Source organism: Pallidibacillus thermolactis (assembly GCF_025660415.1).
Taxonomy (GTDB): domain Bacteria; phylum Bacillota; class Bacilli; order Bacillales; family Caldibacillaceae; genus Pallidibacillus; species Pallidibacillus thermolactis.
Genome location: NZ_JAOUSE010000001.1, coordinates 115,343 through 173,013 on the forward strand (window position 1 = coordinate 115,343; position 57,671 = coordinate 173,013).

A 57,671-nucleotide genomic window follows, 5' to 3' on the forward strand; every position below is an offset into this window, starting at 1 on the left:
ATTTTTTCGATTAACAGGTCTTGAAGGGGAATATAAAAAATTTTATATTCAAAAAGGTATGTTAAAAGAAGGGATTTATAACCTACTTCAAGCAGGCGTTACCGGTTTTAATATAACGATTCCACACAAGACGGATATTATTCCACTATTAGATAAGATTGACGAAACCGCACAAAAGATCGGGGCAGTTAATACCGTTAAAGTGGAAAATGGAAAACTAATAGGATACAACACTGATGCAGAAGGTTATATTCTTTCCTTACAGAAAGTAGATCCAGATTTTACAAAAAAAAGTTTTGTTTTAATTGGGGCAGGCGGTGCAGCAAAAGCGATTTATTATGCGTTAATAAAAAATGGTGTAAAAAAACTAGATATTTGTAATCGAACATTGAAAAAAGCAGAAGATATAATTAAAGAAGCCAATCAATCTGTAACAACAAGTAAACCATTGTCCTTTACGGAGTTAGAAGAAAATATTAATGCGTATGATGTATTTATACAAACTACATCCGTTGGTATGAAACCAAACATTGATGATACACCCCTATACTTAAAGCATTTCAATGGAGATGGAAAGATCGTTTCTGATATTATCTATACACCGTCTGAAACAAAATTTCTTCATCTTGCGAAGGAAAAAGGTGCAACAACCTTTAATGGGCTTGACATGTTATTATATCAAGCGGCATTAGCTTTCCGAATTTGGACAGGTGAAATGCCAACCATCGATACGGCAAAGGAATTAGTAATGAAACAATTAGAAGGAGACAGATAATATGTTAACAGGTAAACAAAAAAGATATTTACGTTCACTTGCACATCACTTGAACCCGATCTTTCAAGTAGGAAAAGGTGGCGTAAATGATAATATGATAAAACAAATTGCAGATGCATTGGAAGCACGAGAGTTACTTAAAGTGAGTGTCTTGCAAAACTGTGAGTTCGATAAGGAAACGGTCGCTGAAAATCTTGTGAAAGGAACAAAGGCTGAACTTGTTCAAATTATCGGCAATACTATCGTTTTATATAAAGAATCAAAAGAAAACAAAAAAATCGAGTTGCCTTGATTAGGATGATGAACATGAAGAAAATCGGGATTTTAGGTGGAACTTTTGATCCCCCACATATTGGTCATTTAATCATAGCAGATCAAATTCTACACAAATGTGGTTTAGATGAAATTCGTTTTATGCCAAATTACATCCCGCCACATAAAGAAAAACAAACAAATACGACCGTTAAAGACCGTTTACATATGTTGGAATTAGCAATTGAGGGTCATGATCGGTTTAAAATCGAAACAATTGAATTAGAACGGAAGGAAAAGTCATATACATATGATACGATGGTAATCTTGAAAGAAAAGGAACCTGATCATCAATTCTTTTTTTTAATTGGTGGAGATATGGTCGATTATTTACCAAAATGGCATAGGATCGATGAATTAATGGAAATCGTTCAATTTATTGCTGTCCACCGCCCAACCTATGAGGGAAAAACAGAATATCCTGTAAAATTTGTTGATATACCAGAAATTCATTTATCTTCTTCTGTCATCCGACAAAAAATTGGAAACGGGGAATCAGTGAAGTACTTATTGAAAGATAGTATAATTCAATATATTGAGGAGAATGGTTTGTATGGAAAGAGATAAAGCTTTGTCCATTGTGAAGCCACATTTGACAGAAAAGCGATATATACATACGATCGGTGTAATGGAGACAGCGGTTGATTTAGCCAAAAAATACGGTTATGATGAAAAAAAAGCAGAATTGGCTGCAATTTTTCATGATTATGCCAAATACCGTCCCGAAAATGAGATGAAAAGCATAATAATAGAACAAAAGATGCCAAAGGAATTATTGGATTTTCATCCTGAATTATGGCATGCCCCCGTTGGCTCCTATCTAGTCAAAACTGAAGTGGGGATTGAAGATGTAGATATTTTAAATGCAATAACCTATCATACAACAGGACGTCCAAATATGACATTGTTAGAAAAAATTATTTTTATCGCTGACTATATTGAACCAAATCGCAATTTCCCTGGAGTAGAACAAGTACGAGATCTCGTTAAAACAAATTTAGATGGAGCGATTTTACAATCTTTGAAAAATACCATCATATATTTAACAAAGAAAAATGCTACAATTTATCCAGATACACTTTATACATATAATTATTTTATTAAAATGAAGGAGGAATAAAACAGTATATGACCAATCGCAAACTGTTATTAACAGCTGTAAAAGCAGCGGATGACAAAAAGGCAGAGGACATCATTACACTTAATATGAGAGGAATTTCGTTAATCGCTGATTATTTTGTCATTTGTCATGGTAATTCAGATAAACAAGTACAAGCAATAGCTAGAGAAATTAAAGATCAAGCTGTCAAAAATGGGTATGAAATAAAACGGTTGGAAGGATTTGATGAGGCGCGCTGGGTTTTAGTAGATTTAGGGGATGTTGTCGTCCATGTATTTCATCGAGAAGAACGAAATTATTATAATTTAGAACGGTTATGGGGAGATGCTCCAACCGAAGATGTATTGAGTGAAATAGCAAATGAGTTATGAGTATTTTTCTTACCTTTATGATGAATTGATGGATGAAGCCCCTTACGACCAGTGGCTGGAATTTTTTGAAAAACAAAAATGTAAGTACCTTCCAAATGCAAAAAGAATAATGGACTTGGCCTGTGGAACTGGTGAAGTCACCTTAAGACTTCATGAAAGAGGTTATCATGTAGTAGGGGTAGACCTTTCGGAAGAAATGTTATCCGTTGCTCAAAACAAAGCGTTCCAAAAAGGCTTTCATATTCCATTTTATCATCAGGATATGGCACAATTGGAAGGATTGGAAGGCTTTGATGCGGTTGTCATATTTTGTGATTCGCTAAATTATTTAATGAGCGAAAAACAAGTGCGTAGTACTTTTCATCGTGTTTATAACGCTTTACGAGATGAAGGGTTGTTTATTTTCGATGTTCATTCCCCCCATAAAATCACAAATGGATTTATGAATCGCACTTTTGCTTTTAATGGTGATAAAATTTCATATATATGGAATTCTTTTCCTTTTGAACATCCGTTATCCGTTGAACATGAATTAACATTCTTTGTTTATGATGAGGAAACAGATCAATATGAACGTTTTGATGAATTACATAAGCAAAGAACCTTTGAAATGTGGCAATATAAAAAATGGGTAGAAGAAGCCGGGTTTAAAATTCATTCCATTACGGGCGATTTTACGGACTTGCCTGCAAATGAAAATCATGATCGTATCTTTTTTACTTTACAAAAATAAAGAGGAGCCAACTACATACGCTTTAAAAGCAAAATGTAGATCGGCCCCTCTTCTTTTGTTAAAAAATTTAATACAGTAGAAGGATTTTTTTTAATTATGTCGAATAATGATTATCATAAAAGTTGAATTGTTTCATGATATGGTCTCTGTCTTCGTTATATTTTTTTTGTGTTGCCTTGTAAACCCTTCGAAACATTTCTTCAATTTGATAGTTTTCAAGTATTTCAATGCCTTTTCCTGTTACTCCACCTTTTACACTTACCTTTTCCTGTAAAGTAGGTAACGTATAATATCCTTTCTCTATTAATGTCCCCATCCCGACTAACATTTCTTGAGCTAATGTTGTAGCAAGATTTTCGCTAATTTGTGTTTCTTTTACAGCAGCATGTATAAATTTTTGAATAATGAAACTAAAAAAGGCTGGTCCGCAGCTAACAATATCGGATGCCACCCTCGTATATTGTTGGCCAATTTCGACTGGTTTACCTATGTGTGAAATGAAATGTTTCATCGTCTCTTTCCATTTATCCGAACAGTGAGAACCATAAGTTATTAAACAACCCCCTGCTAAAGATCGATTCGTAATGCTTGGAATTACACGTATACAAGAACATTGAACATAACGTTCTAATTGTTCGACATCAACTGGACTTGTAATGGATATTAAGCATTTTTCTTTTGTTAATAAATGGTTTATTTTTTCGAGAAGGGGAAATGTGTCCAAAGGTTTTACACATAAGAAAATAACATCACTATTGGATACGACTTCTTCATTTGTTTCTTCAACGTGTATGTCAGGATATTTTTCTTTTAACTGAAGTGCTTTTTCGATCGTACGATTCGTGATGTGTACATGATTTTGAGGGGTAGCCTGACTGTCAATGAAAGCTTCTGTTAAAATCGTGCCCATATTTCCTGTTCCAATGATTCCGATTCGCATTTTCTCCCTCCTTTTCAAGAGCATTTCATAAAACATTATGAAAGGAATGACAAATTTATGACAAAGGGAAGTAAGTTATTCCAATGGATTCAGGAGAAAAAGCAATATCTGTTAATCGGAGCAGTGATATTAGGAATCATTCTTTATCATTTACTGTCGAACGGAAAGTCAGATGATACGTTACATGATTTGATGAAGGAGGAAGTGATGTTAAGCAATGTACAAGAGGAAGATTCTACTGCTAAAAAAAGGGAAGCATCTTTAGAGCAGTCAACGATGATAAAAGTAGATGTGAAAGGAGCGGTTTCAAAACCTGGTGTATATACGGCCCAATTAGGAGAACGGGTGATCGATTTAGTTGAACGAGCGGGTGGATTTTTAGATGATGCGGATCAGACAAAAATCAATTTATCACAAAAAGTATCCGATGAAATGGTGATTTATGTTCCAATTGTTGGGGAAGATGTGGAGATAGTCGAACAAATGGCAAATTTTAGTCAACCAACAGAAAAGGCATCGAATTCAGATGGGAAGGTAAATATAAATCATGCAGATTCTGCCATGTTACAAACGTTACCAGGAATCGGAGCAGGTAAAGCAGAAGCTATAATTGAATATCGTGAAACGAATGGACCGTTTCAAACCGTAGAAGATCTAATGAATGTGTCAGGTATCGGTGAAAAAACCTTTGAAAAATTAAAGGATTCCATTACTGTAGAATGAATCAAAAAATGTTATTGACGGAAAATCATAGATTTGCCTACACTATATATAGATCGAATATTCATAAGTTTACTGACAAGAAAAGAGGGACAAGTAGTGAAACGAATTGAATGGGATCAATATTTTATGGCTCAAAGTTTTTTGTTATCATCAAGAAGTACATGTACAAGATTATCGGTCGGTGCGACAATTGTACGTGATAAACGAATTATTGCAGGTGGGTACAATGGCTCCATTGCAGGTGGTGATCATTGTATAGATAAAGGATGTTACGTAGTTGATAACCATTGTGTTCGAACAATTCATGCAGAAATGAATGCACTTTTGCAATGTGCTAAATTCGGAGTGCCAACCGAGGGAGCAGAAATTTATGTGACGCATTTTCCGTGTTTACAATGTACAAAGTCAATCATACAAGCTGGAATTAACGTCATTTATTACGCGGAGGATTATAAAAATGATCCGTATGCTCTCGAATTACTCGAACAAGCCAATGTAAAGGTTGAAAAAGTACCTTTTGATAAAACCATATTTAATTTTGATGAAGCCACAAATAAATAAAAGAAAGGACGTGTAATGAAAATCTTTCCTGGTGTTTTTGTCTACATCAGTATTGTCACGATCCTATCTTTTTTAACATATCATTATTTTCAAGTCGGTATTTTTGCCACAGTGGTATTTTTTCATATTTTACATTACAAGTTGCATTTGAAATCTATTTATATTTTACTTGCAAGCTTTTTCCTTGCGTTATTCTACTTTCACATACAATTTGAAAAATCAATTGAAACGCCATCAGATCAAGAACAAGCGATGTTGATTTCATTTGCAGAGTATCCGAGTTTTGACGGCAATAAATTAAGTGGAACAGTAGTTGATCAACAAGGTAAAAAGCTTGCATTTTCCTTTTACGGCAATACAAAGAGGCAAATGGACAAGTTGAAGCAAATCCTTCAACCTGGTATAACCTGTCACGTAATCGGAAAGTTGGAATTGCCCCCAGAACCAAGAAATCCGAATGCTTTCAATTATCGACAATATTTACAAACCCAAAAGATCAATTATTTGTTTAAAGCGAAATCAATATCCGATTGTTCAGTTGGAGAAAAAACAGTGTATCATCATTTATTACATATTCGGAATACTGGTATTGATCGTATAAACGAACATTTTCCAGCGCATATAGCGCCGTTTATTAACGCTTTATTATTTGGTCATGATGAAAATATAGATCCATCCGTAGAAGAAGCCTATCAAACGTTAGGGCTATCCCATCTTTTAGCCATTTCTGGTTTACATGTTACCATTATTTCTACCTTTCTATATATGATTTTATTAAAAATTGGCGTTACAAAAGAGAAAGTGCGGCTCATTCTACTAATTTTTCTGCCGGTGTATTGTGTTTTAGGGGGTGCTGCTCCTTCCGTTATTCGATCTGTCTTTATGGCATGGCTAATATTATATTTATCCAAATGGCGTAAACTTTTAAGTTCAGTTGATGCTTTGTCCATATCTTTTATTATCTATGTATTGATAAACCCGTATATCATTTATCACGTTGGTTTTCAACTTTCTTATATTGTGACAGCTGGATTATTATTATCAAAATCGTTAATCCAACAAATCCAAGGGTTTTTTAAAAATGGATTAGCAGTCTCTATTATTTCTCAAGTTATATCATTACCTATTCTTTTAGCAAATTTTTATGAATTTTCTTTAATCAGTTTCCTTCTCAACATATTGTTTGTACCTCTTTACTCTATTTTTGTACTTCCATTAAGTTTTATCGCTTATTTTCTCATCCTATCCTTCCCAAGTTTAAGTGGACCATTTGTATCCCTTCTTACATTCTTAATTGAATATCCAAACAAATTCGCAGTCTGGATCAATGGATTTGATCATTTTTCCGTTGTATTAGGGAAACCTCCAACGATAATCGTTATTCTGTTCTTTATATGCATAATTCTTTGTTTTATTCTCTTCGAGCAATTTAGATTTAACAAAATAAAGCCAATCCTATTCATTTTTATTTGTCCATTCATTTTGCAAATATTATTTATGAAGTATTCACCAATAGGCGAGGTTACGTTTATTGATGTTGGACAAGGAGATTGTATATTTATACGCTTGCCTTTTAATCAAGGGAATTATTTAATTGATACCGGAGGGGTGCTTTCCTTTGCACAGGAAGAATGGAAGAAGCGTGAAAAACCTTTTGATCCGGGAGAGTCCATTGTAGTTCCCTTTTTAAAAAGTAAAGGAATAACGAAACTAGACAAACTCATTTTAACTCACGGGGATATTGATCATGTTGGTTCAAGCGGTGTTATTTTTGAACATATGCAAATAGATGAATTGATTGTAGGACAGACACAGGAAAAGTCAAACGCTGAACAGGAGATCATTAAACTAGCCAGAGCTAACCAAACAAAGGTTACATATGCTTTTAATGGATTATATTGGTCACAAGGAAAAAATCAATTTTTTATCCTTGCACCAGAAAAAAATGCAAAGGCAAGTAATGATGCTTCAATTGTAATTTACGCAAAATTAGGAATGAAAAGATGGTTGTTTACCGGGGATATTGAAAAAGACGGAGAAGAACAACTAATCCAAAAGTATCCAAATTTACAAGTCGATATTTTAAAAGTAGGTCATCATGGTTCCAATACATCGACAACAGATCGTTTTTTAAAAGTTGTTCAACCGAAAGTAGCTGTAATTTCTGTCGGGGAAAATAATCTTTATGGTCATCCTCATAAAGAAGTTATTGAACGTTTAGAAGATGATGATATCAAAACATATCGAACGGATGAGCACGGTGCTATCACATTTACGTATTTGTTTGATATTAAAAAAGCGAAGACAATGATCCAAGAATAAGATTGTCACAAAAACATAAGCCCCATCATATTATAAAGAAAAAGAACAGACTGCTTGACACAGTCTGTTTTTCCAATCAATATTACGATCCGATTGCCTTGATTACCGTGGCAATGATAAAAATAACTGCGAAAAAAACAAAAGATATCACAAATGCAACGCCAGAATCAAGAAAATCATTTCCTTTATATTGCACATCTTTTTCAAATTCGTTCATTTCCACCCCTCCTGATAATTTTAGTATAAACAAAATTTTTTAAAAAGTCTACATATTCAGTGAGGGTTAAATTGACAACTGTTGTCACAAATAAAGTGAACGATCATATGGAAAACTTATAATAACTCCGCTAGAGTAAGATTAAACTTATTCTAGCGTTCAATATAAACGGGGATAGCCTTTTCGGTTATCCCTTTAAAATTTTTTGAAAAGATTATTTATAATATTTGATTTTTTGACAGGTTCGAATTTTTCTCTTACGATAAAAGAAAAAGAATAGAACGGAGCGGAAAACTTGTGTTTTCAAAAGTATGGAAAGAACTGAAGCAAAAAAAATTTTCGCCGATTTATTTATTATATGGAAATGAGAATTTTTTAATAAATAAAACGAAAGATTTAATCATTCAAGAAGCAATACAAGAAGAGGAAGTAGAGTTTAATTTATCGATATACGATTTGGAAGATACACCTGTTGAAACGGTAATAGAAGACTGTGAAACCATTCCTTTTTTTGGTGAAAGAAAAATCGTGATCGCTCATCATCCGTTGTTTTTAACTTCCGAAAAAGGGAAAGATAAAGTAGAACACAACTTAAAGATTTTCGAACAATATATTGAAAATCCTGTACCAACGACAATTTTGGTATTGATCGCCCCTTATGAAAAGTTGGATGAGCGGAAGAAATTAACGAAGGCTTTAAAAAAGCATGCAAGAACATTACAGGCCACGGGATTATCTGAAAAAGAAATAAAACAATGGATTCGTGAACAAGTATCTGAGAATGGGAATGAAATGACAAACGATGGTGTAGAATTGCTCTATCAGTATGTCGGTCCAAATTTAACTTTGTTACATAATGAATTGGAAAAATTGTTCTTATATTGTGAACAACAGATCATTGATGATGAAGTTGTCCATCTATTAGTTGCAAAATCGTTGGAAGATAACATTTTTGCCTTGGTAGATCAAGTAATTAAAAGGAATTTAGATAAAGCATTAGAAATTTATTATGATTTATTAAAACAAAATGAAGAACCGATCAAAATTTTAGCTGTTATTGCCAGTCAGTTACGGTTTATTTATGAAGTAAAAACATTGCTTCATAAAGGTTATGGAGAAAAACAAATAGCCAGTATATTAAAAGTGCATCCATACCGAGTAAAGTTAACGATTCCTAAGGCGAAAAATTTCGAAGAAAAACGGATACTAGCTATGGTCAATTACTTAGCTGATTTAGATTATAAGTTAAAGTCGGGTTATGGAAATAAAGAGAAATTGATTGAATTATTCTTCTTTACATTTCTTACGAGAGATAACGAGGAAACTATACGATCATAAAAAGGACGAGTGGTTGACTCGTTCTTTTTTTATATAAAAAAAGAAAATTTGGTATAAAACCAAATTTTCTTCGCAAAACATATTAAGCATTTAAAGAATTAACTTTTTTAGCTAAACGAGATTTGTAACGAGCAGCCGAGTTTCTGTGTAAGAAACCTTTTGTTACTGCTTTATCTATTTTACGAATAGCCACAGTTAAAGCTTCTTTTGCTTCATCTACATTATTGTTAGCTACCGCTAATTCTACTTTTTTCATAGCCGTACGCATAGCAGATTTGTCAGATGCGTTACGTACACGATTTTGTTCATTTGTTTTAATACGTTTAATTGCGGATTTAATATTTGCCAATCTTTTCACCTCCTAGTGAAGCCAGACCAGACGGTTTTAGACTAAATTTCAACTTGAAGAACAAGTGATATTCTATCAAAAGTTGGAAAAGAATGCAATAGATCTCTAAAAAACAATCTCCGCATGAATACAATTGTTTCGGGAATAATAGATAAAAGTTTCCAATTCGTTATTGAATAAAGAAAGGAATGAAAGCGTTGGTTAAGGGAGAAGACTTAAAAAAATTTTCTGTTCGTACTGATTTAGCAGTTGAAGCAAAGGAAATGGTGGTAGAACAACAAGAGAAAGAACAACAAAGACCTTCTGAAATCCCAGGTGTGATCGTTAAGGAAAGAATGGAACAAGGAGTGAAAATCTCTGATGTAACAATTACGGAAGAAGGTTCTGAAACCGTTGGAAAAAAGCCTGGAAAATACTTAACGATTGAAACGCAAGGCATTCGCCAAGCAAATCGTGAACTTGAAGAACTAACTAAAACAATTTTTGTCCGTGAGTTTAAAAATTTTTTAAAAAGTCACAATATAAATGAGAGCTCCAAATGTCTTGTTGTTGGACTTGGAAACTGGAATGTTACACCTGATGCACTTGGTCCGATGGTATGTGAAAAACTAGTAATTACAAGACATTTGTTTGAATTAACGCCGGAGACGGTAGAGAAAGGTTATCGTCCAGTTAGTGCGATATCACCCGGCGTAATGGGACTTACCGGGATTGAAACGAGTGATATTATATTCGGAATTGTACAAAAGACGAAACCGGATTTTATTATTGTTATTGATGCATTGGCTTCACGTTCGATAGAAAGGGTAAATGCAACGATTCAAATATCCAATACAGGCATTCATCCCGGTTCTGGTGTAGGCAATAAACGAAAAGAGTTAAGTAAAGAAACTTTAGGAATTGATGTTTTTTCCATTGGTGTACCTACAGTGGTCGATGCTGTCTCTATCGTCAGTGATAGTATTGATTATATTTTAAAGCATTTTGGGCGTGAGCTTAAAGAAGGTGAACGTCCATCTCGTGCACTAGCTCCAGCAAATTTAACGTTTGGTGAGAAAAAAGTGTATAAAGAAGACGATCTACCTGGGGAGTCGGAACGTAAAACGTTTATGGGGATTGTTGGAACTCTTGAAGAAGAGGAAAAAAGGGCTTTGATTCGAGAAGTATTGACACCGACAGGTCATAATTTAATGGTCACACCTAAGGAAGTTGATGTATTTATTGAACGGATGGCAAATCTACTAGCAACTGGTTTGAATCAAACATTACATCTAGCGTTAGATGAAGATAGTGCAAATTACTCAACATTCTAATCTCCCTCTTTCATTTGTTCTTTTCTATTAAATACAACATATAGTATTAAAAAACGTTTAATTTTTGCCAATGATTGGGTGATGAATATGTTCCGTTTCTTTTTAAAAACATTTTTATTAATAAGTATATTATTTTTTGGGATCATTCTCGGCTTTTTAGAGGCGAATAACGGTCTGCATAAAATGAAAGGCTATGATGACGGGAGCTTCGAACGAGTGATCTCGATAGAGGAACACGAGGGTGCATATGAAACAAGCATCTTAGGCGAAAAAATATCCAGTCATAATTTAAATGAAAAGAAAAAAATTATAGAAGAGATTCATACGTATAACATCTTCTCTGATATTGCCCAAAAATTGGCTCATTTTTTTAATACGATATTTTCTTCTGTGTTTTTATAAGTAAGTGGAACTGTTTCAATGGTGTGATGCACCATTGGAACAGTTTTTTGCTTTTCTATTCGATAATCATGTTAAAATATATCTTGCAAAAAACAATTAGTAAATAGAAGATTATTATACCGTTATAGAGTTTTGATTGAATATAAAAAAATGTACTGTTATAATCAAAATTAGCGATTTTGCAAGGACTTAGGAGTGAACGGAAACGATGAAAAATGAAGAAAAATTTTTACGACAAGAAAAAATCCGTAACTTTTCGATTATTGCTCATATCGACCACGGGAAGTCGACATTGGCGGATCGAATTTTAGAAAAAACAAATGCATTATCTAGTAGAGAAATGAAAGATCAATTGCTAGATTCAATGGATTTAGAAAGAGAACGTGGAATTACAATTAAATTGAACGCGGTACAATTAAAATATAAAGCAAAAGATGGAGAAGAATATATTTTTCATTTGATTGATACTCCCGGGCATGTTGACTTTACATACGAAGTATCAAGAAGTTTAGCAGCTTGTGAAGGGGCCATACTTGTTGTTGATGCCGCTCAAGGAATCGAAGCCCAGACCCTTGCGAATGTATATCTAGCCCTTGATAATGATTTAGAAATCTTACCTGTTATTAATAAAATTGATTTACCGAGTGCAGAGCCGGATCGAGTTCGTCAAGAAATTGAAGATGTCATTGGTTTAGATGCAAGTGAAGCTGTCCTTGCATCAGCGAAAGCCGGGATCGGTATTGAAGAAATTTTAGAACAAATTGTTGAAAAAGTTCCACCACCAATGGGGGATCCAGCTGCCCCATTAAAAGCATTAATTTTTGATTCTGTTTATGATCCATATCGTGGTGTTGTTGCGATGATTCGGATTGTAGAAGGTTCAGTAAAAGTTGGTGATAAAATTCGTATGATGGCCACAGGTAAAGAGTTTGAAGTGACTGAACTGGGTGTACAAACTCCGAAAATGACTCCACGAGAGGAATTAACCGTTGGAGACGTTGGTTATTTAACAGCTTCGATTAAAGATGTCGGAGACACGCGTGTAGGTGATACCATCACATTAGCAGATAATCCTGCAGATGAACCATTACCTGGTTATCGAAAATTGAATCCGATGGTATTTTGTGGGTTGTATCCAATCGATACGTCGAAATACAATGATTTACGTGAAGCCTTGGAAAAGTTGCAATTAAATGATGCTTCATTACAATTTGAACCGGAAACATCACAAGCATTAGGCTTTGGTTTCCGTTGTGGATTTTTAGGACTTTTACATATGGATGTTATTCAAGAGCGGATCGAAAGAGAATTTAAGATAGACTTAATTACAACCGCGCCAAGTGTTATTTATCATGTTTACACAACTGATGGGACTAAAGTTGAAGTTGATAACCCTGCCAATATGCCTGAACCTCAAAAGATTGATCGCATTGAAGAACCTTTTGTTAAAGCGACGATTATGGCGCCAAAGGAATATGTAGGTCCGGTTATGGAACTTTGTCAAAATAAGCGGGGAATTTTTATTGATATGCAATATTTAGATGAATCTCGTGTTTCGATCATTTATGAAATACCATTGGCAGAAATTGTCTATGATTTCTTTGATCAACTAAAATCCCATACAAAAGGTTATGCATCCTTTGACTATGAACTTATTGGATATAAACAGTCAAAACTCGTGAAAATGGATATCTTGTTAAATGGTGAGAAAGTTGATGCTTTAAGTTTTATTGTTCATCGTGATGCAGCTTACAATCGTGGGAAAGTAATTGTTGAAAAATTAAAAGATTTAATACCACGTCAACAATTTGAAGTTCCTGTTCAAGCTGCAATTGGAACAAAAATTGTTGCACGTTCTACCATTAAAGCGATGAGAAAGAATGTCCTCGCGAAATGTTATGGTGGAGATATTTCACGTAAACGTAAATTGTTGGAAAAACAAAAAGAAGGGAAAAAACGGATGAAGCAGGTCGGTTCCGTTGAAATCCCACAAGAAGCCTTTATGGCGGTATTAAAACTAGATGAAGAATAGGTCTTTTTTGAGGGGAGTCCTTTGTATGATTGGACATCCCCTCTATATTTCATGGAAAATTGAAGTAGAAATAGTAAAAAATTATAAGTTTTTCTTAAATAATATATTTTAAGGGGTCCGATATCCCCTTTATTTTTGAAGGTTGTGATTGTTATGCCAGAATCAGTTTATATTCATATACCATTTTGTACACATATTTGTTATTATTGCGATTTTAATAAAGTCTTTTTAAAGGGACAGCCTGTTGATGATTATTTACAGGCGATGCGTCTTGAAATGGAACATACATTTCAACAATTTCCACCAAAGCAGATTAAAACGATTTTTATTGGTGGTGGCACACCGACAGCGTTGAACGAAAATCAACTGACCTATTTAATGAAATCGATTCATGCTTTTGTTCAGTTTGATTCGAATATAGAATTTTCAATTGAAGCCAACCCGGGTGATTTGACCGTTGAAAAACTGAAAATCTTAAAACATTATGGTGTCAACCGGTTAAGTTTAGGTGTTCAATCTTTTAATGATGAACTGCTTCAGGCAATCGGTCGTAGTCATCAAGCAAAGGATGTTTATGTAACAATCGATGAAGCAAGAAGGCTTGGATTTAACAATATTAGCATTGACTTGATGTATGGACTGCCAAATCAAACGATTCAAGATGTTAGACACTCCTTGGATGAATTTTTCCAATTAAACCTTGAACACTGTTCTGCTTATTCTTTAATAGTTGAGCCGAAAACCATTTTTTATAATTTAATGAGAAAAGGAAATTTACCATTACCTTCTGAAGATATAGAGGCAACAATGTACGAATTAATGATGGATGAGATGGAAGGTCACGGTTATAAACAATATGAAGTAAGTAATTATGCGAAAAAAGGCTTTGAGAGTAAGCATAATCTTGTATATTGGAATAATGATCATTATTACGGAATCGGTGCTGGGGCTCATAGTTATATAAATGCAGTAAGAAGATCGAATATCGGTCCAGTTAATAAATATATTCAAGCTGTTAAAGAAAATGGGCATGCCATTCGAGAAGAAGTAACATTATCGAAAAAAGAACAAATTGAAGAAGAAATGTTTCTTGGTTTGAGGAAAACAGAGGGCGTATCGATAAAAAAATTTCAGGAAAAATTTTCGATTCATCCCCTCGAATATTATAGAGAAGAGATTGAAAAATTAACAAACAAACAATTAATCGAAGTAAATCATAGATTTATTCGGTTGTCAAAGCAGGGTAGAATGCTCGGAAATCTTGTTTTTCAAGAGTTTATTAAATAATCTTTGATTGCATAATAGAAATAAAATTAACAATAAGGCAATTAGCATATTCGCTGGTTGCCTTTTATTTTCATTCGTCTATCGCTTTTAAATTTCTCACAATTATTGACATGTGAAAACGAATTTGTTAATTTATAAGTATTAGCACTCCGGTTTAATGAGTGCTAAAAGGAGTGATGGTAATGTTAACAGAGCGCCAATTGTTAATATTGCAGATCATTATTGATGATTTTATTCGCTCTGCTCATCCAGTCGGTTCGCGTACATTGGCAAAAAAGAAAGGTATAAATTTTAGTTCAGCTACGATCCGAAATGACATGGCCGATTTAGAAGAACTCGGCTTAATTGAAAAAACACATACTTCTTCGGGAAGAGTACCATCGGAAAAAGGGTATCGTTTTTATGTTGATCATTTATTATCTCCAGAAAAACTTGAACAACATGAATTGAAGATGATTGATGAATTATTCGAAGAAAGTATTTTTGAACTTGAAAAAATCGTTCAAAATTCCGCGAAAGTATTATCTGAATTAACAAAGTATACTGCAATTGTATTAGGACCGACTGTCGAAGATCATAAGTTGAGTAAATTTCAAATCATCCCATTAAATGATGATTCAGCAGTGGCAATTATTGTTACCAATACAGGTCATATCGAGCATAAATTGTTCACGATACCATCATCGATTCATCCTACCGATATAGAAAAAACAGTGAATATTTTAAACGAAAGGTTAAGAGGTGTACCTCTAAGTGAGTTAAACTCCAAATTAATGGGAGAAATCATTCAGTTATTCAAAGAGCATCTCCATAGTTATGAAGCGATGTTTCAATCCTTATTTACTGTATTAAACATTTCTTCAAATGATAAGCTATATTATGGCGGAAAAATAAATATTTTAAAACAACCTGAGTTTCAAGATATAGAAAAAATTAAGGATATTATAAAGTTGATGGAAGAAGAGGACAATTTTTATCATTTGCTACGAACAACACCGTTTGGTACACATGTGAAAATTGGAACTGAAATTAAAGTTCCTGAAATGGAAGATTTAAGTTTAATTACGGCAACTTATAATATTGGTGAAGAACAATTTGGGAAAATTGCAATATTAGGTCCGAAACGAATGAATTACGGAAAAGTAATATCTTTACTGAATTTACTAAGTAAAAATTTGACATTTACACTATCTAATTTATACGATGAATAGTGACTAGAAATTTACTTTTTTAGTTAAAGGAACTATTCCGCACGTGGTTGAACAATCTCGTGCGGATAAATGTGTTTACATACATACGTCTATCTTTCACTCTGTACACAGGGGGTGACATCATGTTAGAAGAAAAAGAAGAAATCAAAATGGAGGATAAAGAATTGGAAAAAGAATCACAAATTACCAATGAAGCACAAGAAGAGCCAATCTTGGATCAACATGAGCAATCTTCAGCTAAAGAAGATGAAGAACTAAACAACCAAGAAGAAACAAACGTAGAAAATGATGAAATAAAATCTTTACAAGAAAGAATCGAACAATTAGAAAAAGAATTAGAGGAAAAAGAAGATCGACTTTTACGAATTCAAGCAGAATACGATAATTATCGTAAAAGAACGCGAAATGAAATGGTTGCTTTGAAAGAATATGGTTCTCAAGATCTTGCAACAGAATTGTTGCCTGCCCTTGATAATTTTGAACGGGCACTTCAATCAAACGTCACTAGTGAGGATGGAAAATCGCTGTTACAAGGCGTTGAAATGGTATATAAAAGCATTTTAGAGACTTTTAAAAATGCAGGTATTGAACAGATAGAAACTGTTGGAAAAGAGTTTAATCCACATGAACACCATGCTGTTATGCAAGGTAATGATGATCAATATGATTCAAATATCGTAATAGAGGAGTTGCAAAAGGGCTATAAATTAAAGGATAGAGTTATTCGCCCTGCAATGGTGAAAGTAAATCAATAGCAACAGAATTTAGACTTGAATTTGGGAGGTTTAACAATGAGTAAAATTATTGGTATCGATTTAGGAACAACAAACTCATGTGTAGCGGTATTAGAAGGTGGAGAACCAGTCGTCATTCCAACTCCAGAAGGTGCAAGAACAACTCCATCTGTAGTGGCTTTTAAAGACGGTGAACGCCAAGTAGGGGAAATTGCAAAACGTCAAGCTATTACGAATCCGAACACAATTATCTCCATTAAACGCCATATGGGTACAGATTACAAAGTAAATATTGAAGGTAAAGACTACACTCCACAAGAAATTTCTGCGATTATTTTACAACACTTAAAATCTTATGCTGAAAGTTATTTAGGTGAGAAAGTAACAAAAGCTGTTATTACAGTTCCAGCATATTTTAATGACTCACAACGTCAAGCTACTAAAGATGCTGGAAAAATTGCTGGTTTAGAAGTAGAACGAATTATTAACGAACCTACAGCAGCTGCCTTAGCATACGGATTAGACAAAATCGAAGATGAAGAAAAGATCCTAGTGTTTGACTTAGGTGGCGGTACATTTGACGTTTCCATTATGGAACTTGGAGATGGAGTATTTGAAGTAATTTCCACATCGGGAGATAACAACCTTGGTGGAGATGATTTTGACCAAGCGATCATCGATTATCTGGTTGAAGAGTTCAAAAAAGAACACAACATTGACCTATCACAAGATAAAATGGCATTACAACGGTTAAAAGATGCAGCTGAAAAAGCGAAAAAAGACTTATCAGGTGTAACAAGTGCACAAATTTCTTTACCATTCATTACTGCTGGTCCAAGTGGTCCACTTCATTTGGATATGACTTTGACCCGAGCAAAATTTGATGAATTAACATCACATCTTGTAGAAAAAACAATGGGACCTGTTCGTCAAGCTTTAAGTGATGCAGGTTTAACTGCAAATGATATTGATAAAGTTATTTTAGTTGGTGGTTCAACTAGAATTCCAGCTGTGCAAGAAGCTGTAAAAAAAGAGCTAGGAAAAGAACCGCATAAAGGGGTAAACCCAGATGAAGTAGTAGCCATGGGTGCTGCTATTCAAGGTGGGGTTATTTCTGGTGATGTAAAAGATGTAGTATTACTTGATGTTACGCCTCTTTCACTTGGGATCGAAACAATGGGTGGCGTATTTACAAAACTTATCGAGAGAAATACAACGATACCTACATCAAAATCACAAATTTTCTCAACTGCTGCTGATAACCAAACAGCTGTTGACATCCATGTATTACAAGGTGAGCGTCCAATGGCTGCGGACAATAAAACCCTTGGCCGTTTCCAATTAACGGACATACCACCTGCTCCACGTGGTGTACCACAAATTGAAGTAACATTTGATATTGACAAAAATGGTATTGTAAATGTTAGCGCAAAAGATTTAGGTACAGGTAAACAACAAAAGATTACAATTCAATCCAGTTCAGGTCTTTCTGATGAAGAAATTGAACGGATGATTAAAGAAGCAGAGACAAATGCTGAAGCAGATAAAAAACGTAAAGAAGAAGCAGAATTACGTAATGAAGCTGATCAACTTGTATTCACCACTGAAAAAACGTTAAAAGAATTAGAAGGTAAAGTTGATGCAGCGGAAGTGAAAAAAGCGGAACAAGCAAAAGATGAACTGAAAAAGGCAATTGAAAGCAATAATCTTGAAGAAATTCGTGCTAAAAAAGATGCGTTATCTCAAATCGTTCAAGAACTTACAGTAAAACTTTATCAGCAAGCAAATCAAGCAGGCCAAGCTGGTGAACAAACAGGTTCTAATACAGATGCAAATACAAGTGATAAAAAGAACGATGACAATGTTGTTGATGCTGATTTTGAAGAAGTGAACGATGACAAATAATTTCGTTCTATTAACAAAACGCTAAAAAGCGAAAAGTCAAAGTCAAGTTTACTTGGCTTTGACTTTTTCTGCTCATAAGGATTTCTCGTAGAAGACCCATTTAAGTTGAAAACGATAATGTATTGCTTTGTTCATCAAAAGAATGCTAAAATTATTTTTATGTGATAGTACGGGGAGTGGAACATATGTCAGCAAAACGTGACTATTATGAAGTACTTGGCGTCGGGCGAGATGCCACGAAAGATGAAATAAAAAGAGCGTATCGAAAGCTTTCAAAAAAATATCATCCTGATCTTAATAAAGAGCCAGGTGCCGATGAAAAATTTAAAGAAATAAGTGAAGCCTATGAAGTGCTAAGTGATGATCAAAAAAGAGCACAATATGACCAGTTCGGTCACGCTGGTGCAAATCAAGACTTTGGCGGATTTGGCGGCGGTGGATTTAGTGATTTCGGAGGCTTTGGATTTGAAGATATTTTTGATACATTTTTCGGTGGTGGAGGAAGACGAAGAAATCCAAATGCACCGCGACAAGGAGCCGACTTGCAATATACTATGACCTTGTCCTTTGAAGAAGCAGCTTTTGGTAAAGAAACAGATATTGAAATTCCTAAGGATGAACAATGCTCTACTTGTCACGGAAGTGGAGCTAAACCAGGAACTAGTCCAGAAGAGTGTCCTTATTGTCATGGCAGTGGACAAATCTCAACTGAGCAAAACACACCGTTTGGCCGTATTGTAAATCGAAGAAATTGTCCTCACTGTCAAGGTACTGGGGAAATCATTAAAGAAAAATGTACAACTTGCCGTGGAACAGGAAAAGTTAAAAAACGGAAGAAAATACACGTTAAAATCCCAGCAGGTATTGATGACGGCCAACAATTACGTGTTGCAGGACAAGGTGAGCCAGGGATTAACGGCGGACCTCCTGGAGACTTGTATATCATTTTTTATGTAAAAGAACATGAGTTTTTTGAACGTGATGGCGATGATGTATATATTGAAATGCCGATTACCTTTGCGCAAGCGGCACTTGGAGATGAGATTGAAGTACCGACACTATATGGTAAAGTTAAATTGAAAATTCCTGCAGGAACTCAAACACATACGAAATTCCGCTTGCGTGGTAAAGGAATAAAAAATGTTCGCGGCAATGGAGTTGGTGACCAACATGTAATTTTAAAAATTGTTACTCCTAAAAAATTAACAGAAAAACAAAAACAACTTCTTCGCGAATTTGCCGAAATAAGTGGTGACATACCGGAGGAGCAATCTGAATCTTTTTTTAATAAAATGAAACGTGCTTTTAAAGGAGATTAAAAAATGAGGTTTGGTCGATTATGAAATGGTCTGAAATTAGTATTCATACGACAAATGAAGCAGTAGAGCCTATTGCCAATATTTTATATGAAGCTGGTGCTAGTGGTATTGTGATTGAAGATTCTTTCGATTTGAATAAGGATCATCCGGATCAATATGGGGAATTGTATGAATTGAATCCGGATGACTTCCCAGAAGAAGGAGTCATTGTTAAAGCCTATTTACCTGTCAATAGTTTTTTAGGAGAAACTGTGGAACAAATAAAATCCGCAATCAATAATTTATTGTTATTTAATATTGATATTGGTTTAAATAAAGTGACCATCAGTGAAGTTCATGAAGAAGAATGGTCAACTGCATGGAAAAAATATTACCATCCTGTAAAAATTTCAAGTAAATTTACGATTGTCCCAACATGGGAAGAATATGAACCGGTGTCAAGTGACGAATTAATGATCGAACTTGATCCAGGTATGGCTTTCGGAACCGGGACACACCCGACCACTGTGATGAGTATTCAAGCATTGGAACAAACGGTAAAAAAAGATGATATCGTATATGATGTTGGTACTGGATCAGGTGTATTAAGCATTGCATCCGCTATGCTTGGCGCAAAACACGTCCTAGCATTGGATTTAGATGAAATAGCGGTGAAAAGTGCAGAACTAAACATAAAAATTAATCATATTCAAGATCGGATTACGGTTAAACAAAATAATCTTCTCGATGGCATTACAGAACCAGCAGATGTCATCGTTGCCAATCTACTTGCAGAAATCATTGTCCGTTTTACAGACGATGCTTTTCGTCTTGTAAAAGATGGGGGATACTTTATTACGTCAGGCATAATTAATCAAAAAAGACAAGAAGTTGAAGAACAGATCATAAAAGCTGGATTTGAAATTGTTGAAACGATCATGATGGAAGATTGGGTCACAATTGTAGCAAAAAAATAAGGCACATATGAAAGTGTGATTGTCATGCAACGTTATTTTTTAACGAATAATCAATTGGTCAACAATAAAGTTCATATGCTTGGTGAAGATTATCATCATATTGTACGAGTCATGCGAATGACACCGGGAGAAAAGTTTTCTGTTGTCAATTCAGATGGAAAAGTTTTGATCTGTGAAATTTTAGAAATTCACCCCGAATATGTTGAGGCCCTTGTTTTAACTGAAAAAGAAGAAAACAGAGAACTTCCAATTCGTGTTTGCATTGGAAGCGGGTTGCTTAAAGGAGATAAATTCGATATAGTTATCCAGAAAGGAACAGAACTCGGGGCAGGCTCTTTCTTACCTTTTTCCTCTGATCGTGTCGTTGTGAAATTTGATCGTAAGAAAAAAGAAAAACGTGTGGAACGCTGGCAAAAAATTGCGAAGGAAGCAGCAGAACAATCTGAAAGAAATATAATACCGACGGTAGAAATTCCATGCACTTTTAACGAAATGATTCAGTTCAGTGAAACATTTGATAAAAAATTAGTTGCTTATGAAGCAAAAGGAAGAGCTAATGATACAAAAGATTTTCCAAACGTATTAAAAAACTTAAATAGTGGGGACTCACTATTTATTCTATTTGGACCGGAAGGCGGTTTTTCTAATGAAGAAATTCACACATTACTCGAGAACGGATTTGAAACATGTAGTTTAGGTCCAAGAATTTTACGAGCGGAAACAGCACCATTATATGCATTAGCTTCGATTTCATTTTATTTTGAATTATTGAGGTGATTTTGTGTCAACTGTGGCGTTTTATACTTTAGGTTGTAAAGTGAATCATTATGAAACAGAAGCAATTTGGCAATTGTTTAAACAACATGGGTATGATAGAGTCGATTTTGAAACAAATGCCGATGTTTTCGTTATCAATACATGTACAGTAACAAATACCGGTGATAAAAAGTCTAGACAAGTTATACGTCGAGCTATACGTAAAAATCCTGATGCCGTAATTTGTGTGACAGGTTGTTATGCTCAAACTGCTCCAGCAGAAATAATGGCGATTCCTGGTGTCGATATTGTTGTAGGGACGCAAGATCGGAATAAAATGCTCGATTATATCGAACAATATCGTAAAGAACGCAAACCAATTAATGCGGTACACAATATTATGAAAAACCGCACTTATGAAGAGTTAGAAGTACCTTACTTTACAGATCGCCACCGCGCATCTTTAAAAATTCAAGAAGGTTGTAATAACTTCTGTACTTTCTGTATTATTCCATGGGCTAGGGGATTGATGCGTTCCCGAGATCCTGAACAGGTCATTAAACAAGCCCAAATGTTAGTTGACAATGGCTATAAAGAGATCGTCTTAACCGGTATCCATACGGGTGGATATGGTCAAGACTTTAAAGATTACAATTTAGCCATGCTCTTACGTGACTTAGAAGAAAAAGTAAGAGGATTAAAGAGGTTAAGAATTTCATCTATCGAAGCAAGTCAATTGACCGATGAAGTGATTGATGTGATCCGCAATTCAAACATCATTGTTCGACATATGCATATACCATTGCAATCCGGATCAGATACCGTATTAAAACGGATGAGAAGAAAATATACAATGGCAGAATATGAAGAACGATTACTTAAATTAAAAGATGCCCTTCCTGGTTTAGCTGTAACCTCGGATGTTATTGTTGGATTCCCAGGTGAAACAGAAGAAGAATTTATGGAAACTTATCATTTTGTAAAGAAACATAAATATGCTGAATTACACGTTTTCCCATATTCTAAACGGACTGGAACACCTGCGGCACGGATGACAGATCAAATTGATGAACAAATAAAAGATGAACGTGTACAAAGGTTAATTGCATTATCTGATCAATTAGCAAAAGAATATGCATCCAACTTTGAAGGTGAAGTATTGGAAGTCATTCCAGAAGAACCTTATAAAAAAGATCCAAACAGTGGACTATTTGAAGGTCATTCAGATAACTACTTAAAAGTCGTCTTTCCAGCAACTAAGGATATGCTAGGAAAAATTGTCCGCGTTAAAATTACAAAAGCAGGTTATCCATATTGTGAAGGACAATTTGTGCGAGTGCTGGAAGATGAAATTGTTGATGACAGTAAACAAATCGTAAGTTAATATATAGAAGGGGGTTAGTCCCCTTATATATGTCTGAGTAATAGACTGCGAGGTAGTTAAGAATTAATGATATAAAGGAGAATGACAACAATGGAAATTGCAAAATATATCGACCACACGTTATTAAAACCAGAAGCCACGAAAGAACAAGTTGAGAAATTATGTAACGAAGCAAAACAATATAACTTTGCTTCTGTTTGTGTCAATCCAACATGGGTTAAATTAGCCAGTGACATATTAAAAGGTACAGATGTTAAAGTTTGTACAGTTATTGGTTTTCCGCTAGGTGCAAATACGCCAGAAACTAAAGCTTTCGAAGCAGTTAATGCGGTTACAAATGGTGCTGAAGAAATCGATATGGTAATGAATATCGGTGCGTTAAAAAGTGGAGACACCGAATTAGTACAAAAAGATATTGAAGCTGTTGTAAATGCAGTAAAAGATAAAGCACTTGTAAAAGTGATCATTGAAACTTCTCTATTAACTGAAGATGAAAAAGTAACGGCTTGTCAATTATCTGTACAAGCAGGTGCTCATTATGTTAAAACTTCAACTGGTTTCTCAACAGGAGGAGCAACTGTGGAAGACGTTGCATTAATGAGAAAAACAGTCGGTCCAAATGTTGGGGTAAAAGCATCTGGTGGTGTCCGGACTGCAGAAGATGCAAAAGTAATGATTGAAGCAGGTGCTTCTAGAATTGGTGCAAGTTCAGGTACTGCAATTGTAGATGAATATCAAAATTAATTTTGAAGAGCTAGGTGTTATTTAAAAAGTGCCTTCCAAAATACTTTTTAAATAGCACCTTTTTTTATATTCAACCATGTATTTTTTCGATGAAACGTGCAAATGGATTGACAAATGGTAAAAAAATGAAAGAAACAATGAGATTAAATAACACGCTTGCATGGGCAAGTTGATTATCTGGTGTTGAGGCGAATAAGGATACGATTTGTGAAAATTGAGATATAAATGGAATAAAAATCATGACACCTAAAACGTTCAACCAAATGTGGGCCCATGCTGTTTTCTTAGCTTCTTTGCCTCCGCCAAGACTTGCAACATAAGCATCTAAACATGTCCCAATATTAGAACCAAGCATGACACCGATAGCAACGGGTAAACTGATCGCATGAGCCTGTAAAAATCCCATGGCAATACCAGTCATTGCAGTACTTGATTGGATCAGTGCGGTTATGACGCATCCTGCAATAACGGACAAAAAAACATTTGCTTCTAACGATAAAAGAAAAGGACCAATGACTTCACTTTCTGCAAGGGGAGCGGCCAAACGTTCAAAGCCAAATAATGCCATAAAAATCGCACCTAAGCCATAAAAAAATAATCCGAAACTACGAATTTTGTTAACTCGAAACAAAAGACAAAGACTGCCGAAGATTAACAATGGGATAATGAATTGCTCTGTTCCGAATGCCAAAAATTCTAATGTTGCCGTCGTTCCAATATTTGTACCTAAAATAATACCAAACGATTGTTTAAAAGAAATGAGATTAGCAGAAACAAATCCAACAGTGATAATCATAACCGCCGAACTCGATTGTAAAAGCACCGTTAAAAAAGTGCCAAACACGAGTCCAGTTATAGGTGAAGAAGTAAATTTTAACAGCCATTCGCTTATTTTTTTATGCGAAACGGTTTTCAAGCCGAGTCGCATAATATACATTCCACCAAGGAATAAAGTTAAATATAAAATAAACAATAAGAATGACAACTTGTCCTCACCTCAATCTATCTTATGATGATATTGCCAAAACATGAGTTTAAAATTTCTTTTTACAATAGTTGACCAATGTTAATTTTTCTATTATAATTTTAGGGTACATGGAAAATTCCATGGGAATGTAGTAAGGTGTTTTGTTCGGAGGGAGGGAAAGATATGTCAAAAACAGTTGTTCGTAAAAATGAATCCCTTGATGATGCATTACGTCGTTTCAAACGTCAAGTATCAAAAACGGGTACATTACAAGAAGTAAGAAAACGTGAATTTTACGAGAAGCCAAGCGTTAGACGTAAGAAAAAGTCTGAAGCCGCAAGGAAACGTAAGAAATTTTAAGAGGGTGTAAACGATAATGAGTCTTCTTGAACGTTTAAACGAAGATATGAAAGTAGCTATGAAAAATAAGGATAAACATAAACTTTCCGTTATTCGAATGATTAAATCTTCTTTACAGAATGAAGCGATTAAGCTTGGCAGGGATTTAAAAGAAGACGAAGAGCTAACTGTTCTATCTCGTGAAGTAAAACAACGAAAAGATTCCCTCCGTGAATTTGAAACTGCCGGTCGTTCGGACCTGGTTGAAAAAATACAAACAGAACTTACTTACGTTGAACATTATTTACCTGAACAATTAAGTGAAGATGAATTAAAAACAATCATTCAAGATGCAATACAGCAAACTAAAGCGACATCCAAATCAGATATGGGGAAAGTAATGGGCGTCGTTATGCCGAAAGTAAAGGGCAAAGCGGATGGCTCATTAGTTAATAAACTTGTCCTTCAAGCACTATCATAAATCCCGAAATAAAAGATAAAAAGGGTCTGACAAATCAGTGTCAGACCTTTTTTAAAGCGATCAAAAGCTTTAATTTTCAAAAAAATTACTTGGGCTCGCTTTTGCGATTTAATGGATTTTTTATGATAGTTTTTACATATTTTTGAAACTAAAACGTAACCTTTATCGTATAAGTAGTATCGCTATAATGAAGGGAGGGTATCGTTTGCGAGATAGAAGGCTGTTATATCTTGTCATCACGTATTTCATACTTCTAGTGTTATTTCCAAACTATCATGTAAGCGGGAAAAACGATCTCGTTTATTATGCTACGATCGACAGTGAAGTGACAAATGGGTTAACCGAATACTTAAATCGAGCGATTAGAACGGCTGAAGAAAATGATGCAGAAGCCATCATTTTTGAAATTCATACACCTGGAGGAGTTGTAACCGCTGCTCAGGATATTGCTCGCCTGTTAGGGAATACCAATATAAAGACCATTGCCTTTATTAATCAAAATGCTCTATCAGCAGGCGCATATATTTCATTAAATATGGATGAAATTTATATGGTTCCATCGGGAAAAATAGGAGCTGCAGGTGTCATTACACAAGATGGCAATGCGGCTGATAAAAAAGCACAAAGTGCCTGGATAGCAGCAATGCGTTCTGCAGCTGAACAAGGCGGTAGAGATCCAATTTATGCTATAGCCATGGCTGATGAATCAATAGAAATACCGGAACTAGGGAAAGAAAAAGGTGAATTTCTCACCTTGACAGCAACGGATGCTAAAAAAGTCGGTTATGCAGAAGGCATTGTGAGTTCGAAGGAAGAACTACTTCAAATTCTAGGTTTGCAACATGCGAATGTTGAAACAATCGATAAAACAATTTCAGAAAGAATTGCTGAATTCATTACGAATCCGATTATAACTTCATTATTATTAACTTTAGGCAGCTTAGGTATTGTGCTTGAATTGTATTCACCAGGATTTGGTATACCAGGAACTGTCGGCATTAGTTCCTTTTTATTATTCTTTTACGGCCATTATATTGCAGGATTAGCAGGTTATGAATCGCTTATTTTATTCTTACTAGGTGTAGGATTGATTCTATTAGAGTTTTTTATCCCTGGTGGTATCGTTGGATTTATTGGTCTCGGATTCGTCATTTTGTCCATCCTGCTTACAGGTGAAAGTATGCTTCAAATGGGAATAAGTCTAGGGATTGCCATATTGGTTGCAATCATAGTGATGGTGATTTTTATGAAATTTTTCAGAAAAAAAGTACGGATATTTGATAATTTAGTACTCCGTGATGCAACATCTTCGGATAAAGGCTATGTTTCAAACAAGTCTAGAACGGATTTGTTGAATAAGGAAGGTACAGCTCTAACCCCTCTTCGGCCATCAGGTACAATTATCATCGATAATGAACGGATTGATGCCGTAACTGAGGGTGGCTTTATTAATAGTGGTGATAAAGTGGTGGTTATTAAAGTAGAAGGTGTAAGAGTCGTCGTTCGTCAAGTCAATTAATTTATTTATATATTACAACAAATTTTTGAAAAGAATGAGGAGGTTTTTTAATGCAAATTGCAGGAATTGATTTTTTTACCCTGATTATAGTTGCTTTAATCATTATTTTGCTTATTTTCTTTTTATCTTTTATTCCAGTAATGCTCTGGATTAGTGCCCTTGCGGCAGGTGTGCGTATCAGTATTTTTACTCTAGTTGGAATGAGGCTTAGAAGAGTAATTCCAGGTAGAATTGTGAACCCATTAATTAAAGCACATAAAGCTGGTCTGGATGTAACAATTAATCAGTTGGAAAGTCATTATTTAGCTGGTGGTAATGTTGATCGTGTAGTAAATGCATTAATTGCTGCCCAAAGAGCTAATATCGACTTGACCTTCGAACGCTGTGCAGCAATTGATTTAGCTGGACGCGATGTGTTAGAAGCTGTGCAAATGAGTGTTAATCCAAAAGTTATTGAAACGCCATTTATTTCAGGTGTAGCTTTAGATGGGATTGAAGTAAAAGCGAAAGCAAGAATTACCGTTCGTGCAAATATTGATCGACTTGTCGGTGGTGCAGGTGAAGAGACCATTATTGCACGTGTAGGTGAAGGGATTGTAAGTACGATTGGTAGTGCTCAAAACCATAAAGAGGTACTTGAAAACCCTGATTTAATTTCACAAACCGTATTGAAAAAAGGTCTTGATGCTGGTACAGCCTTTGAAATCCTTTCGATTGATATTGCCGATGTCGATATTGGTAAAAACATCGGTGCGATCTTGCAAACAGATCAAGCAGAAGCTGATAAAAACATTGCTCAGGCGAAAGCTGAGGAACGTCGGGCGATGGCGGTTGCAGCTGAACAAGAAATGGTAGCTCGTGTACAAGAAATGCGTGCAAAAGTGGTTGAAGCTGAATCGCAAGTACCTCTTGCTATGGCAGAAGCTTTACGTTCAGGTAATCTTGGCGTAATGGACTATATGAATTATAAAAACATTATGGCTGATACAGAAATGAGAAATTCGATCGGTCGAGCAACAAATGAAGAAATGAATGGTAAAAATAATAAAAATGATAAATAAAAGATGGGAGGTTTTCCCACTTGATTAATTTTCTATTGGAAAATTTTCCTTTATTAATCATTGTGATTGGCGGTTTACTTTCTTTATTTGGCGGCGATAAAAATAAGTCTGAAAAGCAAACTCCACGTCCAAAAGCGTCAACGAAAGAACTAGAAAAAACGCCACCTTTTGGTAGCGGTGGGTCGCCGTTTAACGGTGATAGTAATCCGTTTGATGAATTGCGGCGTGAATTGCAAGATTCTTTTGGAAAACGTAGAAATAATGAAAGGGAATCGAATTCAAAGATTGAACCGCAACAGACGGAAAGTAGTATGGAATCAGTTGTTCGTTCAAAAGAAGCGGATATTAAAAATCAAGTACATGAAAAATTAGCACAAGCTGAGCAAATTTTACAGGAAAAGAAAAAAGAAGAAAAACAGCAATTACAACGAGGTTTGGACCGAATTGAGCGGGTATCTCGCCAAATAAAAATGGAGGATAAGGTTATCGTACCGAAAGTAACTAGAGCAAGTATTACCCAAGGCATTATTTGGTCAGAAGTTCTCGGACCACCGCGTGCCAAAAAACCGTATCGTTCAAATGTTTATCAAAAATAGTAAAAATTGTGCTATTCCCCCTTTTCATTTCATAAATATGAGATGAAAGGGGGTTCTTTTTTTGGCAAAAAAATGGAAGCAGAAAATTCAACGATGGCTAACAAAACAACTGGATCTTCCTGAAGATGTCATGATGGACTTTCCCCGTATCACAATGGTAGGACAACTACATATATATATCGAAAATCATCGAGGTTTGCTCACGTTTTCAGATAGTGAAGTAAGAGTTTTACTAAGTCAAGGTCAACTTTTAGTAAAAGGTGAAGGTTTCGTTATTAAAACAATGTGGCCCGAAGAATTAATTTTAGAAGGAAAGATTGAACAAGTCCTTTATATAAATGAATGAACGGTTTGGTGGGAGGAAGGTATGAAAAATTTATGGTTTAAACGCTTATTCGGCTCGATTACCGTTAAACTAATTGGTATAGGTGGCGAACGAATTATTAATGAATTAATTCGTCATCATGTTGTCATTTGGAATGTAAAGAAGCTCCAGGAAGGGGAGCTTAAATTTCAAATGTTTATTAAAGATGTTTCCCATTTGCGCAAAGCCGTTAGAATTCACCGAGTAAAGGTACGATTTATCAAACGGGGAGGATTTCCTTATTGGTTAAAGCGACTAAGAAGGAATACAGGGTTATTTATTGGTGCATTAGTGGCGTTTATCATCATTACCTTATTGTCAAATATGATATGGAAAATAGAAATAAAAGGGGCATCTCCAGAATTAGAATATAAAATGATGAACCAATTAAAACAGATGGGCGTTAAAGTTGGTGGCTTTCAATTTTTAGTTGATGACCCAGAGGGAATCCAAAGAAAATTGACGGCAATGAATGAAGATGTGACATGGATTGGTGTGGAATTAAATGGGACGAGCTATCATTTTCAAGTGGTTGAAAAAGAGCAACCTGAAGAAGTAGAAAAAACTTCTCCTAGACATTTAGTAGCAAAAAAAGAAGCAGTGATCGTTGATTATTTTGTAGAAAAAGGTGAACCAGTCGTTACGATTAACGACTTTGTAAAACCAGGGCAATTATTAGTTTCAGGCTTAATTGGACGTGAAGATGATAAACAAAAAGTGTCAGCAAAGGGTAAAATATTAGGTAAAACATGGTATACAACGGAAGTTGAAGTTGATTTGACAACAGAATTTGAATTATTAACAGGGGAAGAATGGAAACAAATGACTTTAGACTTTGGAAATTTTTCCATACCAATTTGGGGGTTTTCAACGACAAAATATAAACATGAAAAAGTGGAGCAAAATAAAAAAGAACTAAAATTTTTTAAATGGACTTTACCGGTTGCGATCACAAGTAAAACTGTAAAAGAAGTGGAAATTCATACAAAAAGCTATAAGAAAGAAGAGGCAAGAAAATTAGCGCTGGAAATTGCAAAAAAAGACTTGCAAAAAACAGTTCCGGAAGAAGCTAAGATTTTAGATGAAAAAATTTTGCATGAAAAGGAAGAGAATGGTAAATTAAAGTTATTAATAAGTTACGATGTAATAGAAAATATTGCAAAAGAAGCACCAATCATTCAAGAAGAACAAGAAGATTAGGAGTGTTGTCATTTTTGAATACACGAGAATTTCACCTAACCCATTTAGATAACCCAATGAGCCTATTTGGAACAGGCGATAGTCATTTGAAAATGATTGAAAATGAATTAGACGTTTCCATTACAACACGGGGTGAAAGTATAAGGATTACAGGTGAGGAACAAAATGTAAGTTTTGCTGAAGAAGTAATCCGTTCGTTGCATGCAATGGTTCAAAAAGGGATTACAATTAGTCCTCGGGATGTTTCGCTCGCCTTACAAATGGGAAAAAAAGGTACAATTGAATATTTTTCTGATTTATACAAAGAAGAAATTACTAAAAATGCGAAAGGAAAACCAATTCGAGTAAAAACCCTTGGTCAAAGGGATTATGTTCAAGCAATAAAAAAATATGATTTAGTTTTTGGGATCGGACCGGCAGGGACGGGAAAGACTTATCTTGCCGTTGTACTAGCCGTCCATGCTTTAAAAAGTAATTTGGTTAAGCGGATTATTTTAACTAGACCAGCAGTGGAGGCAGGAGAAAGCTTAGGGTTTCTTCCAGGAGATCTAAAGGAGAAAGTGGACCCGTATTTACGCCCTTTATATGATGCTTTACATGATGTTTTAGGAAATGAACATACAGAACGCTTAATTGAGCGAGGGGTTATTGAAATTGCACCGTTAGCCTACATGCGAGGTCGTACACTTGATGATGCCTTTGTCATTTTGGATGAAGCGCAAAATACGACCCATGCGCAAATGAAAATGTTTTTAACCCGGTTAGGTTTTGGTTCAAAAATGGTTATTACAGGCGATCTCACCCAAATTGATTTACCAGAAGGAGTTCAATCGGGATTATCATCGGTACAACGAATTTTGAAAAATGTACCAGGAATCGGGGTTTGTTATTTACAGGAAACCGATGTTGTGCGACACCCACTTGTAGCGAGAATCATTAAAGCATTTGATGAACATGTACCTAATGAAGAAAATTAACGAGGATCCGTAATAACTCACCGTTTGGTGGGTTTTTTATTGGCTAAAAATTGTATAATAATAATGATAACTGCTTATTTTTTCCATTAAATGATGAAAAATGTAATAAGAATTGATAAAATTGAACATAAAGTATGAGGAGAACAATGTTTTCTTAAAGTCCAGCTATTTGCCAAATCATTTGTTAAGTTATTTACAATACATAAGCTCCATGCAATGATTGTATTGTAAAGAAAAACGAACTTATCCCCAAAACATAAAAGGTGGGATTGTTATGAAAAGAAGAAAAGATAAAAATGAAAGGATCTTACTTAAAACATTACAATTTTTAAATAAACGATTTGCATATTGGATTATTTTTATTATTATTGGTTTAGTACTTTTTGCTTCAATGTACAATAATGTTAAACCAATTGTTCTCGATGTTACGAAGTTTGAGCCTGCAAAAGAAACGATTCGTTCTCCATTTACAATTGAAGATGTACATGCTACAGAAAGGGCTCGCCAAGAAGCTGCCAATCAAGTCCAAGCTAAATATGTTCTGAAACCTGAAATTGGACAAAATCGTATTGATTTAATTAATTCAATTTATGATTCAGCAATTGAACTACAAGATGAACTAACGGAACTGAGTATACGGGCCGAAGCTGAAAATTCAGAAGATGAACTTGCTGTTGATAACCCTACTTTAAAAGAAAAAGTAAATTGGTTAAAAGAGAAATTGACAAAAAGTGTGGTTAATGATTTATCTAATAATACGCTTGAAGCCTTAGTGAACAATAGTAAACCAGATTTAGTTACTGCCAGGGATGCGGCAGTTACAGCAATAAATAATGTTATGAGTCATGAAATTTCATCTTCTGAGGTTGAAAATGCAAGAAAGAAGGTCGAGGAAGAATTACGATTCGTTTCCATTCCAGAAACGTTGAAGAATGCCACGATAGAATTGGCTCGTTATGCCATTGTACAAAACTATTTTTATGATCCTGAAGCAACTGAAGAACTTAGAAAACAAGCGGAAGAAAATGTAGATCCAGTGTACATACTGCAAGGACAAATTATTGTAGAAGAAGGGCAGTTAGTGAACCAAAAAATCTGGGACCAGTTAGAACTAATCGGATTAGTGAATACTGAGTTCCCATACATGCCATTTATCGGATTATTTATTTTTGTATTTGCTTTGATTGGAATCATTTATTCTTACTATAATGGGAATCGTAAAAATGAATCCGTGAATAAAGAATTGCTTATCTTTAGTGTGATATTACTTGTTTCTATTGTAATCATGAAAGGAATTAGTGCTGTACCTATTCAACAATATGACATAAGTTATGTATTTCCAGCTGCCCTGTGTGCTATGTTGTTGAAAATATTGCTCAATGAGCGACTAGGAATTATCGGTACAATTATTTTAGCTGCTGCCAGTGCAATTATCTTTAATGGACAATCATCGGGATCATTTCATTTAACGATTGCGATTTATATTCTATTTAGCGGGTTAGCAGGAATTGCCTTTTTATCGAATCAAAATCAGCGTTCCAAAATTTTTCAAGCTGGACTATTCGTTTCTGCCATCAATATTTTCGTAGTTATTGCTTTATTATTTATCCCAAATACGAAATTTTCAATGACGCAATATGTCATTTATGCCTCAATGGGATTGTTTTCTGGAATTGGATCAGCTGTCTTAACCATCGGCTTTTTGCCATTTTTAGAAGCTGGTTTTAGTATTTTATCGACGATGAAGTTAATCGAATTATCTAATCCAAATCATCCGTTACTTAAAAAGATTTTAACTGAAGCTCCTGGAACGTACCATCATAGTGTAATGGTAGCCAATCTGGCGGATAGTGCTTGTGAAGCGATTGGGGCAAATGGATTGTTGGCAAGAGTGGCCTGCTATTATCATGATATTGGTAAAACGAGAAGACCAAATTTCTTCATTGAAAACCAAATGAATGCAGGTAATCCTCATGACCATCTGCCACCTGAAACAAGTAGGGATATTATTATTGCTCATGCCCACGATGGTGCAGAAATTTTACGAAAAAATCATATGCCAAAAGAGATTGTAGACGTAGCTTTGCAACACCATGGTACGAGTTTATTAAAATTCTTTTATCATAAAGCAAAAGAAAATGGTAAAGAAGTAAGTGAAGAAGAATTTCGTTATCCTGGACCAAAACCACAAACAAAAGAAACGGCGATCATCAGTATAGCCGATAGTGTTGAAGCAGCCGTTCGTTCTATGAAAAATCCAGACAAGGAAAAAATTGAGGAGCTTGTGAAAAATATAATAAAAGATAAATTGAATGATGATCAGTTTAGTGAATCAGATCTGACATTAAAGGAACTTAAAATTATTGAACAAACCATTTGTGAAACATTACATGGAATTTTCCATAATCGTATTGAGTATCCGGAAATGAAAAAGAAAGGTGATTAACGTGTTAGAAATAGAATACAACGATGAAACCGGAGAGTTATCAGAAAATCAAATTCAACAAATATTAGAATTGTTGACACTAGCTGCTGAAATGGAAAATATTACCGAGGAAAGTGAGTTATCCTTAACTTTTGTAACGAATGAAAAAATTCATCAAATTAATAAAGAGTATCGTGGGGTTGATCGTCCAACAGATGTTATCTCTTTTGCATTAGAAGAATCAGTAGAAGAGGAGATCGAAATTATAGGGGCACCTTCCATGCCTCGGATTTTAGGGGATATTATTATTTCAATTCCGAAGGCTAAAGAACAGGCAATGGAATATGGGCATTCTTTCATGCGTGAGCTAGGATTTCTTGCTGTGCATGGTTTCCTTCATTTATTAGGTTATGATCATGGGACGAAAGAAGAAGAAAAAGAAATGTTTACAAAACAAGAAAAGATTTTAACACAATTTGGTTTATCGCGATAAAGGTTTGTTAGAAATGAAACAATATTTATTATCCTTTAAATATGCACTTGAAGGTATCATTTTAGCCTTTAAACAGGAGAGAAATTTAAGATTTCATTTATTCATGACAATTGTTGTGTTGATATTTGGATTATTATTTAACCTTCATAAATTTGAGTGGATGATACTCATTTTGGTCATCGGATTGATGATTACTGCTGAATTGTTTAATACAGCTATTGAACGGTTAGTTGATTTGTATACAGAGGATTTCCATCCGCTTGCAAAGCAAGCAAAGGATATTTCTGCTGCGGCATGTTTCATTTTTGCAATATGTACAATAATCATTGGGTTCATGATTTTTCTTCCGAAAATACTTTCATGATGATAGGTTAATTTGTTATAATATATGGAATTTTTAGAAAATTAATATTAACAAACTCGAATTTATATTGTAAAATAAAATTAAGTGTAAGAAGGGATGAACAAGATGAATAAGAACCAACTTATTGAAGAAGCAAAAGTAGCACGAACAAATGCCTATGTACCATATTCTAACTTTGCTGTAGGTGCAGCTCTTCTTACCGAAGACGGGCAAGTTTATAGAGGTTCTAATATTGAAAATGCTTCTTATGGGCTAGCCAATTGCGCAGAACGGACTGCGATATTTAAAGCGGTTTCAGAAGGAAAAAAAGATTTTGCTATGATTGCGGTAGTAGCTGATACAGAACGCCCAGTTCCTCCGTGTGGTGCATGTCGTCAAGTTATGACCGAATTTTTTCCTGCAGATATGAAAGTGATATTGTCTAATTTAGATGGAAATATATTAGAAACGACAGTTGGTGAATTACTACCAGGTGCATTTAGAGCGGAGGATATGCATGAAAAATAATGAAAAACACTTTAAATCAGGATTCATAACAATCATTGGCAGACCGAATGTAGGGAAATCCACCTTTTTAAATCATGTCATTGGTCAAAAAATTGCGATCATGAGCGATAAGGCACAAACAACACGGAATACGATCCAGGGCGTACTAACAACGGACGATGCACAACTAATTTTTATTGATACTCCCGGAATTCATAAACCAAAACATCGTTTAGGCGATTTTATGGTAAAAGTCGCAACAAACACATTAAATGAAGTTGATTTAATTTTATTTATGGTAAACGCAACTGAAGAATTTGGGCGTGGAGAACAATATATATTAGAAAAATTAAAGGATGTTCATACAAAAGTATTTCTTGTCATTAATAAAATTGATTTAATTCATCCTGATCAATTAATCGAAGTTATTGCTCAATATAAGGATAAATACGATTTTGCAGAAATTATTCCAATTTCAGCTCTCCAAGGAAATAATGTAGAACGACTAATCGATGTGATTAAAAATTATATGCCTGAAGGCCCGCAGTACTATCCAAATGATCAAGTAACCGATCATCCAGAGCGTTTTATTATTGCAGAACTCATTCGGGAAAAAGTATTACACTTAACTAGAGAAGAAGTACCACATTCTGTTGCTGTCATCATTGAAAAGATTGAAAAAAGAGACAACGGTACAATTCATATTATGGCGGCTATTATTGTTGAACGGAATTCGCAAAAAGGAATTGTGATTGGTAAACAAGGTGCAATGTTAAAAGAGATTGGTAAGCGAGCACGAATGGATATTGAAAATCTACTAGGCTCCAAAGTATTTTTAGAGTTATGGGTAAAAGTTCAGAAAGATTGGCGTGATAAAGCTACTCTATTAAGGGAATTCGGCTATCGTGAAGATGAATATTAATGGATGATATTAAATATTAGGTTGTCACCTAAAATTGTTAAAATCTTCATTTCATGTTTTTTTAGACTTCGGAAAAAATAATATTAGGTTTAGGTAAAGGCTAGTTTAAAAATTTGAAAGGTGGAGATTTCCATGTTAAATTTTACTTGGAAGGTTTTTACCCAAACAGGAGATATTGATACGTACCTTCTTTATAAAGAATTAGAAAAGGAAATGGAAGCAACACCGGATGATGAAATCGAACTAGCAGATACAGATCTTCCTGTAACGTAACTTAAAACCTTAAGATAGAAATAGTAGGTGACCTTCTTTGATGAAAAAAATCGAAGGGATTGTTTTACGATCGATCGATTATGGAGAGTCGAATAAAATTATCACGATTTTTTCGAGGGACTTAGGAAAATTCGGTGCTGTGGCAAGAGGGGCAAAAAAACCGAAAAGTCGGCTTGCCTCTGTGTCACAGCCTTTTACTTATGGACATTTTATTTGTATGATAGGCAATTCTGGACTGGCGACGATCCAACAGGGTGAAGTGATTGACACGTTCAGGGGAATTAAAGAAGACCTTTTCTTAACTTCATACACAGCTTACATTGCTGAGCTACTTGATAAAGGAACAGAGGATAGAAATCACAATCCATTCTTGTTCGAATTACTTTACCAAACAATGAAAGCCATTGAAGAAGGGCATGATCCAGATATTTTAAAAAATATATTTGAAATAAAAATGTTAACAGTTTTAGGGTTTCATCCTTCATTAGATCATTGTGCCATTTGTGGAAGTAATCATGGCCCTTTTGTTTTTTCTATTAAAGAAGGTGGAATTCTTTGTGAACGATGTTCTCACCATGATCGTTTTTCGTTAAAAGTTCAACAAGTTACCCTCAAACTTTTACGGTTATTTTATTATTTTGATTTAAATCGACTTGGGTCCATAAATGTGAAAGATAAAACAAAGAAAGAATTGGACCTATGTATATCTGCTTATTATGATGAATATTCCGGTATATATTTAAAGACCAAGAGGTTTTTACAACAATTAGACAAACTGAAAAAATGAATTTGTAATTTGAAATTTTTCTAAAAAAGAATGAGTTGAAGGAACATAATCTTTCGTTCGACAGAAAATAGTATATAATATTATTATATATGTTATATATTATTATTCTGTTGTAGGTGGTGAGAACGATAGAACTTAGTGATCGTCAAGAAAAGATTATTGAAATAGTGAAAGAAAGTGGTCCGATTACAGGTGAGAAAATTGCTGATCGATTAAATTTAACACGGGCAACTTTAAGACCAGATTTAGCTATATTAACAATGGCCGGATTCTTAGATGCAAGACCACGTGTCGGTTATTTTTATACAGGAAAAAGCAGTACCCAATTACTATCGGAAAGTGTTAATAAAATAAAAGTTAATGAGTATAAATCCATACCCGTCGTTGTCAATGAAAATGTTTCAATTTATGATGCCATTGTTACCATGTTTTTAGAAGATGTGGGGACTTTATTTGTTGTAGATGATAAAAGTCTATTAGTGGGTGTCCTTTCCAGAAAAGACTGTTTACGAGCTAGCATCGGTAAACAAGAATTGAATTCAGTTCCTGTACATATTATTATGACTCGTATGCCGAATATTACAACTTGTAAAAGTGATGATTTATTAATTGATGTTGCTGAAAAACTAATTGAAAAACAAATTGATTCGATCCCAATTGTTAAAGAAAAGGAAGAAGGACTAGAGGTAATCGGGAGAGTAACTAAATCGAATATTACCAAAGCGTTTGTCACCCTATTTAAAAAAGATTGAACAAGGAGATGACCAAACACATGGCAAGACCACCGATATATATCGTCAGCGATTCAGTAGGGGAAACGGTTGAATTAGTCACGAAGGCAGCAATGAGTCAATTTAACGGTTCCAAAGCTGATATGAGAAGAGTTCCCTTTGTGGAAGATACAAGTACAATTGATGAAGTTATAACACTTGCAAAAGTAAATCAAGGAATTATTGTTTTTACATTAGTTAAACCAGAAATGCGTCGCTATTTAGCTGAAAAAGCTGCGGCAGAGAATATTTTTGCCTTTGATGTGCTTGGTCCTTTGTTAGATAAGTTCCAAGAAATATCAGGTGTCGAACCAAAGAATGAACCGGGGTTAGTACGAAGACTGGATGAAGATTATTTCAAAAAAATTGAAGCGATCGAATTTGCGGTTAAATATGATGATGGTAAAGATCCAAATGGAATTTTAAAGGCAGATATCGTACTACTCGGTGTATCACGTACATCAAAAACTCCATTATCCCAATTCTTAGCCTTAAAACGATATAAAGTTGCTAATGTACCAATCGTACCGGAAGTCGATCCACCAGAAGAACTTGAAAAGATTGACCCAAAAAAATGCATCGGATTAAAGATAAGCCCTGATAAATTAGCGCATATACGTAAGGAAAGGTTATTGTCACTTGGACTTGATGAAACAGCATATTATGCCAATCTGGAACGCATAAAAAAAGAACTTGCCTATTTTGAAAAAATCGTCGAAAAGATTGGTTGTCATGTTGTCGATGTTACGAATAAAGCTGTTGAAGAAACGGCAAATGTAATCATTGAACTATTAATGAAAAATTAAAATTTTATCGTAAATGAATTTTATAGGCTTAAGAAAAAGGTTGTTTATTTATAGACAACCCTTTTTCTTGTTCGCATATTTTTTTGTGGAAAATTTCTTCAAAATATACTATAATAAAAAATTGTATGAAAAATTGTCTAAAAAGAGGTTTAGATTAAAGCAATATAGAATAGACTATTTAGTGTAGAAAGTCAAGTAAAAAAATATATTCGACAAAGTATTCTTTTTATATGTGAAAAATGTCTTTAAAAGAAGGAATTTGTGGAGTGATGTAGAATAAGTAATATGCAATCACATAAAACTACATAACTTACTATCACACCGTCAAATTTTTTGTCGAAATTTGAAGGATTTCTCTTTTGAAAATAGAATATATATTTATATGGATGGAGATGTTCTCATGGCAGAACGTATTCCTGAGGAAATTATTAATGAGATTCGAAAGTCCGTTGACATCGTAGATATTATTAGTGAATATGTTCAGCTGAAAAAACAAGGACGTAATTATTTTGGGATTTGCCCATTCCATAGTGAGAATACGCCTTCTTTTTCCGTTTCTCCAGAAAAGCAAATCTTTCATTGTTTTGGTTGTCATGCAGGAGGCAATGTTTTCTCATTTTTAATGGATATTGAAGGAATATCTTTTCAAGAAGCTGCTATTCGGCTTGCTGAAAAAGCAAATATACCGTTGGAATTAAAAACAACTAGCAGTCATATGCGTTTACCAACGGAAACTGAGAAGATGATGAGAGCACACGAGCTTTTGAGACAGTTTTACCATCATATATTAGTGAATACGAATAAAGGTCAGGAAGCACTAGAATACTTACAACAACGGAATTTTACGAGGGAAATAATCGATTATTTTCAAATCGGTTATTGTTTAGATGAATGGGATACAAGCTTGAAGTTTTTAAAGGCAAAAGGTTTTGATGAAGACATTCTTGAAAAGGCTGGCCTTATTATTCGTGGTGAAAAAAACAATACGTATTTTGACCGGTTTCGCGGTCGTATTATTTTTCCTATTTCTGATTATAAAGGGAATACGGTTGCATTTTCAGGACGAGTGTTAGGGAATGGTCAACCTAAATATTTAAATAGTCCTGAAACTCCAATATTCCAAAAAAGTCAAACTTTGTTTAACTTTCATAATGCTCGGGTAGCCATACGTAAAAAACAATCAGTTGTGCTTTTTGAAGGATTTGCTGATTGTATTGCCGCTTTCAGTGCTGGAATTGAAAATGGAATTGGCACAATGGGGACGGCTCTAACTGAGGAACATATTCATTTAATAAAGAGAAATACGGATCAAGTCATTCTTTGTTTCGATGCAGATATGGCCGGACAAAACGCAACTTTAAAAGCAGGTGAAATGCTTTCAAATGCAGGTTGTGTAGTCCGAGTAGCAATCATTCCTGATGGCAAGGATCCTGATGAATACATTATTAAGAATGGTGCAGAGCTTTTCAAAAATGTAGTCATTGGTGGAAGCATTCCTTTTATGTCCTTTAAAATGAGGTTTTTCCGAATAGGAAAAAATCTTGACAATGAAGGAGATCGACTGGCTTATATCGAAAAAGTACTTGAAGAAATTAGTAAGTTAGACAATGCAGTTGAACGTGATATATACTTACGGCAACTAGCAGAAGAATTTTCCCTTTCTTTAGATGCTTTAAAACAGCAACAGCGAAAAATTTTCTATTCAATACGAAGGGAAACAACAAAGGATAATGCTGTAAAACAGCAAAAACTGTCGTTAATTAAGCAGGATAAAAAATTACCCCCTGCATATTATAACGCTGAGAGGTTGTTAATAGCCCATATGTTAAGAAATGCATCTTTTGCTATGAAAGTTCAAGATGCACTAAAACAAGTACCGTTTCATATTGATGAACACCAGGCGATCGTTACTTATCTTTATGCATTTTATGAAGACGGAAATGCACCAGATTTAAGCAATTTTTTAAATTTTATTCAGGATCAACACTTAAAGAATATTGTAGCTGAAATTGGAATGATGACAATATCTGAAGAAATTTCTGATAAGGAATTTAAAGATTATATTAAACAAATTTCTAATTATCATTATAAATTAAAAATAGAAAAAAAAATCGAAGAAGGTAAAAAGGCAGAGCGAGAAAAAGATTTTATAAAAGCTGCTGAAATACTAAAAGAAATTATCGCTTTAAAAAAGTCGCTTTAATTGTTGGAAGGAGGGGAACCAATGGCTGAAAAGTCAGCACGTTCCAAAGAGATTGATACAGAATTATCATTAGAACAAGCTAAAGAACAAATTACGGCTTTAGGAAAACAAAAAGGTGTACTTTCATATGATACCATTGCAGAAAAATTGAGCAAATTTGACGTCGATGCCGATCAAATGGATGAATTTTACGATCAATTAACAGAACAAGGAATTCAGTTGGTTGAACAAGAAATGAAAGATTCAGATTCTGATGATGTTGATATTGATGACGACAGTGAAGAAGAATTTGATTTAAATGATTTAAGTGTTCCACCAGGAGTGAAAATTAATGACCCGGTCCGAATGTATTTAAAGGAAATCGGCCGTGTTGATCTTCTTACTCCTGAGGAAGAGATTGCGCTAGCTGAACGTATTGCACAAGGAGACGAAGAAGCCAAAAGAAGACTTGCTGAAGCCAATTTAAGACTTGTCGTTTCCATAGCGAAAAGATATGTCGGTCGTGGCATGCTATTTTTAGATTTAATACAAGAAGGTAATATGGGATTAATTAAAGCTGTTGAAAAGTTTGATTATAAAAAAGGCTTCAAATTTAGTACTTATGCCACATGGTGGATTCGGCAAGCAATTACAAGAGCAATTGCTGACCAAGCAAGAACAATTCGTATTCCAGTTCATATGGTAGAAACCATTAATAAATTAGTAAGGGTACAGCGTCAATTGCTTCAAGATTTAGGTCGTGAACCAACACCAGAAGAAATTGCTGAAGAAATGGATTTAACGCCAGAAAAAGTTCGTGAAATATTAAAAATTGCTCAAGAGCCTGTTTCACTAGAAACACCTATAGGTGAAGAAGACGATTCTCATCTAGGTGATTTTATTGAAGATCATGAGGCTACCTCACCTGCAGATCATGCGGCTTATGAAATGCTTAAAGAACAACTTGAAGATGTTCTTGATACATTAACAGACCGTGAAGAAAATGTTCTACGTTTACGTTTTGGTTTGGACGACGGGCGCACACGTACCCTTGAAGAAGTTGGTAAAGTCTTCGGTGTAACACGTGAACGTATCCGTCAAATTGAAGCAAAAGCGCTAAGAAAATTAAGACATCCAAGTCGTAGTAAACGTTTAAAAGACTTCTTAGAATAACTTTTCCAAGGTTTGTCATTTGATGACAAGCCTTTTTTTATGTCTAAAATTACGAAGTAGTTAACTTGGAAATCCATTTAATCGCTTTCATAATCTATTTTAAATAAATGAAACTGAATTTGCAAATTTCATTTGAACTATTTTATAAATTGATTATACATTTAAAATATTCTAAAATCAATAGTAGCAACACTTTTAAAAATTGACAGAAGACAAGGGGGATATAACAGTGAATTGGGATTTGACAAGTGAACAACAATTAATTCAAAAAACGATTCGTGAATTTGCAGAGGAGGTCGTAGCTAAAGGAGCCATTGAACGGGATCAGACGAAAGCGTTTCCGAAAGAAATATTTCAACAACTGGCTGAATTAGGTATGCTGGGACTACCATTTCCAGAGAAATATGGAGGTGCAGGTAGTGACACGATTAGCTTTGCTATAGTCGTAGAAGAATTGAGTAAAGCATGTGCATCCACTGGAATTACATATTCTGCTCATATATCATTAGGAGCAGCTCCTATATATTTATTTGGTACAGAAGAACAAAAAGAAAAGTACTTAACTCCGTTATGTACAGGTGAGTCATTAGGTGCCTTTGGACTTACCGAACCGGAAGCTGGTTCAGATGCTGGTGGAACTAGAACAACAGCAACTTCAATGGGGGATTTTTATGTTATTAATGGGAATAAATGTTTTATTACAAATGCAAGTTATGCAAAATTCTTAGCACTCACCGCGATCACGGATAAAAATGGATCAGAAAAGGAAATTAGCGCCATCATTGTACCAACAGATGCAGAGGGATTTACGATTCGAGATAATTACGAGAAAATGGGGTTAAATGCCTCAAATACGACTGAATTAATTTTAGAGAATGTAAAAGTTCCGAAGGAAAATTTACTTGGTAAACGTGGACAAGGCTTTAAACAATTTTTAATTACTTTAGATGGAGGAAGAATTGGGATTGGCGCAATGGCTGTTGGTATTGCTCAAGCTGCCTATGAGAAAGCTTTAAAATATGCTAAAGAACGAAAACAGTTTGGCAAATCATTATCACATTTTCAAGCCATTCAATTTAAATTAGCGGATATGGCTTTAAAAATAGAATTAGCAAGAAATATGGTCTATAAGGCTGCATGGTTGAAAGATCAAGGAAGACCATTTACGAAAGAAGCAGCAATGTGTAAATTATACGCCTCAGAAGTTTGTATGGAGATTACTAGTCAAGCCGTTCAAATTCATGGTGGCTATGGATACATGCGTGAATATGAGGTAGAACGTTATATGCGCGATGCGAAATTGTTAGAAATCGGTGAAGGAACATCTGAAGTTCAACGGATGGTGATTGCAAGACAAATTGGTTGCTGATGATGCAACGATAATGTAAAACGAGGATTGTTCTATTCATCCTCGTTTTCTAATACAGAAAACATTTTGACAGAATTGTGAAATGTTTGGGTAAAACATACATAACACTTTAACTTCTTGTCTATTTCAAGTAAAATAAGAATAGTTTGTAAATACTTTTTATTTTTAGTATTCTCATAAAGGGAGAGTGGGAAATGAAAAGAAATGCATTATTTCCTTATATCTTAATTATGGTTTTTGGTGTCGGTCTAATTGTTGCATTATCATTAATCGGACTTTATTCAGGAAATGAAGAGGCAGAAGGTGAAAAAGATAGCGATTCAGCATTGTCAGAAGCAACTCCTGAAGAAATATATAGTCAAGCGGGTTGTATCAGTTGTCATGGAGAAAACTATGAAGGTGTGTCTGGCCCAGAACTAAAAAATGTTGATAAAAGATTAAGTGCAGAAGAAGTAAAAAATGTGTTAGTAAATGGTTCCGGTCCGATGCCTGGAAATTTAGTTCCTGAAGAAAAGTTAGATGAAATGGTAGAATGGGTTTTGTCATTAGAATAATTACATAAAACGCAGAAGGTTGCCACGCTTAGGCAGCCTTTTTCATGTTTGAATTTCTTTACCAATTCCTGTAAGTTTATATAATAGAAATGTTAAAGTAGAATAGATTTTTACAACTTAGAAAGAATGGTGATTTTACATATGATACAACTATCTAAACGCTTAGAAACCGTCGCTGAATATATTCCGAATGGGAGTATGTTAGCTGATATAGGTTCCGATCATGCGTATTTACCCATTTATGCTTATCAACACGATCTTATTAAAGGAGCTATAGCAGGTGAAATAGCGGATGGACCATTTACTTCGGCAAAGAAGAGTGTAAATGAATCGAATCTGTCTGAAGTTATTGAAGTACGAAAAGGAGATGGTTTATCAATCATAACTGAGAATGACCAAGTCGATTGTGTAACCATTTGTGGAATGGGTGGCTCCCTTATTACTTCCATATTAGAAAAAGATAAAGAAAAGTTAGTGAATGTTAATCGGTTAATTTTACAACCAAATATTTCAGCAAACGTAATACGACGTTGGTTAATTGAACAAAATTGGGAATTAGTTGCCGAAAGTATATTAGAAGAAGAGGGTCATATATACGAAATTTTAGTAGCAGAAAAAGGAGATCGTTATAAACCATATGAACTTGATAAATTAGATAAGGAAATATTATTTGGTCCATTTTTATTGAAAGAAAAATCACGACCTTTTTTAATAAAATGGCAACGGGAATATAAAGAGTGGACTCGAATTCTTGAACAATTAAATCAAGCTGTAGAAAACGAACAAATCCAACAGAAAAAACAACAGTTGAAAACGTTTATTGATTGGTATAAGGAGGAGATCGATGATGAAACAACCGAACGGTCATGAAATCATTCAATTGTTTGAACAGTTTGCCCCGAAACATTTAGCAATGGAAGGTGACAAAATTGGGCTTTTAATCGGTTCTTTGAATCAAAAAGTAAAAAATCTATTAATCGCTCTTGATGTGACAGAAGAAGTTGTAGATGAAGCGATTGCAAATGATGTGCAACTAATCATAGCTCACCATCCCTTGATTTTCAAACCTTTAAAAACAATACGGTTCGAAGATTCTTATGGGAAAATAATAGCAAAATTAATTAAACATGATATCGCCGTCTATGCTGCCCATACGAACTTGGACGTGGCAAACGGTGGGGTTAACGATTTATTAGCTGATGCTCTCGGTGTAATCAATACCGAGGTTTTAGTTCCTACGTATGAAGAACCGTTAAAAAAATTAGTTGTTTATGCGCCTATGGAAGATGCAGAGAAAATACGAAAAGTGTTAGGCGATAATGGAGCAGGTCATATTGGCAACTATAGTCACTGTTCTTATTCAAATGAAGGCATAGGGAGATTTCTACCAGGAGAAAACACCAATCCCCATATTGGCAAAATCGGTGAGTTAGAATCAGTACCTGAAGAAAGAATAGAAACCATTTTTCCTGCAACCCTCGAAAAGAAATTAATAAAAGCGATGTTAAAGGCACATCCATACGAAGAACCGGCCTATGATATTTACCCTCTTGATTTGAAAGGAAAAACTTACGGTTTAGGTCGAATCGGTTATCTTGAACAAGAAATGACGCTTGAACAATTTGCTTCTTATGTAAAAAAACAACTTGATGTGACGGGAGTTCGGATTACTGGGAATTTACAAGATAAAGTGAAAAAAGTAGCGATATTAGGTGGCGACGGTGGAAAATATTATACAACTGCTCTTCGTAAAGGGGCCGATGTATTTATTACAGGGGATGTGTACTATCATACAGCAATTGATGCAAAATTAGATGGGTTAAATATTATTGATCCTGGACATAATGTTGAAAAAGTAATGAAAAAAGGGGTAGCTAAAAAGCTGACAACAATGTGTCAAGAAAACCAATATGATGTCAATATTATTCCTTCTAAAATGAATACAGATCCGTTTTATTTTCTATAATTAAGATGCAACCGTGCAATTCGGTTGCATCTTTGTTTACAATGCTTTCTTTTTTACCTTCGGTAGTATTTTTGATAATGGAACTTTTCGTTCACGTACCCAAGTTTTCTCATCTTTTGGATCAAATTGTTCAAGAAATTGAATTACTTCCTTGGTAATTGGAGTTGGTGTGGAAGCACCTGCTGTCACAGCTACTTTTTTGGCATCCTTAATCCAAGCAATTTCTATTTCTGTCACGTCTGCAACTCGATAAGCTTTTGTACCTGCAATTTCTTCCGACACTTGTGCTAAGCGGTTTGAATTATTACTTTTTGGATCGCCAACCACAATTAATACATCTGCTTCACCTGCTTGTTTGGCAACTGCTTCTTGTCTTTGTTGGGTTGCTAGACAGATTTCATTATGCAATTCCGCTTGCGGATATTTTTTAAGACAAAAGTCCATAATATCTTTAACATCCCATTGACTCATGGTTGTTTGGTTCGTGATAATGATTTTATCATTATCAATTGATAATTGTTCTACATCTTCTATTGTCTGGACTAAGTGGACAGCGTGTGGGGCAACACCAACGGCTCCCTCTGGTTCTGGATGTCCCTTTTTACCTATATAAATAACATCGTATCCTGCCTTGGTTTTATCCTTAACTAATTGATGAGTTCTTGTTACATCCGGGCAAGTCGCATCCAGGGTAACAAGCCCTTTTTGTTTTGCTAATTCACGGACTTCTGGTGAAACACCATGAGCAGTAAAAATAACAGTTCCTTTATCAACCTTTTCTAATATTTCTTTTCTATTTTTACCATCTAATGTGATGATTCCTTCCTCTTCAAATGCTTCGGTTACATTAGAATTATGAACAAGCATACCGAGTATGTAAATTGGACGAGGTAAATTTTTATCTAAAGCGGCATTCCGTGCAATGACCATCGCATCAACTACACCGTAACAGTAACCACGGGGGGATATTTTGATAACCTCCATTTGTTCTCCTCCTAGTTTTTGTCAGACTATCTTTATTATATCGAAGTACACACCTTCTGACAAAGAGTATCTGAAAAAGCGTTCCAGTTGATAAAGTCCATGTTGTGAAAAATGACAAATGCATAAAATTAAGTGTTACAACTATTTGTTAAATAATAAAAAAGAAAACTCCCTAAGTTAGGAGTAATTTTGTGACCCATTTTCGTCAGATATAGATTTTTGGAATCGATTTTTTTTCTTTTAAATTTCTTGGATTTATTTGTTGCTTTTTTTTGTTTTCCTCATCTTTTTTACGATTATCTTTTTCGTTTACATGGTGTTCATCCCAAGCTTCACTAAAAAATTCATCATTAAAGATTTCCTCGTCATTGGTTTGATTCTTCTCTTGTGTTTCGTTTGATTCATTTTCAGATGGTGTTGACTCTGAATTTAATCCGCGATAAATTTTCCATAATGCAGGTAAATTTTTTACTAAAGGGCCGTACTGTTGGACCATTCCGCCAATTTGTTGACCGGTTCTTAAAATTTGCTGTGTTTGCCCCAAAAATCTTGATATGGAATCAGGGTTTAACCATGAGGCAACTCCCGTTTCTGCTTGTCTAGTAATGGGTCCAAATTGAAATGGATTAACTGGTTGAGGTTGCCTTTTATTCAATAACCTTGAAAGGAATCCACCGCCTCTATTTACCTGTTGGAAACGATTAGAAAAGCGAAATGGTCCTCTTCCTTGTCTCATTGGGTGATAATAAAAATTTTGTTGATACATTCTTTGAGGAACCATATAATTTGGATTATATTGTCTGTTACCAAAGCTTGGGAATGTATTCCTTGGTCTTTGTTGAAACCTTGGTGGCATTTCTATTCCTCCTCTGATCCAAAGCTCTTTCTTTTAACACAATATGCAATCACAGAAAAACCGTTAAGTATTTCTTTTGTATTATGATGACTATGGGTAGAGTTATTTTTTTGTTTTATTGTATAATACTAAGATGAAGCAAAAATTTTACACAAAAATATCGGCTTATAATAGTTAGGAGTTCGTTTACATATGAAAGAGACAAAATTTAAAAGGTTTCCGTTAAAACCATTTTTATATGAAGGTTTACAATCAATTGGTTTTTATGAACCAACAGATATACAAGAGAGAATTATTCCAAAAGCTTTAAAAAATAGTTCCGTAGTAGGACAATCACAAACAGGGACTGGTAAAACCCATGCCTTTCTTTTACCGATTCTCACAAAGATAGAGCCTGAGAACAGGGAAGTCCAAGCCGTTATTACTGCCCCGACGCGGGAGTTAGCCAATCAAATTTATCATGAAGTATTGAAACTTACGAAATTTTGTGAAAAGGATCAGATAATTTCAACCAAACTTTTAGTTGGCGGAACGGATAAGGCTCGTACAATTGAAAAGTTAAAACAGCAACCACATATTATTATTGGAACACCTGGTAGAATCTATGATTTAGTAAAAGAGCAAGCCCTTTTTGTCCATACCGCTCAAATGATGGTTGTTGATGAAGCGGATTTAATGTTAGATATGGGATTTTTAGAAGATGTTGATAAAATAGCGGGGTTGATGCCTGAACAGTTACAGATGTTTGTTTTTTCGGCGACGATTCCGGAAAATTTAAAGCCATTTTTAAAAAAATATATGGAAAATCCAGAATTTGTGCAGGTTGAACCGAAAAAACGGACAGCCAGTTCTATTGAGCATGTTCTTATTCCATATCGTCATCGTGAAAAATTGGATATTGTTGAGGATTTATTACAAATATACAACCCCTTTTTGGCGATTGTGTTTACCAACACGAAAAAGATGGCTGATATTGTTGCAGATGGGTTGATTGCACGGGGCATGAAAGTCGGGATTATCCATGGCGATTTATCGCCTCGCGAACGAAAAAAAATGATGAACCAAATCCGGAATTTGGAATATCAGTACATTGTTGCAACTGATCTTGCTTCTCGTGGGATTGATATCGAAGGAGTTAGTCATGTTATTAATTATGAATTACCAAATGACTTAAGTTTTTATATTCATCGTTCAGGAAGGACAGGTCGTGCTTCCTATACAGGTATTTCGGTGATTGTTTATGATGAGCAAGATGAAATCAAGGTATCAAAATTAGAGAAAATGGGGATTGAATTTAAAAATATGGACATTGTCAATGGTGAACTGATTGAAATACAAGATCGTAATTTCCGTAAAAAAAGAAAAAAGACAAAGCCTGACCTTGATCCAGCCATTATACACAAAGTGAAAAAGCCAAAAAAGGTAAAACCTGGATATAAAAAGAAATTGAAAGCTGAAATGGAAAAACAAAAAAGATTAATGCGAAGAAGAAATAAATAAAATGGGAAGAGGGGAACAAAAATGTTAAAAATTGGATCACATGTTTCAATGAGCGGGGATAAAATGCTCCTAGCAGCAAGTGAAGAAGCAGTATCTTATGGTTCAACCACGTTTATGATTTATACTGGTGCACCGCAAAATACGCGTAGAAAAAGTATAGAGAAGTTAAATATTGAAGCTGGACGGGCACATATGGAAGAAAATGGCATTCATGAAATTGTTGTTCACGCCCCTTATATCATTAATATCGGCAATACAACAAATCCAAGAACATTTCGTTTAGGAGTTGACTTTTTACAATCGGAAATAGAACGGACAGAAGCCATTGGTGCAAAACAAATTGTTCTACATCCAGGAGCTCATGTAGGGGCTGGTGAAGATGCTGGGATTAAAAAGATTATTGAAGGATTAAATGAAGTCCTTTCACAAGATGCCGATGTTCAAATTGCCTTAGAAACAATGGCCGGTAAGGGATCGGAATGTGGAAAAACATTTGAAGAGTTAGCGATGATTATTGAAGGGGTTACGAATAATGAACGATTGTCTGTATGTTTTGATACATGTCATACCAATGACGCTGGATATAATGTGAAAGAAGATTTTGACGGTGTCCTCAATGAATTTGACAAGATTATTGGTATAGATCGTATAAAGGTTCTTCATATTAATGATAGTAAAAATCCGATGGGTTCAAAAAAGGATAGACATGAGAATATTGGATTTGGCACTATTGGTTTTGAAGCCTTGAATTATATCGTTCATCACCCTCAATTAGAGAATGTTCCCAAAATATTAGAAACGCCGTATGTAGGGGAAGATAAAAACAATAAAAAGCCACCATATAAACATGAAATTGAAATGTTAAGAAATAAGAAGTTTGATGAAAATGTTTTAGAAAAAATAATGAATGCAGAATAACAATGATAGGGCTGCCGTGGTGGAGCCCTTTTCTTTATTTAGGGCAAATTTCTTTCTTAATTGATAAAATTAGAAAAAAGTTCATTCACTTTTTTGGCTGTTTCCGTTCCGGCAATTTTAGTAATTTCTTTTAATACATTGGTACGGTCCGTTTCATTAAAAATATCTATATTTTTTCCCTTTAAATATTGTGAAACCAGTTCTGCTTGTTCAAGGCTGACTTCAATATTGAATTGATAGGCGAACTTTTGCAATTCTTTCCCTGATATTCCGTTAATTTTTGCATTTATGATTTTCTCTAGAAATTTCATGGCATCTCCTCCCCATCCATACTTTATGTATATTCAATATAAAATGTTCCTAAAGGATTTATTAGTTAAATTTAAATCTCATTCTTTACAGTGCGTAGTAATTTTTGTATACTTAATTAGTTAAATCGTAATCATTCCTAAAAAGGTGAGGAATTTAGTATTAAAGAAGGGTGAAAGGATGAAAAATAAGGCACCAATTATAGAAATTAAAAATCTTTATTACCGTTATGCTAACGAAGATGTATTAAAAAATATTAATTTAACGATCCATAAAGGTGAATTTTTAGCTATTCTCGGTCCTAATGGATCAGGAAAATCTACATTAATCAAGTTGATGTTAAAACTATTGAAAAAACAAAAAGGTGAAATTTTGTTGTACGGTACTCCTATTGAGAAATATCAGGCCTGGGAAAAAATCGGTTTTGTCCCACAAAAAGCCAATGCTTTTAACTCTGGTTTCCCTGCAACGGTTTATGAAGTCGTTCGCAGCGGATTAACGAAAAAAACTGGAATGTTTCGTTTCTTTCCAAAAGATGTTAAACAGAGGGTACAGGAAGTTTTACAGGCTGTTGATATGGAAGATTTAATCCATCGGAACATAGGTGAATTATCCGGTGGGCAGCAACAACGAGTTTTTATCGCTAGGGCACTCATTGGTGAACCGGATATTATCATACTGGATGAGCCGACTGTTGGTATAGACCGTAAACGTGTTGACACATTTGTTCATCTGTTAGAAAGATTGAGCAAGGAAAAAAATATCACGTTAGTTATGGTTACCCATGACTTAGGTACTATCCTTGATAAAGCAAGTCATATTGCTTGGCTAAATCGCACATTGCATTTTCATGGTCCTGTACAAGATTTTCAAAATCTCGATCAAACAACAATAAAATCGTTTTATCAAACTGAATTTGAAACATTGGGCGAACAAATGGAGGAAAAATATTGATGTTTCATCACATATTTCAATATGAATTTTTACAAAACTCTTTTTTAACTGGAATGTTAATCGGAATCATTGCACCGTTACTGGGTGTTTTTATCGTCGTGCGGAAATTATCTTTAATTGCAGATGCATTGAGTCATATTTCGCTTTCTGGAATTGCAGCGACGATGTTAGCTGCTACTTACTCGCCAATTTTATCGACAATCAGCCCCTTATATGGAGGAATGTTGTTTTCAGTTATTGGGGCATTAAGTATAGAAAAATTAAGATCCGTTTATAAGCATTTTGAAGAATTAGCAATCCCGATCATTATGTCTATTGGTATTGGTTTAGGGGTCATTTTTATTTCTCTTGCTGACGGATTTAATCAAGATCTTTTTGGTTATTTGTTTGGGAGTGTAAGTGCAGTCGGTCGTACAGACTTATTTTCTATTTTCATTATCGGCTTACTTGTCGTTTTAACGATATTCTTTGTATTTAAGGAACTATTTTTGCTTGCCTTTGATGAAGAATTTGGAAAGGCACAAGGAATACGAAGCAGCACTGTTCATTTTATTTTCATCATTCTTGTTGCATTAGTTATAGCGATATCGATTCGCATAGTTGGTGTACTGCTTGTATCATCACTTATGACATTGCCAGTTGCTGCTAGTATGAGAGTGTCAAAAAGTTTTAAACAGACCATTTTTTTTTCAATCATATTTGGTGAAGTTGCCGTTGTTGGTGGATTAGTTAGTGCATTTTATTTAGATTTGGCTCCGGGTGGAACGATTGTTTGTATATTAGCAATCATCCTAATCATAACCATTTTGTTTACTAAGAAATTCAAATATAATGAAAGGTGATTGGGAGGAGAAATAATATGAAAGTTGATGAAGCAATTCAATTGTTAAAGGAACATGGATATAAATATACCGGCAAAAGGATGGAAATGCTTGATTTTTTGGCTGCACATGACAAGTATATGACAGCAAAAGAGATCTTAGAGGGGTTGAAAGATACTTATCCCAATATGAGTTTTGATACCATATATCGCAATCTTTCTTTATTTGAAGAACTTGGAATTATCGAAATAACAGAATTATCTGGTGAGAAACATTTCCGGTTTACTTGTACCCATGATGATCATCATCATCATTTTATATGTTTACAATGTGGCAAAACAAGACATATTGATTTATGTCCAATGGAACATGAGCATGTGCAAAATGAGTTGCAAGGTTATTCCATATCTGGTCATAAGTTTGAAATTTATGGGTATTGTAATGAGTGTAACGCCTAATCAATATACCTAATCAATATAGGAGGCTTCCAAAATGGAGCCTCCTATATTTATGATTATTGTCATAATTAATTATTGTTTAACCAATCATCAACCCATTTTTTTGCTTCTATCCATGATTGAACACGAATAACACCTTCCGGAAGAGGTTTCCGATTATAAGGTGTATCGAACAAAACAACGGGAATCTTACATTGTTCATGAATTTCGACTGCGTTTTCGTAGCGATCTTCAAAAAAGATATCAATATTCCACTCTTTTGCTGCTTGAACCTTATTATGGGAGCCTAACAATATAATTTCATCATATCGAATTTGATGTTGGTCAAGCCATGTTTTTGTTATTTCAAAGTTTTGTTTACTTCGAGCACTAATAAAATACATTTGATGTTTTTTATCCCATTCATTTAAAACGTCTTTTGCACCGGCGGCAATCGGAGACGCTTGATAAATTTTCCCTTCATTCTCTATATACCATTGATTAAATTCTTCTCGTGAAACGGGAACAAAAGGTGTTAAATCATATTGTGTAATATCATCTAACGTTAATTGTAACTTAAATCCTTCGTTTAAAAATGGGACGAGGGCATCTGGGGATGTGACAGTCCCGTCAATGTCTATTCCAAATCGTTTTTGCATGTTTTTACTCCTTTAAAGATGTATTTACAAATTAGTTTAACATAAATGGGGATATGTTCCATTGTTATATAAAGTTGAATTCAGTATATAAAGCAAAATATTAACAGTGTATTTCCTTCGTCTTTTGTTCAAACTATGAATGCTCCCAAAGAAAGTGAGGGGAAGTTATGGATCAAAATAATCATAATCAAACTCGATCCGAAAATGTCGATAACGATGTAAATAATGGTTATCGAGATTATTTAACTGGCTATAAAGATTATGATGATTACAACGAAGAAACCGCAGCTGAAATCTATGCTCCTGTTTCTGCACAAAGAGAAACGAATGAAGATATTGATAAAAATGAGCAGTCTGGAAAAGGTTTTGGCTATGTTGCTTTAGCGTTATCGATTTTATCCCTCTTCGTTACAAGTGCACCGGTTCTTTTTGGTGCAGCAGGTATTGTTTTAGGGTTTATTGCAAGAAATCGGGGAGCAACAGGACTTGGAAATTGGGCAATTGGTTTGGGAGCATTGTCTGTCGTAATTAGTTTGTTTTTAATTCCTTTCTTTTATTAATAGTGAAAGGTCAGTCCCCATTTTAGGGCCTGACCTTTTATTTATGCTTTTGTTTGTGAAATTTTTTCTTTTTCCTTTTCATAATATTCTTCGGCTATAGCATCAATTTCCTTTTTCAATTCTTCGACCATAATTTCTTCAGGGACTTTACGAATAATTTTTCCCTTTCTAAATAATAAACCTTCTCCTCGGGCACCAGCAATACCTATATCAGCTTCTCGAGCTTCTCCAGGACCATTAACTGCACATCCTAAAACAGAAACTTTAATTGGTGCTTTAATTTTTTGAATATACTCTTCTACTTCATTTGCTATACTAATTAAATCAATTTCAATCCGACCACAAGTTGGGCAAGAAACAAGTGTTGCTGCATTTGAGATTAATCCAAAGGATTTTAATAATTCCCGTGCAACTTTAACTTCTTCTACAGGATCTGCACTCAAGGAAACGCGAAGTGTATTTCCAATCCCTTTGCTTAAAATTGCACCTAAACCAGCCGCACTTTTTACCGTACCCGCAAATTGTGTACCGGATTCAGTAATTCCTAGATGAAGAGGGTAATTAAAGGCTTTTGCTGCTTTTTCATATGCTTCAATGGCTAAATTTACATCTGATGCTTTTAAAGAAACAATGATGTCGTGGAAGTTAAGCTCTTCTAAAATTTTAATGTGGTGTAAAGCACTTTCTACCATTCCATCTGCTGTCGGATAGCCATATTTTTCTAATATATGTTTTTCCAAGGAACCGGCGTTAACCCCAATACGTATTGGAATTCCTTTTTCTTTTGCAGCGTTTACAACAGCTTCCACTTTATCTCTTTTTCCGATATTTCCTGGATTAATTCGTACTTTATCTACGCCACCTTCAATGGCCTTTAAAGCATATCGATAATTAAAGTGAATATCTGCAACAAGGGGGATATTAATACGTTTTTTTATCTCTGGAATCGCATTGGCTGCTCGTTCATCTGGAACAGCAACACGTATTATTTGACAACCTGCTTCTTCTAATCGTTTGATTTGCGCAACGGTAGCTTCTACATCATGTGTTTTTGTTGTAGTCATACTTTGAATATGAACATGGTTATTTCCGCCAACCGTTAAATTTCCTACTTTAACTGGACGAGTTTTCGTACGATGCGTAATTTCACCCAAGATTATTCTCTCCCTTATATAGTAATCCATTTTTTACACATTTTGACATCATTCCTTCTTTTATCTACTATATTTTATCAGTCATTTATGCATTGTATCAAGAAAAACCATGACTCAAGTTATTCTGCTACTTTATCATAATATGGTATCCGATATATTTGTCCAGGTTGCATTTGCTCTGGACTAATTCCATTGTTTAAATAGATAAAGTCTTCCACAATTTGTTCGATCGGAATATGTTCAGGAAAAAATCCCCTGCTTTCAATCAGTGATACTAATGTGTCTCCTGGTTTAACAGTCACTTCAAAATATTTATAAGTCGTCATTGTTTCTTTTGACTCTTCTTGATTATGTTCAACTAAAGGAAGGGTTCCGTTTGTTAAATCAATAAAAACAGCATACATGATTAAAATGATTAATATCGTTCCAAAGGCTCTTTTCAATGGCATCACCTTTTTTTAATTTTTAAGAGAATTAAAACATTTTTAATAGATTATATTAATCATGTTTCGAACTAATTCCTTTCATTTTAAAGAAAAATTCCATCTATTTCATAGATCATTGCTAGTTTTCAGTAAATTTGGTTAAACACTTATAAGAATAAAGATTGTAAGAACTCAAATACTATGTTTAGTAATGAATTTGTCGTAATGGATCAGAAATATAAATGTAATAAAAACGAAATAAAGAATGAGATTGTTAAAAATATGTAAATTTTTGTCGATAGATATTTACAATCTGACATGAAATTTCATATAGTTTTATGGGGTTACATTTTATAAAAAAATTATAGGGGTTGAAATTGAACAAATGGATATTCAACAAATAATTTTTCAATTTATTGGTGGACTTGGTATTTTCCTTTTTGGTATTAAAGCAATGGGAGAAGGGCTGCAAAAGTCTGCTGGTGATCGTCTTAGAGATTTGTTAGATCGTTTTACAACGAACCCTATTAAAGGTGTTCTTGCCGGTATCGTTGTAACGATTCTTATTCAATCCAGTTCTGCAACAACAGTTATAACCGTTGGTTTGGTTAGTGCAGGGTTTATGAATTTACGTCAAGCGATCGGGGTTATAATGGGGGCTAATATTGGTACAACTGTTACAGCTTTCATTATCGGAATAGATATCGGAGAATATGCATTACCGATTTTAGCATTCGGTTCATTTCTACTCTTTTTCTTTAAAGCGAAAAGAGTTCAATATATTGGACAAGTTTTGTTTGGCTTCGGTGCACTCTTCTTCGGACTTGAATTGATGAGTAGTGGAATGAAACCATTACGTGACTTACAAGCCTTTCATGACTTAACCATTAGTATGAGTGATAATCCGTTCCTAGGTGTCGTAATTGGTACTGTATTTACCTTAATCGTCCAAAGTTCTAGTGCCACAGTTGGTATACTTCAAGGGTTATTCGCCGATGGTTTAATTTCATTAGATGCAGCTTTACCAGTTTTGTTTGGTGATAATATTGGCACAACGATTACGGCCGTTTTAGCATCACTCGGTGCATCTGTAGCGGCAAAACGTGCAGCATTAAGCCACGTTTTATTTAATGTCATTGGATCAACAATTTTCATAATAATTTTAATTCCTTTCACAGCATTTATTGAATTTATTCAAGGTTCATTAGGTCTCAATGAAAAAATGGTTATTGCCTTTGCCCATGGTGCTTTTAATGTGACAAATACATTGATTCAATTGCCATTCATTGCTGGACTTGCTTGGCTTGTTACGAGGTTAATTCCAGGTGAAGATTCCTATGTTGATTATAAAGCAAAACAATTAGATCCAGTTTTTATACAACAATCACCCTCTATTGCATTAGGTGCAGCAAAAGAAGAAGTTATTCGCATGGGACAATTAGTTCTTAAAGGTTTAGAAGAAGCTAAAAACTATTTAGATACTGGCAACGGTAATCATGCAGAGATTGCTTTACAGTTAGAAGATGCAGTTAATAATTTAGATCATAAAATAACAGGTTATTTAGTAGAACTCTCTGCTGCCCCTTTAAATGAACATGAGTCTAGAAAGCATAATAATTTAATGGATATGGTTCGGGATTTTGAACGACTAGGCGACCATTTTGAAAACATTATTGAACTTGGCGAGTATCAAGTAAATAATAAAGTGAAAATGTCGGAAGATGCAAAAGAAAATATTAATGATATGTATACGCTCGTCATTTCAACTTTATCTGAAGTGATTGATGCCCTTGACCAGGATGACTGGAAGTTAGCTGAAGATGTAATGAAAAAAGAAGAACGTATTGACCTTCTAGAAAGAAAATATAGAAAGCAACACATTCTTCGTGTAAATGAAGGAAGATGCTCTGCGCAAGCAGGTATTGTATTTGTTGATATCATTATTAATTTAGAGAGAATGGGCGACCATTGTGTTAATATAGCAGAATCGATTTTGGATGGTTTAGATCACTATCAAGAATATAAAACAGTATAATTTTACTGATTCAGATAGAGAAATGATGTAAATGTGAACAATTTTAGGCATTTAATTTGAATTCAAATGATCATTTTGCTAATCTTAAGATGTAGCTTTAGAGAGGCTAAAGCATATATTTACATATATGAAGGAGGAGTTAGTTATGGCATTCGAATTACCAAAATTACCTTATGCTTAT

At 34.6% G+C, this 57,671-nt stretch carries 63 protein-coding genes (2 of these 63 running past the window's edge); 53 read left to right on the forward strand and 10 right to left on the reverse strand.

Features of this window, described 5'->3' with window-relative positions; translation table 11 throughout:
• The 6 genes in view from aroE to OEV82_RS00585 are tightly spaced (at most 14 nt apart) and all read left to right on the forward strand, a layout consistent with a single transcriptional unit that may run on beyond the window.
• Window positions 1–775: the 3' portion of a shikimate dehydrogenase gene (aroE, locus tag OEV82_RS00560; RefSeq protein ID WP_173658386.1), read on the forward strand. It extends 68 nt beyond the left edge of the window; only the last 775 of its 843 coding nucleotides appear in the window; its start codon lies beyond the left edge, outside the window; it ends in the stop codon at window positions 773–775.
• 1 nt (window position 776) lies between these two features.
• A complete protein-coding gene (gene yhbY, locus OEV82_RS00565) occupies window positions 777–1,067 on the forward strand; it encodes a ribosome assembly RNA-binding protein YhbY (protein ID WP_173658387.1) in 291 nt (96 codons plus the stop codon).
• A 14-nt stretch (window positions 1,068–1,081) separates the two neighbouring features.
• Window positions 1,082–1,654, forward strand: coding sequence for a nicotinate-nucleotide adenylyltransferase (locus OEV82_RS00570; RefSeq protein ID WP_263060669.1), 573 nt, complete (start codon window positions 1,082–1,084; stop codon window positions 1,652–1,654).
• Window positions 1,641–2,207, forward strand: coding sequence for a bis(5'-nucleosyl)-tetraphosphatase (symmetrical) YqeK (gene yqeK, locus OEV82_RS00575; RefSeq protein WP_173658389.1), 567 nt, complete (start codon window positions 1,641–1,643; stop codon window positions 2,205–2,207). Before OEV82_RS00570 ends, yqeK begins: the two co-directional genes overlap by 14 nt.
• Window positions 2,208–2,215: 8 nt before the next feature.
• Window positions 2,216–2,578 carry a ribosome silencing factor gene (gene rsfS, locus OEV82_RS00580; RefSeq protein WP_263060670.1) on the forward strand — a complete coding sequence of 121 codons (363 nt, stop codon included), beginning with the start codon at window positions 2,216–2,218 and terminating at the stop codon, window positions 2,576–2,578.
• Window positions 2,568–3,311: a class I SAM-dependent DNA methyltransferase gene (locus OEV82_RS00585; protein WP_263060671.1), complete on the forward strand. Its 744-nt coding sequence runs from the start codon at window positions 2,568–2,570 to the stop codon at window positions 3,309–3,311. Before rsfS ends, OEV82_RS00585 begins: the two co-directional genes overlap by 11 nt.
• Window positions 3,312–3,405: 94 nt before the next feature.
• On the opposite strand, the gene comER is transcribed toward OEV82_RS00585, so the two are convergent.
• Window positions 3,406–4,251, reverse strand: a complete 846-nt coding sequence (comER, locus tag OEV82_RS00590; protein ID WP_263060672.1) for a late competence protein ComER — start codon at window positions 4,249–4,251, stop codon at window positions 3,406–3,408.
• 57 nt (window positions 4,252–4,308) lie between these two features.
• Here comER and OEV82_RS00595 point away from each other — a divergent pair, with 57 nt between their 5' ends.
• From OEV82_RS00595 to OEV82_RS00605, 3 genes are all read left to right on the forward strand, one after another.
• Entirely contained in the window at window positions 4,309–4,974 is a 666-nt protein-coding gene (locus tag OEV82_RS00595) for a helix-hairpin-helix domain-containing protein (protein WP_263060673.1), read from the forward strand.
• Between the two features lie 96 nt (window positions 4,975–5,070).
• Window positions 5,071–5,535, forward strand: coding sequence for a ComE operon protein 2 (locus OEV82_RS00600; protein WP_173660651.1), 465 nt, complete (start codon window positions 5,071–5,073; stop codon window positions 5,533–5,535).
• A gap of 15 nt (window positions 5,536–5,550) precedes the next feature.
• Window positions 5,551–7,857 carry a DNA internalization-related competence protein ComEC/Rec2 gene (locus tag OEV82_RS00605; RefSeq protein ID WP_263060674.1) on the forward strand — a complete coding sequence of 769 codons (2,307 nt, stop codon included), beginning with the start codon at window positions 5,551–5,553 and terminating at the stop codon, window positions 7,855–7,857.
• A gap of 82 nt (window positions 7,858–7,939) precedes the next feature.
• Here the strand turns inward: OEV82_RS00605 and OEV82_RS00610 are convergent, their stop codons facing one another.
• Window positions 7,940–8,074 carry a YqzM family protein gene (locus OEV82_RS00610; protein ID WP_173660647.1) on the reverse strand — a complete coding sequence of 45 codons (135 nt, stop codon included), beginning with the start codon at window positions 8,072–8,074 and terminating at the stop codon, window positions 7,940–7,942.
• 297 nt (window positions 8,075–8,371) lie between these two features.
• On the opposite strand from OEV82_RS00610, the gene holA reads away from it, so the two are divergent.
• The gene (gene holA / locus OEV82_RS00615) at window positions 8,372–9,412 is read left to right on the forward strand and encodes a DNA polymerase III subunit delta (protein ID WP_263060675.1); all 1,041 of its coding nucleotides are present in this window, start codon (window positions 8,372–8,374) and stop codon (window positions 9,410–9,412) included.
• 82 nt (window positions 9,413–9,494) lie between these two features.
• Here holA and rpsT read toward each other — a convergent pair whose 3' ends face one another.
• Window positions 9,495–9,761 carry a 30S ribosomal protein S20 gene (gene rpsT / locus OEV82_RS00620; protein ID WP_173660479.1) on the reverse strand — a complete coding sequence of 89 codons (267 nt, stop codon included), beginning with the start codon at window positions 9,759–9,761 and terminating at the stop codon, window positions 9,495–9,497.
• Window positions 9,762–9,949: 188 nt separating this feature from the next.
• On the opposite strand from rpsT, the gene gpr reads away from it, so the two are divergent.
• The 12 genes from gpr to deoC all read left to right on the forward strand — a co-directional run bounded on the left by gpr (window position 9,950) and on the right by deoC (window position 23,804).
• Complete coding sequence (gene gpr / locus OEV82_RS00625; protein WP_377701839.1) at window positions 9,950–11,074, forward strand: GPR endopeptidase; 1,125 nt, start codon at window positions 9,950–9,952, stop codon at window positions 11,072–11,074.
• Window positions 11,075–11,161: 87 nt separating this feature from the next.
• The gene (locus tag OEV82_RS00630) at window positions 11,162–11,476 is read left to right on the forward strand and encodes a YqxA family protein (protein ID WP_173660483.1); all 315 of its coding nucleotides are present in this window, start codon (window positions 11,162–11,164) and stop codon (window positions 11,474–11,476) included.
• A 208-nt stretch (window positions 11,477–11,684) separates the two neighbouring features.
• Window positions 11,685–13,508 (forward strand): translation elongation factor 4, encoded by a 1,824-nt coding sequence (lepA, locus tag OEV82_RS00635; RefSeq protein WP_173658051.1) that lies wholly within the window; start codon window positions 11,685–11,687, stop codon window positions 13,506–13,508.
• Window positions 13,509–13,661: 153 nt separating this feature from the next.
• Complete coding sequence (gene hemW / locus OEV82_RS00640; protein ID WP_263060677.1) at window positions 13,662–14,795, forward strand: radical SAM family heme chaperone HemW; 1,134 nt, start codon at window positions 13,662–13,664, stop codon at window positions 14,793–14,795.
• 182 nt (window positions 14,796–14,977) lie between these two features.
• Window positions 14,978–16,006, forward strand: a complete 1,029-nt coding sequence (gene hrcA, locus OEV82_RS00645) for a heat-inducible transcriptional repressor HrcA (RefSeq protein ID WP_173658049.1) — start codon at window positions 14,978–14,980, stop codon at window positions 16,004–16,006.
• Between the two features lie 122 nt (window positions 16,007–16,128).
• Complete coding sequence (gene grpE, locus OEV82_RS00650) at window positions 16,129–16,761, forward strand: nucleotide exchange factor GrpE (RefSeq protein WP_263060678.1); 633 nt, start codon at window positions 16,129–16,131, stop codon at window positions 16,759–16,761.
• A 36-nt stretch (window positions 16,762–16,797) separates the two neighbouring features.
• The gene (gene dnaK, locus OEV82_RS00655; RefSeq protein WP_173660217.1) at window positions 16,798–18,645 is read left to right on the forward strand and encodes a molecular chaperone DnaK; all 1,848 of its coding nucleotides are present in this window, start codon (window positions 16,798–16,800) and stop codon (window positions 18,643–18,645) included.
• A gap of 185 nt (window positions 18,646–18,830) precedes the next feature.
• The gene (dnaJ, locus tag OEV82_RS00660; RefSeq protein ID WP_173660219.1) at window positions 18,831–19,964 is read left to right on the forward strand and encodes a molecular chaperone DnaJ; all 1,134 of its coding nucleotides are present in this window, start codon (window positions 18,831–18,833) and stop codon (window positions 19,962–19,964) included.
• A 20-nt stretch (window positions 19,965–19,984) separates the two neighbouring features.
• Complete coding sequence (prmA, locus tag OEV82_RS00665) at window positions 19,985–20,920, forward strand: 50S ribosomal protein L11 methyltransferase (protein WP_263060679.1); 936 nt, start codon at window positions 19,985–19,987, stop codon at window positions 20,918–20,920.
• Between the two features lie 24 nt (window positions 20,921–20,944).
• The gene (locus tag OEV82_RS00670; RefSeq protein WP_263060680.1) at window positions 20,945–21,697 is read left to right on the forward strand and encodes a 16S rRNA (uracil(1498)-N(3))-methyltransferase; all 753 of its coding nucleotides are present in this window, start codon (window positions 20,945–20,947) and stop codon (window positions 21,695–21,697) included.
• 4 nt (window positions 21,698–21,701) lie between these two features.
• Window positions 21,702–23,060 carry a tRNA (N(6)-L-threonylcarbamoyladenosine(37)-C(2))-methylthiotransferase MtaB gene (mtaB, locus tag OEV82_RS00675; RefSeq protein WP_173660225.1) on the forward strand — a complete coding sequence of 453 codons (1,359 nt, stop codon included), beginning with the start codon at window positions 21,702–21,704 and terminating at the stop codon, window positions 23,058–23,060.
• A 90-nt stretch (window positions 23,061–23,150) separates the two neighbouring features.
• Window positions 23,151–23,804, forward strand: a complete 654-nt coding sequence (gene deoC / locus OEV82_RS00680; protein WP_173660227.1) for a deoxyribose-phosphate aldolase — start codon at window positions 23,151–23,153, stop codon at window positions 23,802–23,804.
• A 70-nt stretch (window positions 23,805–23,874) separates the two neighbouring features.
• Here the strand turns inward: deoC and OEV82_RS00685 are convergent, their stop codons facing one another.
• The gene (locus OEV82_RS00685; RefSeq protein WP_263060681.1) at window positions 23,875–24,789 is read right to left on the reverse strand and encodes a Na/Pi symporter; all 915 of its coding nucleotides are present in this window, start codon (window positions 24,787–24,789) and stop codon (window positions 23,875–23,877) included.
• A 165-nt stretch (window positions 24,790–24,954) separates the two neighbouring features.
• Between OEV82_RS00685 and rpsU the strand changes: the two genes are divergently transcribed.
• The 23 genes from rpsU (at window position 24,955) to OEV82_RS00800 (ending at window position 45,878) form a co-directional block, all read left to right on the forward strand.
• Window positions 24,955–25,131, forward strand: coding sequence for a 30S ribosomal protein S21 (gene rpsU / locus OEV82_RS00690; protein WP_173660229.1), 177 nt, complete (start codon window positions 24,955–24,957; stop codon window positions 25,129–25,131).
• Window positions 25,132–25,147: 16 nt separating this feature from the next.
• A complete protein-coding gene (locus OEV82_RS00695) occupies window positions 25,148–25,591 on the forward strand; it encodes a GatB/YqeY domain-containing protein (RefSeq protein WP_173660231.1) in 444 nt (147 codons plus the stop codon).
• 205 nt (window positions 25,592–25,796) lie between these two features.
• Window positions 25,797–27,110, forward strand: a complete 1,314-nt coding sequence (locus OEV82_RS00700) for an NfeD family protein (protein WP_263060682.1) — start codon at window positions 25,797–25,799, stop codon at window positions 27,108–27,110.
• 50 nt (window positions 27,111–27,160) lie between these two features.
• Entirely contained in the window at window positions 27,161–28,171 is a 1,011-nt protein-coding gene (gene floA, locus OEV82_RS00705; RefSeq protein WP_407672712.1) for a flotillin-like protein FloA, read from the forward strand.
• 20 nt (window positions 28,172–28,191) lie between these two features.
• A complete protein-coding gene (locus OEV82_RS00710; protein ID WP_263060683.1) occupies window positions 28,192–28,767 on the forward strand; it encodes a hypothetical protein in 576 nt (191 codons plus the stop codon).
• A 61-nt stretch (window positions 28,768–28,828) separates the two neighbouring features.
• The gene (yqfC, locus tag OEV82_RS00715; protein WP_263060684.1) at window positions 28,829–29,113 is read left to right on the forward strand and encodes a sporulation protein YqfC; all 285 of its coding nucleotides are present in this window, start codon (window positions 28,829–28,831) and stop codon (window positions 29,111–29,113) included.
• A gap of 21 nt (window positions 29,114–29,134) precedes the next feature.
• Complete coding sequence (yqfD, locus tag OEV82_RS00720) at window positions 29,135–30,331, forward strand: sporulation protein YqfD (protein ID WP_263060685.1); 1,197 nt, start codon at window positions 29,135–29,137, stop codon at window positions 30,329–30,331.
• 56 nt (window positions 30,332–30,387) lie between these two features.
• The gene (locus tag OEV82_RS00725; protein WP_263060710.1) at window positions 30,388–31,308 is read left to right on the forward strand and encodes a PhoH family protein; all 921 of its coding nucleotides are present in this window, start codon (window positions 30,388–30,390) and stop codon (window positions 31,306–31,308) included.
• A 274-nt stretch (window positions 31,309–31,582) separates the two neighbouring features.
• The gene (locus tag OEV82_RS00730; RefSeq protein ID WP_263060686.1) at window positions 31,583–33,754 is read left to right on the forward strand and encodes an HD family phosphohydrolase; all 2,172 of its coding nucleotides are present in this window, start codon (window positions 31,583–31,585) and stop codon (window positions 33,752–33,754) included.
• A gap of 1 nt (window position 33,755) precedes the next feature.
• Complete coding sequence (gene ybeY / locus OEV82_RS00735; protein WP_173660240.1) at window positions 33,756–34,226, forward strand: rRNA maturation RNase YbeY; 471 nt, start codon at window positions 33,756–33,758, stop codon at window positions 34,224–34,226.
• A gap of 13 nt (window positions 34,227–34,239) precedes the next feature.
• Entirely contained in the window at window positions 34,240–34,590 is a 351-nt protein-coding gene (locus tag OEV82_RS00740; RefSeq protein WP_173660242.1) for a diacylglycerol kinase family protein, read from the forward strand.
• A gap of 105 nt (window positions 34,591–34,695) precedes the next feature.
• Complete coding sequence (locus tag OEV82_RS00745) at window positions 34,696–35,097, forward strand: cytidine deaminase (RefSeq protein WP_173660244.1); 402 nt, start codon at window positions 34,696–34,698, stop codon at window positions 35,095–35,097.
• Complete coding sequence (gene era, locus OEV82_RS00750; RefSeq protein ID WP_173660246.1) at window positions 35,087–35,998, forward strand: GTPase Era; 912 nt, start codon at window positions 35,087–35,089, stop codon at window positions 35,996–35,998. Before OEV82_RS00745 ends, era begins: the two co-directional genes overlap by 11 nt.
• Before the next feature lie 132 nt (window positions 35,999–36,130).
• Complete coding sequence (locus OEV82_RS00755) at window positions 36,131–36,271, forward strand: YqzL family protein (RefSeq protein ID WP_173660248.1); 141 nt, start codon at window positions 36,131–36,133, stop codon at window positions 36,269–36,271.
• A 37-nt stretch (window positions 36,272–36,308) separates the two neighbouring features.
• Window positions 36,309–37,058, forward strand: coding sequence for a DNA repair protein RecO (recO, locus tag OEV82_RS00760; protein ID WP_263060688.1), 750 nt, complete (start codon window positions 36,309–36,311; stop codon window positions 37,056–37,058).
• A 116-nt stretch (window positions 37,059–37,174) separates the two neighbouring features.
• Window positions 37,175–37,810 (forward strand): helix-turn-helix transcriptional regulator, encoded by a 636-nt coding sequence (locus tag OEV82_RS00765; RefSeq protein WP_317630467.1) that lies wholly within the window; start codon window positions 37,175–37,177, stop codon window positions 37,808–37,810.
• A gap of 20 nt (window positions 37,811–37,830) precedes the next feature.
• A complete protein-coding gene (locus OEV82_RS00770; protein WP_263060689.1) occupies window positions 37,831–38,634 on the forward strand; it encodes a pyruvate, water dikinase regulatory protein in 804 nt (267 codons plus the stop codon).
• Between the two features lie 400 nt (window positions 38,635–39,034).
• Complete coding sequence (dnaG, locus tag OEV82_RS00775; RefSeq protein WP_263060690.1) at window positions 39,035–40,837, forward strand: DNA primase; 1,803 nt, start codon at window positions 39,035–39,037, stop codon at window positions 40,835–40,837.
• A gap of 21 nt (window positions 40,838–40,858) precedes the next feature.
• Complete coding sequence (rpoD, locus tag OEV82_RS00780; RefSeq protein ID WP_173660259.1) at window positions 40,859–41,989, forward strand: RNA polymerase sigma factor RpoD; 1,131 nt, start codon at window positions 40,859–40,861, stop codon at window positions 41,987–41,989.
• A 229-nt stretch (window positions 41,990–42,218) separates the two neighbouring features.
• Window positions 42,219–43,358, forward strand: a complete 1,140-nt coding sequence (locus OEV82_RS00785; RefSeq protein ID WP_173660261.1) for an acyl-CoA dehydrogenase — start codon at window positions 42,219–42,221, stop codon at window positions 43,356–43,358.
• A 194-nt stretch (window positions 43,359–43,552) separates the two neighbouring features.
• Window positions 43,553–43,912 carry a cytochrome c550 gene (gene cccA / locus OEV82_RS00790; protein WP_263060691.1) on the forward strand — a complete coding sequence of 120 codons (360 nt, stop codon included), beginning with the start codon at window positions 43,553–43,555 and terminating at the stop codon, window positions 43,910–43,912.
• A 141-nt stretch (window positions 43,913–44,053) separates the two neighbouring features.
• Window positions 44,054–44,782, forward strand: a complete 729-nt coding sequence (locus OEV82_RS00795) for a tRNA (adenine(22)-N(1))-methyltransferase (RefSeq protein ID WP_317630466.1) — start codon at window positions 44,054–44,056, stop codon at window positions 44,780–44,782.
• Window positions 44,757–45,878: a Nif3-like dinuclear metal center hexameric protein gene (locus tag OEV82_RS00800; protein ID WP_263060692.1), complete on the forward strand. Its 1,122-nt coding sequence runs from the start codon at window positions 44,757–44,759 to the stop codon at window positions 45,876–45,878. Before OEV82_RS00795 ends, OEV82_RS00800 begins: the two co-directional genes overlap by 26 nt.
• A 36-nt stretch (window positions 45,879–45,914) precedes the next feature.
• Here the strand turns inward: OEV82_RS00800 and OEV82_RS00805 are convergent, their stop codons facing one another.
• On the reverse strand, window positions 45,915–46,862 hold the full coding sequence (locus OEV82_RS00805; RefSeq protein ID WP_263060693.1) for a 4-hydroxy-3-methylbut-2-enyl diphosphate reductase: 948 nt from the start codon (window positions 46,860–46,862) through the stop codon (window positions 45,915–45,917).
• A gap of 205 nt (window positions 46,863–47,067) precedes the next feature.
• Entirely contained in the window at window positions 47,068–47,718 is a 651-nt protein-coding gene (locus OEV82_RS00810; RefSeq protein WP_263060694.1) for a YqfQ family protein, read from the reverse strand.
• Window positions 47,719–47,910: 192 nt separating this feature from the next.
• Between OEV82_RS00810 and OEV82_RS00815 the strand changes: the two genes are divergently transcribed.
• Window positions 47,911–49,218, forward strand: coding sequence for a DEAD/DEAH box helicase (locus OEV82_RS00815; protein WP_263060696.1), 1,308 nt, complete (start codon window positions 47,911–47,913; stop codon window positions 49,216–49,218).
• Window positions 49,219–49,239: 21 nt separating this feature from the next.
• Window positions 49,240–50,136, forward strand: coding sequence for a deoxyribonuclease IV (locus OEV82_RS00820; protein ID WP_173660279.1), 897 nt, complete (start codon window positions 49,240–49,242; stop codon window positions 50,134–50,136).
• Between the two features lie 56 nt (window positions 50,137–50,192).
• Here the strand turns inward: OEV82_RS00820 and OEV82_RS00825 are convergent, their stop codons facing one another.
• Window positions 50,193–50,447, reverse strand: coding sequence for a DUF2624 domain-containing protein (locus OEV82_RS00825; protein ID WP_173660281.1), 255 nt, complete (start codon window positions 50,445–50,447; stop codon window positions 50,193–50,195).
• 178 nt (window positions 50,448–50,625) lie between these two features.
• On the opposite strand from OEV82_RS00825, the gene OEV82_RS00830 reads away from it, so the two are divergent.
• The 3 genes from OEV82_RS00830 to OEV82_RS00840 are packed head-to-tail and all read left to right on the forward strand — an operon-like array spanning window position 50,626 to window position 52,678.
• A complete protein-coding gene (locus OEV82_RS00830) occupies window positions 50,626–51,399 on the forward strand; it encodes a metal ABC transporter ATP-binding protein (protein ID WP_263060697.1) in 774 nt (257 codons plus the stop codon).
• A complete protein-coding gene (locus OEV82_RS00835; RefSeq protein WP_263060698.1) occupies window positions 51,399–52,241 on the forward strand; it encodes a metal ABC transporter permease in 843 nt (280 codons plus the stop codon). Before OEV82_RS00830 ends, OEV82_RS00835 begins: the two co-directional genes overlap by 1 nt.
• 17 nt (window positions 52,242–52,258) lie before the next feature.
• Window positions 52,259–52,678: a Fur family transcriptional regulator gene (locus tag OEV82_RS00840; protein WP_173662309.1), complete on the forward strand. Its 420-nt coding sequence runs from the start codon at window positions 52,259–52,261 to the stop codon at window positions 52,676–52,678.
• A 68-nt stretch (window positions 52,679–52,746) separates the two neighbouring features.
• Here the strand turns inward: OEV82_RS00840 and OEV82_RS00845 are convergent, their stop codons facing one another.
• Window positions 52,747–53,316, reverse strand: a complete 570-nt coding sequence (locus OEV82_RS00845) for a hypothetical protein (protein WP_263060700.1) — start codon at window positions 53,314–53,316, stop codon at window positions 52,747–52,749.
• 167 nt (window positions 53,317–53,483) lie between these two features.
• Here OEV82_RS00845 and OEV82_RS00850 point away from each other — a divergent pair, with 167 nt between their 5' ends.
• Window positions 53,484–53,876 (forward strand): DUF4190 domain-containing protein, encoded by a 393-nt coding sequence (locus OEV82_RS00850; protein ID WP_263060701.1) that lies wholly within the window; start codon window positions 53,484–53,486, stop codon window positions 53,874–53,876.
• Between the two features lie 41 nt (window positions 53,877–53,917).
• Here OEV82_RS00850 and ispG read toward each other — a convergent pair whose 3' ends face one another.
• Entirely contained in the window at window positions 53,918–55,021 is a 1,104-nt protein-coding gene (gene ispG / locus OEV82_RS00855) for a flavodoxin-dependent (E)-4-hydroxy-3-methylbut-2-enyl-diphosphate synthase (RefSeq protein ID WP_263060711.1), read from the reverse strand.
• 128 nt (window positions 55,022–55,149) lie between these two features.
• Window positions 55,150–55,473: a LysM peptidoglycan-binding domain-containing protein gene (locus OEV82_RS00860; RefSeq protein WP_263060702.1), complete on the reverse strand. Its 324-nt coding sequence runs from the start codon at window positions 55,471–55,473 to the stop codon at window positions 55,150–55,152.
• Window positions 55,474–55,840: 367 nt separating this feature from the next.
• Here OEV82_RS00860 and OEV82_RS00865 point away from each other — a divergent pair, with 367 nt between their 5' ends.
• Together OEV82_RS00865 and sodA are read left to right on the forward strand one after the other, a co-directional pair.
• Window positions 55,841–57,490, forward strand: coding sequence for a Na/Pi cotransporter family protein (locus OEV82_RS00865; protein ID WP_263060703.1), 1,650 nt, complete (start codon window positions 55,841–55,843; stop codon window positions 57,488–57,490).
• 145 nt (window positions 57,491–57,635) lie between these two features.
• Window positions 57,636–57,671: the start of a superoxide dismutase SodA gene (gene sodA, locus OEV82_RS00870; protein ID WP_263060704.1), read on the forward strand. 570 nt of this gene lie beyond the right edge of the window; 36 of the gene's 606 nt are visible here — the first part of the coding sequence; it begins with the start codon at window positions 57,636–57,638; its stop codon lies off the right edge, out of view.

Bases quoted from the DNA above. Each gene is read 5' to 3' on its own strand.
- yhbY (WP_173658387.1), top strand. From the start codon at position 777: ATGTTAACAGGTAAACAAAAAAGATATTTACGTTCACTTGCACATCAC.
- OEV82_RS00570 (WP_263060669.1), top strand. From the start codon at position 1,082: ATGAAGAAAATCGGGATTTTAGGTGGAACTTTTGATCCCCCACATATT.
- yqeK (WP_173658389.1), top strand. From the start codon at position 1,641: ATGGAAAGAGATAAAGCTTTGTCCATTGTGAAGCCACATTTGACAGAA.
- rsfS (WP_263060670.1), top strand. From the start codon at position 2,216: ATGACCAATCGCAAACTGTTATTAACAGCTGTAAAAGCAGCGGATGAC.
- OEV82_RS00585 (WP_263060671.1), top strand. From the start codon at position 2,568: ATGAGTTATGAGTATTTTTCTTACCTTTATGATGAATTGATGGATGAA.
- comER (WP_263060672.1), bottom strand. From the start codon at position 4,251: ATGCGAATCGGAATCATTGGAACAGGAAATATGGGCACGATTTTAACA.
- OEV82_RS00595 (WP_263060673.1), top strand. From the start codon at position 4,309: ATGACAAAGGGAAGTAAGTTATTCCAATGGATTCAGGAGAAAAAGCAA.
- OEV82_RS00605 (WP_263060674.1), top strand. From the start codon at position 5,551: ATGAAAATCTTTCCTGGTGTTTTTGTCTACATCAGTATTGTCACGATC.
- OEV82_RS00610 (WP_173660647.1), bottom strand. From the start codon at position 8,074: ATGAACGAATTTGAAAAAGATGTGCAATATAAAGGAAATGATTTTCTT.
- gpr (WP_377701839.1), top strand. From the start codon at position 9,950: ATGAAAGCGTTGGTTAAGGGAGAAGACTTAAAAAAATTTTCTGTTCGT.
- OEV82_RS00630 (WP_173660483.1), top strand. From the start codon at position 11,162: ATGTTCCGTTTCTTTTTAAAAACATTTTTATTAATAAGTATATTATTT.
- lepA (WP_173658051.1), top strand. From the start codon at position 11,685: ATGAAAAATGAAGAAAAATTTTTACGACAAGAAAAAATCCGTAACTTT.
- hemW (WP_263060677.1), top strand. From the start codon at position 13,662: ATGCCAGAATCAGTTTATATTCATATACCATTTTGTACACATATTTGT.
- hrcA (WP_173658049.1), top strand. From the start codon at position 14,978: ATGTTAACAGAGCGCCAATTGTTAATATTGCAGATCATTATTGATGAT.
- grpE (WP_263060678.1), top strand. From the start codon at position 16,129: ATGTTAGAAGAAAAAGAAGAAATCAAAATGGAGGATAAAGAATTGGAA.
- dnaK (WP_173660217.1), top strand. From the start codon at position 16,798: ATGAGTAAAATTATTGGTATCGATTTAGGAACAACAAACTCATGTGTA.
- dnaJ (WP_173660219.1), top strand. From the start codon at position 18,831: ATGTCAGCAAAACGTGACTATTATGAAGTACTTGGCGTCGGGCGAGAT.
- prmA (WP_263060679.1), top strand. From the start codon at position 19,985: ATGAAATGGTCTGAAATTAGTATTCATACGACAAATGAAGCAGTAGAG.
- OEV82_RS00670 (WP_263060680.1), top strand. From the start codon at position 20,945: ATGCAACGTTATTTTTTAACGAATAATCAATTGGTCAACAATAAAGTT.
- deoC (WP_173660227.1), top strand. From the start codon at position 23,151: ATGGAAATTGCAAAATATATCGACCACACGTTATTAAAACCAGAAGCC.
- rpsU (WP_173660229.1), top strand. From the start codon at position 24,955: ATGTCAAAAACAGTTGTTCGTAAAAATGAATCCCTTGATGATGCATTA.
- OEV82_RS00695 (WP_173660231.1), top strand. From the start codon at position 25,148: ATGAGTCTTCTTGAACGTTTAAACGAAGATATGAAAGTAGCTATGAAA.
- floA (WP_407672712.1), top strand. From the start codon at position 27,161: ATGCAAATTGCAGGAATTGATTTTTTTACCCTGATTATAGTTGCTTTA.
- yqfD (WP_263060685.1), top strand. From the start codon at position 29,135: ATGAAAAATTTATGGTTTAAACGCTTATTCGGCTCGATTACCGTTAAA.
- OEV82_RS00725 (WP_263060710.1), top strand. From the start codon at position 30,388: ATGAGCCTATTTGGAACAGGCGATAGTCATTTGAAAATGATTGAAAAT.
- OEV82_RS00730 (WP_263060686.1), top strand. From the start codon at position 31,583: ATGAAAAGAAGAAAAGATAAAAATGAAAGGATCTTACTTAAAACATTA.
- OEV82_RS00740 (WP_173660242.1), top strand. From the start codon at position 34,240: ATGAAACAATATTTATTATCCTTTAAATATGCACTTGAAGGTATCATT.
- OEV82_RS00745 (WP_173660244.1), top strand. From the start codon at position 34,696: ATGAATAAGAACCAACTTATTGAAGAAGCAAAAGTAGCACGAACAAAT.
- era (WP_173660246.1), top strand. From the start codon at position 35,087: ATGAAAAATAATGAAAAACACTTTAAATCAGGATTCATAACAATCATT.
- OEV82_RS00755 (WP_173660248.1), top strand. From the start codon at position 36,131: ATGTTAAATTTTACTTGGAAGGTTTTTACCCAAACAGGAGATATTGAT.
- OEV82_RS00770 (WP_263060689.1), top strand. From the start codon at position 37,831: ATGGCAAGACCACCGATATATATCGTCAGCGATTCAGTAGGGGAAACG.
- dnaG (WP_263060690.1), top strand. From the start codon at position 39,035: ATGGCAGAACGTATTCCTGAGGAAATTATTAATGAGATTCGAAAGTCC.
- rpoD (WP_173660259.1), top strand. From the start codon at position 40,859: ATGGCTGAAAAGTCAGCACGTTCCAAAGAGATTGATACAGAATTATCA.
- cccA (WP_263060691.1), top strand. From the start codon at position 43,553: ATGAAAAGAAATGCATTATTTCCTTATATCTTAATTATGGTTTTTGGT.
- OEV82_RS00795 (WP_317630466.1), top strand. From the start codon at position 44,054: ATGATACAACTATCTAAACGCTTAGAAACCGTCGCTGAATATATTCCG.
- OEV82_RS00800 (WP_263060692.1), top strand. From the start codon at position 44,757: ATGATGAAACAACCGAACGGTCATGAAATCATTCAATTGTTTGAACAG.
- OEV82_RS00805 (WP_263060693.1), bottom strand. From the start codon at position 46,862: ATGGAGGTTATCAAAATATCCCCCCGTGGTTACTGTTACGGTGTAGTT.
- OEV82_RS00810 (WP_263060694.1), bottom strand. From the start codon at position 47,718: ATGCCACCAAGGTTTCAACAAAGACCAAGGAATACATTCCCAAGCTTT.
- OEV82_RS00815 (WP_263060696.1), top strand. From the start codon at position 47,911: ATGAAAGAGACAAAATTTAAAAGGTTTCCGTTAAAACCATTTTTATAT.
- OEV82_RS00820 (WP_173660279.1), top strand. From the start codon at position 49,240: ATGTTAAAAATTGGATCACATGTTTCAATGAGCGGGGATAAAATGCTC.
- OEV82_RS00825 (WP_173660281.1), bottom strand. From the start codon at position 50,447: ATGAAATTTCTAGAGAAAATCATAAATGCAAAAATTAACGGAATATCA.
- OEV82_RS00830 (WP_263060697.1), top strand. From the start codon at position 50,626: ATGAAAAATAAGGCACCAATTATAGAAATTAAAAATCTTTATTACCGT.
- OEV82_RS00835 (WP_263060698.1), top strand. From the start codon at position 51,399: ATGTTTCATCACATATTTCAATATGAATTTTTACAAAACTCTTTTTTA.
- OEV82_RS00840 (WP_173662309.1), top strand. From the start codon at position 52,259: ATGAAAGTTGATGAAGCAATTCAATTGTTAAAGGAACATGGATATAAA.
- OEV82_RS00845 (WP_263060700.1), bottom strand. From the start codon at position 53,316: ATGCAAAAACGATTTGGAATAGACATTGACGGGACTGTCACATCCCCA.
- OEV82_RS00850 (WP_263060701.1), top strand. From the start codon at position 53,484: ATGGATCAAAATAATCATAATCAAACTCGATCCGAAAATGTCGATAAC.
- OEV82_RS00865 (WP_263060703.1), top strand. From the start codon at position 55,841: ATGGATATTCAACAAATAATTTTTCAATTTATTGGTGGACTTGGTATT.